The organism is Pedobacter sp. HMWF019 (assembly GCF_003061025.1).
Lineage (GTDB): Bacteria > Bacteroidota > Bacteroidia > Sphingobacteriales > Sphingobacteriaceae > Pedobacter.
The window spans coordinates 1-57,671 of the sequence record NZ_QAIL01000086.1; the positions used below are offsets into that span (position 1 = coordinate 1).

The following is a 57,671-nucleotide window of genomic DNA, read 5'->3' on the forward strand; positions in this document are numbered from 1 at the left end:
GAATTTAACCGATTTATCATCTATGTTAAAAAATTAATCAGTTCTAAATAAGGGAGGATTTAAAGGGCATTTTCTGCGTTAATTTCCCTTAATATTAAACGTATTTTCCTCGATCTGACCCTGGTTCAGATCTTTTAGTTCATTGGAAATTATTTTACCAGAAGCATCAATAACCATCATTCTTATGGTTTGGTCTTCTTTAGAGAGCAACTGGGTTTTTAATTGTGCCCCGTCTAAATAGGTAAAAGAAAGATCTTTGCTTCCACTGTTAATGGCGGCATTAGCTTTTTGATCGGATATGGTGTAGTTAATTACACATTGGTTGCACTCTACCCGCAACACGCCTTCTTTATTAAAGACTACTCCAGATAAAGGATCGTCAGGGCTGTCCTTTTTACAGCTAAACAGGCACAAAATAACAGTGAATAACAATAGGAAATTTTTCTTCATAAGGCTTTGTTTACACAGAAAGCCGTAAAAAAATCAAGCCAAGATGATTATTATGCAAAGAATATTCTAAAAACCGGCAGTTAAGTTAGCGGAAAGCTATTTTTAGTTTGATTTGATTATTAAAATAAGTATTTCCCCATTTTATATAGTTGAGTAATTTCCCCACATTCTAAAATTAGCTGAGGTTATATCTCCCCATTAGTAAATTTCATTTAAAAATGCTTCTAAAAGAAAAAATCACGCAGAATAGCGTGATTTTTCAAGTTGTGATCTAATTTATGTTTTGATCTTGTCAAATTTAGTTGGACTGAACCCGACCTGATTTCTTATCTTTTCCCCGGCCAATTAAATATCCTGCACCAGCACCAGCAGCACCACCAATCAGCGCACCTCTGCCATGTTTTTTATCGATTATCGCACCACCTACAGCGCCTGCAACCCCACCTATCAGTGTACCTTTAGCTGCATCACTCCAACCTTTCTTTTTATGTACTGTTGGCGTACTCGAGGCCACCCCATTATTAGCCGTAGCCTCTCTTTGTTCAGAAAGCAGTAAGGTTCTTTTTTCTCGTTTCTCTTCTGCTATTTGTGCTAACCTTTGCTCTTCTTGCTTTTTAGCGACTTCGGCTTTCTTAAAACTATCCAGCCTTAAACTATCTTTCACCATTTTAATGGCAACCTGTCTTGCCTGTTCTTCCTTTTGCTTATTGCTGCATGAGGTTAGTATCGTGGCAGCAAGCAATATTAATAATATCTTTTTCATTGTTTTGCGTGTTAGTTTAACAATAGATAAAGTATTGTAACAAAATAATGCCAAACCTTTCCTTTTTACTTATTCATAATAGAATTCTCTTCTTCAAAGCCCGACTTATCTATGTGGTCTTCCTCTCCATCCGGATTGTGAGAAACCCAATCATTATCGTTGTTTAGGTTGTGATACAGCGGATTAGAAGAATGATCAGCATCCAATCCCAGATTCTCTTCACCATCGTCCTGACCCGAAATTGTATGTTTTATATTTTTTTTTCCGGCCAAATTTTTCTTTTTCATGTATGAGCTCCTTTTTCCTTTATACTATACAATTCAAAATTGAATCCTACAGGAGAAACAAAACGGACAACTGAAAGGTTTGCCTCAACAGAATTAATAGCAATTCCGTCAAATTTCGATATTCATTTTTATTTCAGTACTTTCACCTCAAACTATATATAATAATTAATATGCGTAAAACAGGAAAAGTAAAATGGTTTAATTCTTCAAAAGGCTTTGGTTTCATCACGCCAGAAGAAGGAGGCAAAGATATATTCGTGCATTTTTCTGCTATTGCAGGAGATTCGTTCAGAGAACTAAACGAAGGAGACAGTGTAGAGTTTGAACTTAATGATGGCAAGAAGGGTCCTGAAGCCTCAAACGTAACCGTTCTATAGTCATACTATTTTTAAAACATTCAGGGGTTTGCTTTTGCATTGCCCCTTTTTCATATGCAAACCTCCCAGATAAACACAATTAGTATTTTGGGTTGTGGCTGGTACGGCCTTCCCCTGGCAAAAGCGCTACTAGACCATGGCTACCATGTAAAAGGTTCAACCACAAGTCAAGATAAAATAACATTACTGGCCGAATCAGGCATTAAACCCTATCTGTTAAATCTTGATCCTGGAAATTCGATCGACCCGTCAGATTTTTTTGAGTCGGATGTTTTGATTGTTTGTATTCCGCCTAAAAGGAATTCAGATCATCTTCTATCCTATGCCAGCAAAATATCAAAAGTTGCCAATCTCGCTATACAATATAAAATAGCTCAAATTTTGTACATCAGCTCAACTTCTGTTTATCACGAAGAGAACCAGGTTGTCGATGAAAACACTATTCCAAGACCACAGACTTTATCCGCACAACAAATACTCCAGGCTGAGCAGCTGCTGAAAGACACAACATTGTTCGAAACCACCATCATCCGTTTTGGCGGCCTTATCGGACCAGGCAGACTTCCCGGACGTTTCTTCGCAGGAAAGAAGAATATCCCTAACGGAAGAGCGCCAATCAATTTAATCCATCTAACAGACTGTATTGGCCTTACATTGCACATCATTCAGCATAGCGTATTTGGGCATCTATATAATGCTTGTTGTCCGGATCATCTGGAAAAACAATTATTTTACGAAGCAGCAACCCGGACATTAAATCTTGAAGCTCCGGAATTCATTGACGAACTCAGAGAGTGGAAAATTATTTCCAGTATTCAAGTCCCTAATTTTCTTGAGTATAGCTATAAAGTAAGCGATTGGATGAAATGGCTTAGGGATAATCCTAATTAATTTAATATCTTGGAGATTGTTTTAGGATATAACGCATATGAAATTAACGATTTGGGGAGCTGCGCAACAGGTAACTGGAAGTATGCATCTTCTACAAACTGAACATTATAATATATTGATTGATTGTGGTCTGGATTATGAAAAAGACACCTTTCAAGAAGAAAACGAATATTTCCCATTCGATCCATCAGACATAGATGTTGTCATTTTAACCCACGCTCACATTGACCACTCGGGCAATTTACCAACCCTGGTACGCATGGGATTTCAGGGACAAGTACTTTGTACACCACCTACAGCCGATCTTACGGAAATTTTATTACTGGATTCTGTAAATGTATTTTTAAGTAAGCAACAACGAACACACCGAAAAAGAGGTAGAAAACAGAGTTCAGGGCCAAAACCACTCTACCTTCAAAAACATGTGATGGATACAGTTGAACGCTTTGTCACTATAGCATTCCATAAAACCTTCAAAATTACAGATCAGATCTCGCTGCAATTTATACCCGTTGGCCACTTATTAGGTGCTGCAGCAGTGGTACTCACCATACAAGAAAACGGAAAAGAAAAGAAAATAGCCTTCACAGGTGATATCGGAAGAAAAAACTATCCCGTACTTGTTGATCCAGAGTCTTTACCGGAAGTTGACTATCTGGTTTCAGAATCCACTTATGGCGGAAAACTACACAGTACTGGCGTCACGCTAGAAGAAAAGTTAACAGAAACCATAAACGAAGCTTGTGTTAAATTTCCCGGGCGACTCATTATACCTGCATTTAGCATTGGCAGAACACAATCTCTTGTATATACCTTAAATAAGATATTCACCAAAGGTATGCTTCCTCCAGTAAAGATATTTGTTGACAGTCCCCTCGCCATCACGGCCACAGATATCTATCGTAAGCACCATCAGCTGGTTAATGAAGAATCTAAAGAATTTTACACCAGCCATGGAGATGAATTTAAATTCAAAGAGCTCTCCTATGTAGAAGAAAAAAGAGAAAGTATTTCCATATCCAATTATCATGAGCCCTGTATTATTATCTCCTCTGCAGGAATGCTGGAAGGCGGGCGTATTCAGGATCATCTATACCACAACATACAGAATTACTATTGTACTATTCTATTTATTGGTTATTGCGCGAAAGGGACTTTAGGGAATCGCTTATTGCGGGGAGATCCAATTGTCCGCTTAAGAAACCGTGACCTGATGGTGTATGCCAGTATTAAGCAAACCGATCTTCTGAGTGGACATGGGGACCATAACGACCTTGTCAATACGGTAAAATCCCAGGATCCTGCAAAATTAAACACGGTGTTCCTTGTTCATGGAGAAGACAAAAGCCTTTCAAGTTTATCTGAAGCATTAGAAGATGAGGGGTACCATGTGATCATTCCCCAGAAGGGACAGACATTTGATTTGTCAGATTAAAAAATTTGTTTTGTAGCAAATACTATACAGTTTTTTCACCGAAGCGGGGAATTTAATTCAATTCTCCAAAATCGACATTAGCAAATCAACATGCTGATAATTAAGCGATTTAGCTAAAATTAACTTAAAATCGCTTTTGGCAGGGTTATTACTTATGGTTAGTCAATCCAGTATATTATTGGATCATTAATATCTAACTATAAAAAAGATGAACTCAAAAATTACAAAATCGGCAATGATATTATCCTTGGTAGGATTATCAACAAGTCTGTTCGCGCAAGACACGCCAGCTGATTCGACATCGCGCTTCTCCAAAAAAGATTTCCGTACCTGGTCAATTGGTTTAAATGGCGGTATGCTTACTCATTATACTCCTTTCAACGGAAGAAGTAATGGAGACTTTAAAACTCCACAGGAATCTTGGGGTTACGGTGGTTACATCAAAAAACAAATTACTCCAGGATTTGGTATTCAGGCAGACTTTTTAGCCGGTAAAGTAAAAGGGATGAGAGCAAATGATCTTGTTGCAGGTTCTTCGGCTCAGGATGCTTCGCACTTTGTAACCCGTATTGACTGGTCTGCAGCTTTGAAAGGTAATTTCACAATTGCCAATTTAAGTATGAATCATAAGCGTAGCGTATTCTCTCCTTATATTACCGCAGGTGCAGGATATATGTCATCAAGTGCAAATGTTGACTTTACCGCATCTAACGCAGCCAGCACTGGTTATGAAGAGAATTGGTTTGTACCTGTAGGTGCAGGTTTTAAAATCGGAGTAGCCAAAGGTTTAAACATTGATTTAGGTTACGATGTAAATTTCATGAAATCTAAAAACTTCGATGGAGTTACGGGAGCAGCCAACGACAGATTTTCTTATGCACACGCCGGGGTAGAGATTGCCTTAGGTAAAAAAGGTACTTCTCAATTGCAAAACTACAGTGCAATCGCTGCTTTACGTGAAGAAAGTGCTGCAGAAAGTGCAGATCTGAGAAGAGCATTATCTACTCAGGAAGAAAATGCAAGAAGAGACAGAGAAGCATTAGTTGCAAAATACAACCAGGAAATGGGTGATGATGATGGTGATGGTGTAGCCAACAAATTTGATAAATGCCCTGGAACTCCAGCTGGAACAGTTGTAGATGGTGCAGGATGTCCATTAGTAGCTCCTAGACAAATCATCAAAGAGAAAGTAATTGTAACCGAGGCTGACCGTAAAGTAGTAAGCGAAGCGATCAAAAACCTTGAATTTGATTTGGGTAAAGCAACCATCAGAGCAAAATCTTACCCTACATTAAATAAAGTTGCGGCTTTATTAGTAGAGAAAAACTTTAGCCTGAAACTTGCTGGTCACACAGACAACACAGGTTCAATGGCAACTAACATGCGCTTATCTAAAGAAAGAGCAGAAGCCATCAGAACTTATTTGGTAGCTCAGGGTGCAAATGCATCCAGAATTGAAGCAACAGGATATGGTCCAACCCAACCAATTGCAACAAACAAAACTGCTGCAGGTCGTCAGAAAAACAGAAGGGTTGAATTCACTTTATATTAATCCTCAATGTTTTGAATAAAAAAGAGAGGCTGGTTCTTTTGAACCAGCCTCTCTTTTTTATAATCAAACCTTTTTTAACCTTCAGAATCCAGCTCGAAGTATTTACTCGCTATTTTGCTAAAAGATTCCCTTGTTAAAGGCTTATGCATAAAAGTTACAATCTCATTGTCTTTTGCTGCCAGTTCCTCATCATCCGGATTTAAAGAAGTGGTTAGCATAATCACCACTATTTTTGCCCGCTTATAAAGATCAAGTTTTTTATATTCCTTCATAAATTCCCAGCCGTTCATACCAGGCATATTGATATCAAGAAATATAATACCAGGTTTAATCTCGGCCTGGTTCTCTTTGTCCTCATACATAAGCTTCAAATACTCCAAAGCTTCAAAAGCCGAAGAAATCGTCTTCACATCAACATCAATATTTGAGGTTTGTACTATTTTACGGTGCAGAAAGTTTGTCGACATCTCATCATCCACCAGTAAAACACGGTCCAAATCCTTATATTTTTTCATTAGCATATATTTTTCTTTTAACGGCCATGAAGCTATCATGAGTTTTTATTGTTGATTAAAGCAAGTTTAAAGTAAAATGGAAAGAGCTCCCATTTCCTGGAGAAGATTCCACAGAAATTTTTCCACCATGCAGCTCAATAATCTTTTTGCAATGCGCTAACCCTATCCCATTTCCTTCATAATCTGTTCTGTTGTGAAGGCGTTGAAAAATTACAAATATTCTTTCCTTAAAACGATCTTCAATCCCAATTCCATTATCTGTTACCGAAAACTGCCACCCTTGCCTGGTAGGCTGTGCAGAAATCCGAATTACCGGAGAAACATCTTTTTTTCGGAATTTAAGTGAATTACTGATCAAATTCTGAAAGAGCAGTCTCAATTCTGTTGCAAACCCCTTAACCACAGGCAAATTCCTATAAACTATCTTTGCCCCACAGGGCTCAATAATAGAAAAAAGATCAATTTTCACCTCCTCAATTAATGCATTACAATCTACCATTCCCACTTCCTTTTTCTTGCCCAAACGAGCATAATCAAGTAGGCCTTTAATCAGACTTCTCATCCGCTCAGTAGACTGAGCAATAAAACTAAGGTACATTTCACCAGTAGGATCAATTGCACCGGAATACTCTTCCTTCAGCAAATCAATAAAGCTGCTTACAGTCAGCAAAGGCTCCTGAAGATCGTGGGAAGCGATATAAACAAATTGTTCCAGTTCTTTATTCTGGATTTCCAATTTTTGCATATATTTTTCAATTGCAGATTGCGCATTGAATTTTTCTGTGAGGTCTCTTGTTATTTTAGAAAAACCAATCAATTCCTCATGATCATTGTAGAGCGCAGTAATCCGAATACTTCCCCAAAAACGGAGACCATTTTTACAAACTCTCCAGCCTTCGTCTAGCGCTTTGCCATTTCTGATGGCTTCGTTGATCAACTTCTCGGGTTTCTGATTAATGATATCTTCCTGGGTATAAAAAATCCTAAAATTTTTACCCAGAACTTCATTTGAGGTATAACCCTTGATTTTTTCAGCACCCGCATTCCAGCTGTCAATGTTTCCTTCTCTGTCCAAAAAAATGATGGCATAGTCATCTATGTCCTCAAACATTTTGGCAATATGAAATGAGTCTGCAGCAGGATGCATTTTAGGATTAATTATAATTAAGTGTTGTAATAAGCTTTTCAAATTCCAAGCCAATCAAAACTTAACTACATTTAATCCCCAGTCCTCATATCTATCCGGCCACACAGAGAAAAAAAATCCCATTTTTACCCAAATTGGGGTATTAACTAAACGGCTACTATTCGCACTGCCATACCGTATCAAGGAACCAATGCCGGGAATCGAAGAAATGATTAACGGGCTTGAACCCAGAATTAAAAGCCATGGATTCAGTCTCCTCTACACTGTATTTCTGAGAGATTTCCATAGAAATATATTCATCTTTTTCAAAAGTAAACACCTTCCCTTCAATACAAACTTCCTGTTTGGCAAGGCTAATCAGATAGCTTCTGCAGGCCCCTGTTGCAGGGTCATAAGAGGGATAATGATCAAATTGCTCTAACACAAAATTACCCCCTAACTCCCGGTTGATCCGGTTAAGCAAATTTAGGTTAAAGGCCCTGGTAAAGCCCTGAGCATCATTATAGGCTTTTCTGATCACGTCAGGATGTTTTTTTAAATCAAAGCCTATCATTAACACATCACCTTTTTGTAAATAAGACCTCAGTTCTCTGCAAAAGTCAAGCGCAGCATTTGTTTCAAAATTTCCTATAGTCCCTCCTAAAAAAAGAATAACTTTTCTTTTGGGAGAAATCTGACTGGCGTGGGTAAGCATTTCAAAATACTCTCCATTCAGGCCCTTCACCTTTAAGCCAGGTATTTCCTCGGGTAATTGTTTTTCCAGATGCCCAATCATATCTGCCGAAATATCAATAGGCATGTAAGTAAAATCAAACTTTTTCCTAAGCATTTCCTTTAACAAATAACTGGATTTAGTCGCATCTCCTGCCCCCATTTCAATCAGATCAAAGGTATCAAAGCCATTTTTTAGCACCCTAGCTAACTCTGTTGTCTTATGCTGAAAAATCTCCAGTTCACAATTGGTTGGATAGTATTCTTCACAATTCATAATTTGCTGAAAAATCCCATCTCCAGTATGATCATAGAAATATTTAGAATTTAATCGTTTGGGCGTCTCTCCAAGATCCTGGAGTACATCTTTTAAAAACTGCTTCATACAGATTACTTTACGAGCCTGATGCCACTAAACATCCAGCGCAAATGAGGGTGAAAAAAATTACGATAAGTTTTCCGACTGTGCGAATTTGAAGTTGCAACGGAAGCCCCCCTCAGTACTTTCTGGTTCACCATAAACTTACCATTGTATTCGCCTAAAGCTCCTGGAGCTTTTGAAAAACCCGGATAAGGCAAATACGCACTTTCGGTCCACTCCCAAAGTTGCCCCCATTTCAATTGATCTGCAGCCGCTTCCCACTCAAATTCTGTTGGTAATCGCATTCCCTTCCACTGAGCAAAAGCCGCTGCCTCATAAAAACTCACATGGCACACAGGCTCCTCGGGTTTTAAACGATTCAGGCCTGATAAACCATAGCGATACCATGCACCATCAATCAAATGCCAATACAAAGGCGCAGAGATATTGTTATTGTTAACCCAGTCCCAACCTTCTGCATGCCAGAAACTAAAATCCCGGTATCCGCCCTGATCTACAAACTCTTCATATTCCGAATTTGTTACCAGTTCAGTAGACAAAGAAACTGCCTGAAGATAAACCTTGTGGGCATTCAGCTCATTATCAAAACAAAAGTCATTACCCTTATAACCAATCTCATATATACCCTCTTCTATATCTGCCATTATTGATTTGGCAGCTAAAAATTCCTGTTCAATATTCTCCCTACGGTAAGGCGGAAATAACGGATTATGCCCTAAAATATATTTGATGTCATACCATAACAATTCCTGATGCTGCTGCTCATGATTTAGACCAAGCAAAATCAGCTCCTTTAAATGATCGCTTTCTGGTTCTCGGGAGAGAAAGTGCGACATCGCCTCATCCACATAAGCACGATATTTGTACACCTCATCCACTGTAGGACGGCTTAAATTACCCCGATCGGTTCTGATCACCCGTGCTCCAATCGCCTCATAGTAACTATTAAACACATAATTAAAATCCGGATTATAGACCTGGTAACCCGTAAAAAAAGGCATCAGGATAAAGGTTTCAAAAAACCAGGTTGTATGGCCAAGGTGCCATTTAGGCGGGCTAACGTCTACAACCGGCTGCACCACATAATCTTCCTTTTCAAGATCGGAACAGATACTGGTGGTCATGGCCCTTACGGCCAGATACTGTTTCAAAAATGACATATCAATTCTCGTTTAAATGATGAACCAAGTCCGTTATGCTTTTAATATTCAAATTGGCCGCCTGTTTTCGTCTCATCATTAAAGCATAACTATTATTAAAGCCAATAGGTTTTAACCAAGTGAGATTAAATTGATGGTTGAACTCTTTTTTCACATAATTAAACACAGCATCCTTATCTTTTGGGATCCCATTGAGCACAGATGGAGAAGGATGTAAGATCACCAGTAAACCTGTTCCTGTATACTCAGGATAAAGGTCTATCTGATCGTTCTTAAGTGCATCAAAACAAATCTGAGTGCCCCCAAGTCCTGTTTTGGTTTCCACATCCAGATGGGAATACCCTCTAATCAGCATTTTATACATTTGGGCCAAAATATACTGTTCTCCAAATACCTTTGACCCTATTCTGATTATCCCTTTCCCCCCGGGTAAAGCGGGCTGCAGCAAATGATGAGCAGACAGGAAATCTGAAGCGACTTTCTCCGGGCTTTGTTTCAATTTATCCACATCATAATTCAACCTGGTCATCTCTTCATCATTCAGCAGACCCGACAGCTTATTTAAAACCATTTCCAACTCAGGATACTTTTTTAATACAGCCTGCCGGACAACAGGCGCAGCATAATAGGGAGGAAAAATATGTTGATCATCTTTAAGAGTTACCAGATCAAATGCCTTTAACCTTCCATCTGTACTGTAGCCATCAATTACATCCAGTTTTCCTTCATATGCAGCCTTATATTTTACTGCATCACTGATCACTACAGTTTCAATTTTCAATTTATATACCTCCTTTAAACCTATATATCCATCCTGGCGGCCCATAAATTCAGGCGTAAAGCCTGCCAGCATCCGACCACCTATTTTAGAGGGCAAAAAATAAAAAGAGCACAATAAAACAAACAAAAAAGGCAAAATAAGATAAACCATTCTCACCCGCTTTAAACTTAATTGCTGTACACGTGACAGCAAAAAATCCAGCATAACAGCAAGTAAAGCCGCGGGAATAGCACCTGCCAGGATCATATTTGAATTATTCAATGCAATCCCACCGAAAATAAACTCACCCAGCCCGCCCGCAGCGATATATGCAGCTAAAGTAGCCACCCCTACATTAATTACAGTAGCCGTCCTTATACCCGCCATCAGCACAGGAAAAGCAAGTGGTAGTTCCACTTTAATTAAAATCTGCCAATTGCTCATTCCCATTCCTTTAGCTGCATCTACCACAACCGGATCTACACCCGTAATTCCTGTATAGGTATTTCTGATCACTGGCAGCAGCGCATATAAAAACAAGGCCAGAATTGCAGGTTTTGGACCAATTCCCAAAAAAGGGATCATAATCCCCAATAGAGCAATACTTGGAATGGTTTGGAGAATTCCGGCAAATCCAAGTACCGGACCAGAAAACCTCCTTCTCCTGGCAATCCAAATACCCAAGGGCACAGCTATAGCAATAGCAAATACCATAGACAATAGAGTCAAACTGATATGTGTTAGCGTCTGACTAAACAGCTTTCCAGACTGCTGCACCATAAATTGTCCTAAACTTTGAGATTCCTCCATCGCTTTATCCCTCCAAAGTAAATAAGATTTCCTTTAATTTACCCAGCTCCAGCTGCTCCAGCAACTCCCAAGCCGTATGCCCACCCATTTTTAAAAATTTCAATTCGAGAAGTAATTTGTGCTCCTTCAAAAAAGATGCTACAAATGCACTTTGGGGTTTAAACAGCAACTCTTCTGGTGTTCCATACTGCATCACCTTGCCCTTATCCATCAAACAAATTTTGTCGCCCATTTCAAATGCTTCCTGTATATCATGTGTAACCAGAATGATGGTTTTTTTAGCCAATTCATCCAGCTCGGTAAATTCCCTCCGTATATCCGCCCGGGTAATATTATCCAAAGCACCGAATGGTTCATCCATGAGTAATATCGGAGGATCTGCCATGAGTGCCCTTGCAAGTCCTACCCGTTGCTGCTGTCCACCACTCAAAGCCGATGGATATTGTTTTCCCAATGTACTGTCCAGCTTCAATTTATCCAGCAATTCCATACTCCTGTTCCTGATCTTTTCTTTATCCCATTCCAACAATTTAGGTACAACAGACATGTTTTCTAAAACCGTATAATGAGGAAACAGGCCATGATTTTGCAGTACATACCCTATACGTCTTCGCAACAGCTCTGGCTGCTGTCCACCTACATTTTCCTGATCAATATAAACTGAACCACCATCGGGTTCAATGAGCCGGTTTATCATGCGCAAAGTGGTCGTTTTACCGCATCCGCTGGTCCCTAAAAGAACCATTGTCTCCCCCACACCAACTTCAAAACTGATTTGGTCAACAGCCAATTTACCATCAAATTTCTTACTCAGGTTTTCAACTTTAATCATCTAGCGACATAAAAAGGTTATTCAAAGATTCTGCATATAAGGGATGAGCAAAGATCATTTTCCTGATTTGGTCATAGGTAATCTTACCCACCATAGCCATCTGTAAGATAGACATAATTTCGCCACCCTGTTCACCAATTACTGCAGCGCCAAGCAGTAATTTCGTCTTTTTATCTGCAATCGCTTTCATGAAACCTCTGGTTTCGTCATTTTCCAGCGCCCGGGCTACATTTCTCATTGGAATTTTAGCAACAACAATATCCAGACCCAATTCTTTTGCCTGCAGCTCATTAAGACCTACTCTGCCCAACTGAGGATCTGTAAACATACAATAAGGTAATAGTCGTCCTTTAATTCCTTTTTTCTCTCCATGCAATAAAAGATCGATCAAGATCAGATGATCATTATAGGCAATATGCGTAAATGCAGGACCACCCTTTACATCTCCAAGTGCATATACCCCCTTTACTGCGGTTTCCAAATGGTCATTGACCTTGATGTATCCCCGGTCGTCGCGAACTATACCCGTATTTTCTAATCCAAGCATCCTGGTCTGCGGATCCCTGCCAGAAGCTATTAATACATGACTGCACAACTGCGTTGCCTCTTGTCCATCAGTTAAAGTACTCACTCGAATTCTGGTTTCGCCATAATTTTCGAATCTGATAGCCTTGGTCTCTAACAATACTTTTATTCCCTCTTCCTGAAAAACAGTACTCATCTCCCTGCAAACATCTTCATCTTCATGCGGCAGCAAACGATCGCCTTGTTCCAGCAGGGTCACTTCTGCACCAAACCGTCTGAACATTTGCCCAAACTCCAGCCCGATATAACCGCCACCGACAATCAACAGATGAGATGGAACCTCCTCTAATTCCATAATAGAGGTAGAAGTAAGGAATTTAATTTCAGAAAGTCCTTCGATTTGAGGAATGAGTGGCAAGGCACCGGTGTTGATAAAGATATGTTTAGCCTCAAAAACATCTGCTCTGTCCGCCTTCATTACCTGTATCTGATGATCAGCTATAAATTTAGCTTCTCCATACACTACACTTAAATTTGGAGTCTTTTCTATGCCACGGACAGCACCCTCCCTAAATAAAGAGACCAGATGGTTTTTCCGCTGCATCACTGTCTTAAAGTTTAATCTGTAGGCAGGAATATCAACACCCAGATCTTTGCTTTTTCCAGCCAGATAAGCCATCCTGGCAGAAGCAACCATCGTTTTTGTTGGTGTACACCCATCATTGATACAGGTTCCACCTATCCATCTCTTTTCGATCAGAACTGTTCTCCAGCCTGCAGCAGCCAGCTTTTTGGCCAATGGTACGCCAGCCTGTCCTGCACCAATTACAATTGCGTCAAATGATTTCATGAACATATAACAACGTTCACATCAAATTGTCAGCATTTTTTTTTTTAAAAACCTCTAATTACAACATTAAAGATACATGTGCTTTTTTACGGCCCTCTTCTAAATCCAGGAAGATAGAATCCGCAACAGAAAGCTTCTCATGCTGTGTTTGATCCTGCTGAATAGCATAGCAAATCAAACCTGCGGCTTTAGCTGCCCTTAAACCATTTATCGTATCCTCAAAAGCAATACACTCGTCTTTCTCAACACAAAGCTTAGATACACATAGATTATACCCTTCCGGATCAGGTTTGGAGTTGATTACATCCGTTCTGGTCACCATCACATCAAAAAATTCGGCCAGGTTGTTTCTCTTAAAAATTAAATCTACCTCAAACTGTGGACTGGCGGTAACCAATCCCAACTTCAAGCCTTCTTCTTTAAAAAACTGAAGCGTTTCCAGCGCATAAGGCATCAGATTAATCGTCTTGGTCTCCAAACCTACCATACTCATTCGTTCCCTCCAGGCCATCAAATCTGCCAGGGGAACATCAAGCTGGTAACGTTCTTTAATATTTTTGCTGTTTACCGGAAGTGGAAAGCCCGCATAGCCTTTTAACCAATCCGCATAAGTCATTTCGTACGAAAATGTTTTTAGAATTTCATTCCAGCATTCGAAATGAAAATATTCTGAATCAATCAATGTACCGTCAAGATCGAACAATACAGCTTTAAGTTTCGGCATACAAGGGTTTTATTTTATAAAATTAGCAAATTAAATCTGATTCGGTTTCTTTAGCGGAAGCGAAAAACAAAAAGTAGACCCTTGTCCCTCCGCACTGTTCACCCATAGCTTACCACCTTCCCGTTTAATAATTTCCGCAGAAATAAACAGACCCAGGCCCAAACCGGGGAAGGTATGTTGCAAATGCCCGGTGACTCTGTAAAACTGTTCAAATACTTTCTCCAGTTTATCTTCAGGGATACCAATTCCCTTATCTTCTACGCATACCACAATTTCATCATCCTTGATTTCGCTGGATACATTAATCACACATTCTGCAGGTGAATATTTAATGGCATTAGAAATCAAATTGGTCACCACCTGCCCTATCCGCTCCTCATCACCAGTAATGACACCCACTTCTTTAAAATGCTCCCTAATGACATGTTTATCTGTTGTACGCTGTAATTCTTCAATCACAAACCTCAGCATCCCGTTAAAATCAAAATCCGAAGAGTTAAATTCAAGCCGGCCGGAATTCATCTTCGTTACGTCCAGCAAATCGCCAATAAGATTGGTTAAACGCTTCAACTGAGCATCCATCTTCATCATCATCTCAGCCTCCTTCACATCCCCTTTTTGTAATAGAATTTTCTGCATAACCTGGGTATAAGCCTTCAAACTCGTTACCGGGGTTTTCAGTTCATGACTTGCAATAGCCAAAAAATCATCTTTCTGCCGCTGCAGGTTCTTCTGCTCTTCTAAAGCTGCCTGAAGCCGCTTATTGATGGAAAGCAATTCTTTTTCTGTATTCTTTTTATCAGTAATATCCAGTACAGTTCCAATATTTCTCACTGCTCTTCCATCTCCATCATAGTATATTTTACCTTCCACTCTTATCCAGCGAACGGATTGGTCGGGCCAGATCACCCTTACTTCATAAAAAAGCTGTCCGGTTTCAATGGCCCTTCTGTGTGCATCAATTCTGATCGCTTTATCATCGGCATGAATTACCGCAGCAAATTGCGCTCTGCTAGCCTTTGCTTCGAAACCAAAAATCGTATTGAAACGATCCGAAGTAGACATCTTACTGGTAAACAAATTCATATCAAAAGTGCCTAACTTCACCGCATCCGCCGCGAGCCGGGCCCTTTCTTCGGCATCTTCCAGCAGAGAACGGGCTTTGGTTTCTTCAGTAATGTCTTGCAGAATCCCGTTAAACCTGGTAGGACGATTGTCTTCATCAAAAAGAGCCTTTCCTCTGGCCAGCACAATTCGTTCTTTACCAGATAATGGACTGATAATGGTATAAGAAATATTATAAAGACCTCCTGAAGAAAAGTGTAAAGCATTTTGAATAGCATCACTCACCTTTTGCCTGTCTTTTGCCGCAATTACACCAATTGCATCTGCCAGATCAATATCTTCGCCGTTCCCACCCAGTCCAAACCATTCTCTTAGCCTCTGGTTTCCGCTAAATTTAAACGTTTTTATATTGAGGTCCCATGTGGCCAGTTCAGCCGCATTCACAGCAAACTCCAGCTCAGTCCTGCTCTCATTGAGTGCTTTTAAAACGCCTTCCTCATCAAAATTCTTGTGGATATCTGCTAGATCATTCATTGTATATCAGAATTATTTAATCAGAGTAACGATTAAAATTAAAACTTATTTACCGAAATGAGGAAAAAGATCTGATATCTTGTTAAAAAGAAAGCAAAGTTAAGAACAATTCATTTTTATAAAAAGTAAAGAAAATTCCGGATAAATGATAGCAATCATACCTTCAGAATGACTTTAGTCATGGCATAATAAAGTAATTTTCCCCATCTTTAACTAAGAAAAATAATCATGAACAACACTACATATAGCACCGCTGAAGAAGCCGTTAAAATCATACAGTCCGGAAGTCGGGTATTTATTCACGGTAGTGCAGCAACCCCTGTACACCTGGTCAAAGCACTGCAGCAAAGGCATCAGGAACTTAAAAGGGTAGAGCTAGTCAGTATAACCACCTTAGGAGATGCTGATTTTAACGATTCCAGCTATAAAGAAAGTTTCTTCTTTAATTCCCTGTTTGTATCCGCAATTACACGTGCCATTGTGAACAGTTCTCATGGAGATTACGTACCGGTTTTTCTAAGCCAGATTCCTAAACTCTTTAGAGAGGGATTTTTACCCATTGATGTAGCATTGGTACAGGTTTCGCCACCAGATGTACATGGATACTGCTCCCTTGGAACTTCAGTAGATATTGCACGCGCCGCAGTAGATACCGCCAAACATGTTATTGCACAAGTAAACCCCAATATGCCGCGGACACACGGGGATGGATTTATACATATCAACAAGATCCATACACTGGTTTGGCATGAATCGTTCTTACCTGAAGTAGATTATTCCACAAAAACTACTGAAGCCATGGTCACCATCGGTCATCATATTGCTTCTTTGGTAGAAGATGGAGCAACCTTACAGCTGGGTATAGGAGGCATTCCAGATCAGGTGCTAAAAAATCTTAGCGGACACAAAAACCTTGGTATTCATACAGAAATGCTTTCTGATGGTGTAATTCCGTTAATTCAGAGTGGTGTAATCAACAACAGCCTAAAAAAGATCAACAGAGGTAAGTCCATTACAGGTTTCATGATTGGCACCAAAAAACTATATGATTTTGTAAATGACAACCCGAGCATTCGCGTAATGGATATCTCTTATGCCAACGACACCAGTATTATTCGTCAAAACCCGAAAGTTACTGCCATCAATTCCGCTATAGAGCTGGACCTGACCGGTCAGGTGTGTGCAGATTCCATGGGTACTTACCAATATTCGGGTATTGGCGGACAGATGGACTTTATACATGGTGCTTCCCTGTCACAAGGCGGAAAACCCATCATAGCCCTTCCTTCAGTTACCTCCAAAGGCATTTCCCGGATCGTACCCTTTTTAAAAGAAGGCGCAGGTGTGGTGACCACAAGAGGCCACGTAAACTGGGTGGTCACAGAGTACGGGAAGGTGAACCTTTTTGGCCTCAGTTTAAAACAAAGAGCCAGGGCGCTCATCAATCTGGCCCACCCTATGCACCAGGAAACACTCGAAAAAGCCTACCACGACCGATTTTAATTAACCCGGTCCAAAGGCTTTCTTTGATGACCGGCAGCCGTTTTGTATTGACTTGGCGATTGTCCGGTTACCGATTTAAATTGAGTAGATAAATGGGCACTACTGCTATAGCCCATTTTAAAAGCGATCTCATTCAAGTTCAGTTCCCCATACTGGATCAGTTCCTTCACTTTCTCAATCTTCTGCTGAATGATATACTTTTCTATCGTAATTCCCTCTGTATCAGAAAACAATCTACTCAGATAAGTATACTCTTTGTGGAGCTGCTCCGCTATCAGGGTCATCAGACTTTGATGAACCGAATTCAGATCAGAATAATGGACCAGTTCAATCACTTTCGTTTTGATTTGCTCTACCAACTGGTCTTTTTGTTTATCAATCAATTCAAAGCCCAATACCTGCAAAGCAGATGCAATAGTTTGCACCTGCTCTTCTGTGGGTTCATGGTCAATATCCACCTTACCCAAACTAATGTCCTTTACCTTAAAATTTAAGTTTTCCAACTGCTGACGAACAATCAGTATACAGCGGTCACAAACCATATTTTTAATGTGTAACAGCATATTTAGATTTTTTCTGCTTTAAAGCCTGCTTTATCCAGTATATTAATCACCTCCGGAGCACTCGCACTTCCTTCAACAGTCAATACTTTATCTGCACTATCTACATCTACTTTCCAGGATTGGACAGTATTGAGATCATTTAAAAAAGGGGTTACAGTTGCTATACAACCACCACATTTTATATTGGTTTTGAATTTTAATGTTTCCATATTTTATAAAGTTAATGATTAATTCAATTTTGCTAGTTTTAAACGTATACTATTACTCACCACAGACACAGAACTGAGCGCCATAGCTGCACCAGCAATCATCGGGTTCAGTAAAAAGCCATTTACAGGGAACAATACACCAGCTGCAAGCGGGATACCAATCACATTGTAAATAAAAGCCCAGAATAAATTCTGCCTGATGGTTTTAACCGTCTGCTTTGACAAACGTAATGCTTTAGGTATTTGCTGTAAGTCTGAGGAAATCAATGTCATTTTTGCTACATCTATAGCAATATCAGAACCTTTTCCCATAGCAATAGAGACATCTGCCTGGGCGAGGGCCTGGCTATCATTGATACCGTCTCCCACCATAGCCACCACTTTACCTTCTTTCTGCAATTGTTGTACAAATGCTGCTTTTTCCGAAGGCAATACCTCCGCTTGATAGTGGGAAATACCTGCCTGTGCGGCTACTGCAGATGCCGTTAGTTGGTTATCTCCAGTAAGCATATAAACCGTAATGCCCTGATCCTGCAAAGTCTTCACCGCAGCTGCAGAACCTGCCTTAATCTGGTCTGCAATAGAGATAACTGCATGTACCTTGCCCGCCCCACCAAAATATATAATCGTCTGAGGCCCGCTGCCTAATTCCTTGATTTTTTGAGACAAGTCATAAGGTAATTCAAGTTTAAATTCAGTTAAAAGACGATGGCTTCCTGCAAAATAATTCTCTCGGCCAAATATGCCTTGTACACCTTTTCCTGTCAGGCTCTCAAAACCAGACAAATCAATATCACCCTGCACCTGCTGATTCAGATAGCGCACAACTGCCTCAGCCAGAGGATGCTCAGATTGTTTTTCTAAAGCCAGGAAGATCCGTTCCAGTTCCATCTTGTTATTCAAAGCTTCAGCCGACCAGACCAACCCTGTAACTTCGGGCTTACCCTCAGTAATGGTACCCGTTTTATCCAGTAAAATTGCATTTACTTTGTAAGCCGACTCCAGGGCCTCTGCATCTTTAATGAGGATTCCATTTTCAGCACCTTTACCAATCCCCACCATGATAGCTGTTGGCGTGGCTAAACCAAGGGCACACGGACAAGCAATGACCAGTACAGTAACCATAGCCATTAAGCCATGGGTAAAACCTGTAGCGCCACCAAAAATCATCCAGGCGCCAAGCGTAAGTATCGCGATAAAAATGACCACAGGAACAAATATACCTGCAATCCGGTCAACCAACTTCTGCACCGGCGCTTTAGAACCTTGTGCATCCTGTACCAGTTTAATAATTTGGGCCAGCATGGTCTCTTCACCTACCTTTTCCGCCTGAAACAGAAAACTCCCTTTCTGGTTAATAGTTCCTGCGAATACCTTTGCTCCTGTTTCTTTCAATACCGCAACAGGCTCTCCTGTAATCATGCTTTCATCTACATAAGAACTCCCATCATAGAGCACGCCGTCAACCGGAATTTTTTCTCCAGGGCGCACCCTAAGTTTATCCTCTTGACGGACCTGAGCCACAGGCACTTCCTGCTCACCTGCCTCCGTAATCAAATGAACTGTTTTAGGCTGTAAACCAATTAGTTTCTTAATCGCAGTTGAAGTATTAGATTTAGCATTTTCCTCCAATAATTTACCCAGCATGATAAACACGATTACTACCGCAGCAGCTTCAAAATAAACATGTGGGTGCAGCCCTCGGGAATGCCAAAAATCAGGATAAAAAGTATTGAATACACTAAATAGCCAGGCAATACCCGTACTTAAAGCTACCAAAGTATCCATATTCGCCATTCCGTGTTTGGCTTGCTTCCAGGCATTGACAAAGAAGTTTTTGCCAAACACAAAAAGAACAGGTGTCGACAGTACCAGCATCATATAATTAGCATACGGCATATCCATCAGAAACATACCAATAATGACCACGGGTAATGCCAGTACAGCCGCAGCAATTGTTCGTTTTTTTAAAGCGCTATAGTTTTCAGACTGCAAGGCCTCCTGCTTCTCTTTTGCGCCCTCCACATCCAGGATAAGATCATAACCTACAGACTGCACGGCGGTTTTAAATGCTTCAGGTTCGGTTTCCTGTGGATAATAATTTACCTTAACCTGTTGCGTAGCATAATTGACCTCTGCTCCAGTAACTCCTGGCAATGCCGCGATAATAGACTGTACGCTAACGGCACATCCTGCACAGGTCATACCCAGTACAGGAAGTGATAAAGTTTGTATAGATGCGTGCTCCGACATGATTTTAAATTTTATATCACAAAGATACCACCTCAAAACTGCCCGCACTTACATCCTGTTGCGGTATTTTTATATAATTAGAATAGCTCCTAACGCAGCCATAGAGATAAATAACCATAAAGAGACCCCCTGGAGCAAAGGCCTGAACCCAACTGATTTGATCACTGCCAAAGACAAACCACTCCCAATGAAGAAAAGTGTTAACGTAAGGCCAGCTTTAGAGGCCATCAGCAAATAAGGAGTCCAGGGATGAATCTGTGTAAAATAAGTATTAGCCAGCATGGCCATGACAAATAAACCTATAAAATAAGGGATTTGAATCTTAGCCTTTGCAGTTTTAAAGAGCATTGCTGTACCTAATGCTACAGGAATGATCCATAGAGCCCTGGCCAGTTTAACTGTAGTTGCAATTTGAAGGGCTTCATTTCCATATTTACTTGCCGCTCCTACTACAGAGCTGGTATCATGTATTGCAATAGCACACCACATTCCAAATTGAGTCTGAGAAAGATTAAAAATATGGCCAATTACAGGAAAAATAAATAAAGCCACAGAATTCAATATAAAGACTGTTCCTAAGGCTACAGAAATCTGTTTCTCATTGGCTTTCATTACCGGAGAAAGTGCTGCAATAGCACTTCCGCCGCAAATCGCTGTACCGGCAGAGATGAGAAAAGAGGTTTTGGGATTAATTTTCAGGAGTTTCATGAGCAAATAGCCAAATCCCAGAATACTGGTTATAGAAACAATGGTAAAAAGAAAACCTTCCATCCCTACTTTCATGGCAGTATATACGTTCATACCAAAACCTAATCCCACTACAGAGATCTTAAGCAAAAGCTGCGTAGCTTTCTGATTGAAAACCGGTAAAGGATGGTCCGCAATTTGTGCAAAGAAAATCCCGAGTAGTAAGGCCAATGGTGGAGACATCCAGGGGAGTAAACAGACAATAGCACAGCAGAAATATAGAAATTTCGGAAACGATGGGTGTTGTATAAGCTTCATTTTGTTGTTTTTTATGAAGCAAAATTACCTCAGTAAAGCTTTGGAAGCATATTCCTATAACTGATCAGCCATAACTACAGGTTATGCAGCTGCCTGGAATAGCGCATAAAAATTTCGGCTAAGCCGTCGGCTTTTCCTTTAAGATGAATAAAGTAAAAGTTCCGTTCTATGCTGAGATCCTTTACCTCCACAACCCGCAATACACCTGTTTGCAGTTCTTTCAAAACAGAATGTATCGAGAGAAAAGCCAGTGCACCAGAGTGGACCAGATAGGACTTAATACTTTCAGTACCACCCAATTCCATTTCCACTGGAAGATCGGCAAGCTTAATACCAAGTGTTTTCAGCGCGTGATCTATAACTTCAAGTGTTCCAGAGCCCTGCTCCCTAAGGACGAATGCATATTGTTGTAACTGCGCCGCTTCCAGTTCTCCTTGCTTGGCCAGCGGATGATCTTTACCACAGACCAGTACGATTTCATCTTTAATAAACTCGGTGTACTGGATTTCCTGATTTTTTGATTTTCCTTCTACAATACCGAGTTCAATATCTTTGTCGAGCAGGTATTTTTCAATTTGTTCGGTATTGCCGCTAATCAGCTTAAGCTGAATATCGCTGAATTTCCTCCTGAATTTAGCCAACATGGGCGCAATAACGTATTGCGCGATAGTGGTGCTTGCACCCAGATGCAAACTCCCCTCCTTTTTATGCACCAGAGCATTCATTTCAAAATCAATGGTTCTGTAAATAGCGAACAAAGTCTCCGCATGTTCCAGCAGCAATTGGCCAGCAGCCGTGAGCTGTATGTTATTGCCTTTTCTTTCAAACAGTTTATTCTGGTATTGTTGTTCCAGCTCATGGATATGTTTCGTTACCGCTGGCTGGGTAATAAATAAAGCTGCAGCAGCCTTGGTAAAGCTCAATCTTTTTGCCACTGTATAAAAAACCTCTAACCTGAAATCTGCCATGCGTTTTACGTTGATTCTGACCCAAAAATACGCTTTTTAGAATTCTTTAAGGCTAAATTCACAAAATGGGCGGATCAGTACAATCCCTTCTCCAGGTCCAGCAGCCATTGTTAGTTCCATTATTCTTCTTCTAATGACAAAACTATTATCCTATTTAAGACCGGACAACCGGAAACTTGACAAGTATTTAAATAATACCCATGAAATCATCGCAATAGTGCTATAAAAACACATATTAATTAAATTATCCTCACTTAGAATTCTTAGGTAAAATCAAAGCCATATTAACCGCCTCAGCCAACTGTGCATCAAGATCAGCTGCAGTTAGCAAATTACTCGGAGAAGTAGTCTTTAGTGCAGCGAATCGAGTCACATTTAAATTAGAAGCATCTCTCTTTTCGGATACATGACGGTCTGCCGATCCACTTAATTTCAAATAAGAATCATCTTTAATCACAGTATAAAGATCTTGCGCAACCACCTTAACATCAATTTTTGCCTGATTTTCCGCAAAAACCTGGAGTACAGGAACAGTAAAACAACCACTTGTTTTTACAATAGCATTTTCAGAAGCATCAATCCTCATCAGGTTTTTAACTGTCAGATAAACAAATGACGGCTGGCTACTTTCAGAACGAATGAATAATTTACTTCCGTTTCTTTTTAAATATACTTTAGCCTCTGACTGGCCAGTTTCCACACGAATTTTCTCCTGGTCCCCCTGTCTTAGATAAATGGTTACATTTCCTATTACCCTGATCATTGACGTACCAGACACCACAGAAGCTATGGTTGTTTTTGTATTAGCCTCCTGAGCAGAAGTATTAAACGCAGAAGAAGTTAAAATAACAGCTGTTAAAGCAGTTGCGAATAAGGTTTTGATAGCAGTTTTCATATCTGTATGTTTTAAGTTTTTTTTAATTCTCTTTGTACATAAGACACCCTCAAACCGGGAACGTTTCACCGGTTTTATCGCTATTAGACCAACAGGACTGTAACCATCGACGAACAGTCATATATTCACGACCAGCTCAGCCTTTTCTTGTTGGCTTCCTCTCAAAATCATCCATGACCAAATAATAAAGTGCTTGATATCTGCAATTTGCCAGAGAAAATTTCACCCTGCTGATGAGGCGGCCTCAGAGATCTGCGAGCTTCTTTAGCCCGCCTGATATCGTCTGCCCCGAAGCAGCAACGTGAAATTGTCAATTTTCAAAATTAAAGGAACAACCACGTAGGGGTAAAACCTGAGTTTGTTGTCACACACCAAAAATAGAACAAATGAAATCTTTACTTTACTACAAACAACCACTATCCTTTCGTTTTAAAACCATAGCAAGCGGCATTATAATTTCATTAACCGTGTTTTCACTACAAGCACAAGACCGAAAACGCACCAAGGTACACATTGGGCTGGTCTATCCGGTAAGCAGTAACGGCAGCAAGGCCGGACTGGACACCAATAACCTTTCCCTGAACCTGATTGCCGGACTATCCGCAGCAGAAGAAGGCGTTGCCGTGGCTGGCCTGAGTAATATAGTCCGTGATCACTCCAAAGGTATACTGGTTGCAGGATTCTCCAACCACGTTCGTTATTGTGCTGAGGGCACAACAGTATCGGGCTTTCTGAACTCTTATGGCTCAGGGAAGGGTGTTGCCGTAGCTGGCTTTGCAAATATTTCCGGCGATATGAATGGCCTGCAACTAGCCGGTTTCATGAACAAAGCCGGTAATACCTCTACCCAGATCTCCGGATTTATGAATATAGCAAAAAAGGTTAAAGGTGCCCAGATCTCTGCCTTTATGAACGTAGCCGACAGCTCGGACTATCCAATTGGCTTTTTAAACCTGATTAAAAACGGCGAAAAAAGCATCAGTGCCAGTATAGACGATAACCAAACCTTGCTGCTATCCTTCCGTTCTGGTGGAAAATTCCTCTATGGAATACTGGGTATAGGGTATAATGTTAAAAATGATAAAGAGGTTTATGCCTTTGAGGCCGGTCTGGGTGCACATTTGCTACATTACAATACCTTTCGACTCAATTTGGAGCTGGCTTCAACAGGTCTAACGCGCTTTAAAAGCGAAGGAACCTTTAAATCCTCCATCAGGGTACTTCCAGCCTGGAGAGTCAGTTCCCGTATAGAGCTTTTCGGGGGCCCGTCACTCAACCTGATCAATGCAGATAGTGAAGAAGGAAGGGACATGGTTCACAGTTACATGAGAAGATGGGACAGCAGCAACAGCAGCCGGTTTACCGGGCTTTACCTCGGTTACATCGCTGGAGTACAAGTCTTATTCTAGTAGCTGGTCCGGATTTTCCAAATAAACCTAGAGATCTTATGTTATCAAGAGCAGAAAAAAAAGAGAAGAAAGTCATTAGATTTACATCAGTGTGCACAGGATATCTGCTGATGAAACTCATCTTGTTCTGTACAGTAAACAGAGACAAGCTCTACAGAAAAAAACGGACCTTACAAAACAGGAATGCCTGGGAGGAGATCATCAAGATTATTGGTCTAACACTTTTGATGTGCACTTCCATAGTTGAACAAGCCTATCCAAAAGAACTCCGAAAATCTATAATAGAAACTGATGCCTGCACAATTATCTACGAATTGAATTATAATGCAGATGGTACCCTATGTAGTAAGGAACCGGTAAAGAGCAGCCTCACCAGGTATTCCGACACCGGTAAAAGAAGAGCGCTAAGTCCCGCGGAAAGAAAATACGCCTATGGGCTATTGACCCGGCCAATTGGAAATGATGAATATGAAATCCGCTTGATCGCCTATAAACAATTACCCCTGTATTTAAAAAAATCAGTAACAGATCACCAGTACAGAATTTATATAAAGGACCAAGGCCAAGACCATCTGTTAAAAAGGGTTTTTGTGAGTATGGATGAACACTTTCGCTGGTTTCCGATGATTCGTTACATAGACCTGATACCCATTCAAAACAGCAATGGAAAAGAAATTTTACAAAGGATTAATATATAAAAACCAGGTTCAAAGATACCACAGTACAAATTGCTGCAGCAATGAAATTCTGATATCTTTGAACAACAATTAAAAAAGTGGAATTAACTAAAAGCACCAGCCGGCCGGCCCCTAGTCTGTATGATGACCAGGCCTTTGAAAAGTTATTCAAAGACCATTACAAAGCCCTGCATGTTTATGTCAATACGATGATCAGAGACGATGAAATGGCAGAAGAAATTGTACAGAACATGTTTATGAGGTTTTGGGAGAAACGTGAATTGCTAAATATTGACCTTTCTGTAAAAGCATATTTGTACAAATGCGTATACAACGATACCCTGAATTACCTGAAACACCAGAAGGTCAAAGCCCGTTACCAGGAACATGCGGCTTTCAGCCTGAACTATAGTGAACCTGCCTCGCATAAGGCAGAATTGAATGAGCTGGAATGGAAGCTTCAGGAAGCGCTGAAAGACCTGCCTGAACAATGCAGGACTATTTTCCAAATGAGCCGTTTTGAGGAACTAAAATACAGGGAAATTGCAGAACAGCTTGGACTGTCTATTAAGACAATCGAAAACCAAATGGGAAAAGCCTTAAGGATCTTAAGGTTGAAATTAGTAGATTTTTTAGCCCTTATTTTAATAGGGATCATATTTTATAAAGATTTTTTGAATTAGGATGAGCACGACGGACGAACTTTTAGTAAAGTTTTTATTAAACGAAACCAGCACCGAAGAAAACACCGAGGTGCAGCAGTGGATAGATCAAGATCCAGCTAACAAATCGTATTTTGAGCATTTTTCCAGAATCTGGGAAACCAGTAAAAGATTGGAACGGACAAGCACGGTAGATGAGGAAGCAGCATGGTTGAAGTTTAAGGTGAAAACAACAGCAAACAAACCTGAAACTAAGGTAATCCCCTTAAAACAGAAAAACTATGCATGGCTGAAAATTGCCGCTGTTTTTCTACTGGCCGCTGGTGCCTGGGGTGCCTGGAGCCTATTTGGTGAGGGATCTTATGTACGTGTAGAAGCAGGCCAGCAAGTCCTGGTCAAAACTTTGCCGGATGGTTCTGTGCTTACCCTGAACAAACGCTCTGTATTGAGTTTTGTCGGCAACTTTAAAGAGCACCGCAGTATTCATTTGCAACAAGGTGATGTATTTTTCAGTGTTACCCCAAATAAGAAAAAACCTTTCATTATAGAAGCCCATAAGGTAGCTATAAAAGTAGTAGGCACCTCATTTAATGTAAAACATTCGGGCAAACAAACCGAAGTTATCGTAGAAACAGGTATCGTTAAGGTAAGTTATAAAAATGAGCAGGTAGAACTACATCCGGGAGAAAAAGTGAGCATATCCGAAGAAAATGATGCCCTGACCAAACAGCAAAACACTGATCAGCTGTACAATTATTACCGCAGCAGATTGTTTGTCCTGCAAAATACATCACTCTCTTCTGCTGCGACAACGTTGAACGATGCCTATCAGGCTAATGTGGTTATTGAAGACCCAAAAGTTCAACAACTAACACTAAGTACCACGTTAAAACTGGACAATTCACTGGATTATAATTTAGGGATCATTTGCAAATCTTTAAATCTTAAAACAACAAGCAGTCAGGGCAAGATCCTGTTGTCCAACCGCTAATGATGAAAGGAAAATTAACCGCAATCCTGATGCTCTCCCTGATCATCTGTAAAGTACAGGCCCAACAGCCCACAGTTGGAGGGAATTTATCCCGAAGGGTAAACATACATGTGGAAAGGGAAAGTATCGGATCTATTTTAAACCGGATCAGTACCTCTTCCAACTTTTACTTTTCTTACCAGGGCACCCTGTTCAAAACAGATAGCCTGGTCAATCTTTCGGCACAAAACCTTCCGGTAAGAGAGGTCTTGGACAGGCTGTTCAATGGAAAAATAGATTATAGAGAAGAAGGTCAGTATATCATTCTCCGTTCTGCAGCATTGCACCTGACCATAGAACCCGACAACATCACCACTGCAGAGAAACTTTACCTGATCAGCGGTTATGTAATGGATACCAAAACAGGATTGAAAATAAAACAGGCCAGTGTATATGAGAAAAGGCTACTGCAATCTACGCTTACCGACAACGAAGGTTATTTCAAGCTTCGTTTCCGTGGAGATTACAATGAAGTAATTTTGACAGCCAGCAAAGAAAGTTACCGGGACACAACCCTGGTTTTTCTTTCCAATATCACCATCAAACCTGAGGGATATACTGATGATACCGATCCAGCTACGGGTAAAAGAAGAAAAGGCGGACCAAATAACAACCTGGTGGAACGTATAGGTATAGGCCGGTTTTTAGTTTCATCAAAACAAAGAATCCAAAGTATGAACATACCGGATTTTATTGCCAACAGTCCGTTCCAGGTGTCTATTACCCCAGGTTTAAGCTCACACGGCATGATGAGTTCCCAAATCATAAACAAAGCCTCTTTAAACTTGTTCGGCGGGTATACCGCTGGTCTGAATGGATTTGAAGCTGCAGGTTTGTTCAATATGAACAAAGGAGATGCACGATACCTTCAGATTGCAGGTCTATTTAATGTAGTTGGGGGCAGTTCAAGTGGCTTACAAGCCGCAGGCATATTAAATACCGTAATTGGAGACAGTAAAGGCTTACAAATGGCAGGTATTATGAACGAAGTGAGCGGAAACAGCAAGACTCTGCAGGCTGCAGGGATATTCAACCACGTTCGCAAAAACGCAGTTGGGTTTCAGATGGCCGGAATTATGAACCTTGTTAATGGGGACATGAGTGGTTTTCAAGCCGCGGGACTACTAAATCTTACTTCGCAGCAAGTAAATGGCGTCCAGCTGTCTGGTTTGATCAATTATACCAAACGACTAAAGGGTGTACAAATAGGCTTGATTAATATTGCCGATCAATCTGATGGCTACAGTATAGGTTTGATTAACATTATAAAAAACGGCTATCATAAAGTCAGCCTTTCCACCAATGAAACCGGAATGTACAACGCGAGTCTTAAACTTGGTAATGATAAATTGTATTCTATCCTGATGCTGGGCCAGAATTTTTCGGATACGGCAAAGGTAAAAGCTTTTGGAATTGGTTTTGGACACGACTTTCTGATGGGAAGGCGTTTTTCAATAGCTACAGAAATTTGTTCCCAGTTTCTGTACCTGGGAAACTGGGATTATTCCAATGTACTGACGCGCTACCAGGTTAATCTGCAGGTTAAATTATTTAAGAACTTGAGCATTTTCGGAGGTCCGGCTTATTCCATTTACAATTCCAGTGCGCCACCAGGCGCTAGTGGCAACGGCTATAAACAACAGGTGGCACCAGATTACTCCACAAAGATCAATAACAATACCAGAGGTTGGTTAGGATGGAATGCCGGAATTACTTTATTTTAAGGTCAGCTCTGTCTGGAATTTTTTAAAGTATTTTGACAGGTTTTGATCCGCCTGGAAGATTTCCGGATGAAACAAACAGGATAATACTTCAACGCCTTTAACCAAGGTTCCAATACTGGGTTGGGTAAACAGATCGAAATCTGCAAGATATACGGCATTATTCTTAACCGCCTCTAATTCGTTCCAACCTGGTTTAGAACTGAGCAGATGCATTTCCTCTTCACTCCTGCGTATATCAAAACCGCAAGGTGCTATAACCAGGACTTCCGGATTGTATTTTTGGATCTTTTCCCATTTGTTTACTATAGAGTCACCAGCAGGATTTGACAGCATATCTACGCCTCCGGCAGCTGCAATTTGAAAAGGAATCCAATGTCCGCAATTGTAAATGGGCTCTATCCATTCCATCAGCATAACTCTTTTTAAAGGTGCTCCGGCCCCTCTTAACTGATCAAGAATAGTGCTCATCACTTCCTTTAACCCTGCAAGATAACGGAACGCAACTTCTTCTTTTCCTATAGCCCGGGCAATGGTCACGGCGCAATTAAAAACATCATCAAGATTATTTGGACTCAACTGTACCAGTTCGGGTTGCTTGCTCAGGTGCTGGATGGAAGAAAGTGTGCAGGCAGTATCAATCAGACAAACTTCACAGGTGTCCTGGGTAAAGATCACATCCGGACTGATTTCTTCCAGTAGTTCTTCATCTACCCAGTAGAGACTTTTCCCCTGGGCTTTAGAGGCCGAGAATATCCGGTCTATTTCTATACTTGAATAGTTCTTTCCTTCCAGCACACAACGAACCACCTTAGGTAGATCTGCGGCTTCCTTTGGACATTCGAATGTCACACCATACAGATGTTCTTCCAATTCCATATCGTAAATCATCTTAGTGGCTGCCGGTAAAAAGGAAACTATTTTTATCATCCTACAAATTTAATAAAAAAGCCCTTTAGCAACCAGTGCAAACGGGCTTCGCTCATTTAATTTTATTTTTTCAGGAATGCTGTATAGCTTGCTGTTTGTTAAAACTTAAAGCAGGGAATTTCGTTTTTGCATACTCAAAGCCGCCAAACATCAGCAATCCGTAAACCAGGTTGCTCACTAAAAGGTTCCGTTCAAATGGAATGGCACCTATCAGCGCCTGCAGGTAACCCGCAAAGCTTTTAGGATACATCGAACCTACCATTAATACAGCACCTATATCAGAAACGATCCAATGAATAAATACTGTGACTACAGAAGCGATCAGTACATTGGCAAAATTTGCTTTTTTAATAAATGTGCCCACCAATACCATGAATATAAAACTCAGGTATACCCAAAAAGCACCATCATAAAATAAAACAATCTTTTGGTAATAGGCATAGTTTACCACCAGGTCACTCACAAAAAGTGTGATTAATGGAACTGCATAAGCCTTTACCTTATCCGAAAAATAAGCGCCTCCAAACATGGCCATTGCACCAAGCGGTGTAAAATTGGTCCACGAACTGAAACTACCCAGGTGTAAAAAACGGGTAGCTGCCGCAGCAACTATAATCAGAATAAGAATAGAATTTCTGATGTTGATTTTTTCTAGTGACATATTGGTTTATATTTTTAAAATGTAAAAATACCAATTCTTAATGAATATTAAAACTTATACCTGCATTCATATTAAAGCCCATACTGTTGTAACCATAGAACTCAGTATACTTTTCATTTAAGATATTTTTAAGATCTGCGAAAAATTTCACCCGATTTTTAGCGATAGTATACTCCGCATAAAAATCAAGCAATTTGTAAGAAGCCAGGTCAACTACCTTATAATTGGTAAAATCACCATCCTGACGTTTTCCATTATACTTAAAGTTAGCACTTACATATAATGCCTTAGTAGCCTGTACACCAGCATTAACGCCAACGATATTCTTTGGTCTGCGCAACAGGTAATCAGAAACTTCATTGGTTACAAAGTTAAACTCTGTCCCTTCTACATAAGCATAATAACCTTTTAAATGTAAAGACCCAATTTGAACTGCCGGCTCTACTTCAACTCCCTTTGCTTTTTGATTCGCCTGGTTGATATACCCCACATTTCCATAAACAATCGCATTGGTCAAATCGCGTTTAAAGCCCGCTACACGCAAGGAATATTGATCATCTGCAAAACTCAGGTTAAATCCGGCCTCATAATTTTTCGATTTCTCAGGAGTCAGGTTTAAATTAGCACCATAGGCCCCGAATAGGTTTTCCAACGTTGGCGCTTTGAAAGCTGTTGAATACGTTCCAAACAATTTTAACGCTTTAATAATATTGATAGATGGGGTAATGTTAAAAGTAGAGTTTTCACCATATTGTTTATGTTTATTATAACGTCCGCCAACTTCCAGATTAAAGATGCTCAGGTCATGCATAAACACAGAAGCGTAAGTACTAAACAGGTTTGTTGATGGTTGCTGATTAGCATTCAATCTGAATTTAGTGGCTCTGTTGTCTAAACCTACCAAAACATCCAGCTTAGATCCAATTTTCTGGTTATAGAACAAATCGATAAAATTCAATTTACCCTCAGAAAGGCTCGTCCCATAATCTCCTTTTGAATCCAGTTGTGAATCTTCATAACTGTAATTTAGATTAATCTTCCCGGTTGCAAACTCATATTTGGTATTAAAACCACCATTAAAATGCTTCAATTTAAAGTTATTTGTTGGGCTGTCTTTAAAAGCACCTGAGTCAAAATCATAGTGACCGTAGAAATAACGGAGAAAAGGACTGATACTGAAATTTTTACTCGCCTGTAAAGAGAAGTTTGCATTCACAGCGCCCGTTTTATTGCCATCTTTATCAAATTCGGATGCACTTCCCTCTGGAGTAGCCGCCTCAGAAATACCATCCGTTTTACCTTGGGTATAAGCCACATTATAAGAGAAATCATCTACTTTGCTGCTAATCCCAACAGTTCCTTTATAGGTTTTGTAACTTCCGTAACTGGCTGCGCCATATACGCTGTTTCCATCTTTACCGCCTTTTTTTGTAATGATATTGATCACACCTGCAACCGCATCAGATCCATAAATGGTTGACTGACCACCTTTCAGGATCTCTATACGTTCTATCTGATCAATAGAGATCATACGCAGATCGAAAGCCGCACCTGCTGGATTGCTTACTAAAATACCATCAATGAGTACAACAGCATAAGCACTCCCCGCGCCTCTTACAAACAAGCTTTTATTCAACCCGGCATTTCCTGTGGCACCTCCAACAACAATACCAGCCTGCTCATTTAACAAGTCTGTCAAATTCTTACCATGGCTGCGGTCTAACACATCACTTCCAATAATGGTAACTACTTTACCCGTTTGCGACTGTTTCTGGTCATTTTTAGTGGTACTGATCACCACAGAGTCCAGTTTGATCTCTTTTTGTGCTTTTGCATCATTCACCAGAATCATCTGGCTAAAAGTTAATCCTGACGCGATTAATACGTAATTTTTAATATTCATTTTGTTGATTGGTTTTAAAGGTATTAATTCTTTAATAAACTTATATCAGCTACCCCTGTAACTTCGGTAGACTGTTCCCCAAGCCATCCCATATTGTACTGGATTCCTGTCTGGATCTTGATAAAGTCTATGCCTTTCAGTACCACTTTATTTCCTTTACTATCTATGGCATTGGCAATATCAATTTTATCCCCTCCAGGTGTATTATCTGCGTATCCCCATGCAAACTGCGGACTTATGATATAAGAAGGATTGCTGTCGTCGATATTCGTACTGGGCAGTAAAGTTCCTGTAAGCGTGTATTCATTACCTTTTATCCATTCAGGGAAATAGGCCTGTTTGTGATACACATTGGTTTTCACCACACCCGTATTGCCCAGGTTGTCTTTCCAAGGAACATCAGCTGTCGCAGGTGTTGGGCGGGTATAAGTTACCGAATACGCTCTTTTGTAACCTGTTTTATTAAATTCACTACCGGCTACTTCATACCAGGTATCATCTGGTTTTCCATTCCCGTTTTCATCCTGCATAACCCAAATTACACCTGGCTCTGCAAAATTATTAAAGGCATTACCATATACCATAATATCTTCTTTACCTGGTTGATTGATAACGGTATGATCGAAACCAAGCACTACATACCCTCCCCAGGCACCCAGGCAGATCATATTTGATTGACCTCCAAGAATGGCTTTTCCAGCACTTTCATTGGCAAGGGAAGTATTTATAAACTGCCCTGGTGCTGGCATAAATTCAAACAACTGCGTAACATAGGCGTTGCTTTTCTCGGTAACCGGAACTTCAGGTACATTTACGGTCAGGTTATATTTATAACTGTATTGACCACCATCAAAATTAGAAGTGTATTCCAGAATGTGCGTTCCAGACTTTACAGCTGTAAAAATATAGCTGGGTGTTGTACCTACGCTCGTACCATCCAGCTTCCATTCACTGCTAAAAACAACTCCATTTGTGGTTGAAACAGAAAATGTGATGGGTTTATTTATTTCGCTGGTCACCTCTTTGTTTTCGACACTCATTTTAAAGTCGGGAAAAACAGGTTCTTTGTCTTTTTTACAGGATGCTGTAAAAATGATCAAGCCAATTAAGGCCACTCTTAAGTAAATGTTTAGGTTCATATAAATTTGCTTGTTTAATTATGAATTAGTTGGTTTTGTATACAAATGCGAAACTGGCGGGAATATCTCCTGTTTCCACCGACCATTTCTGCCTTCCATCGGCACCAAAACAGTACAATCTGCCAGGGGTAACGTAATCTGTGGCATCACTTACAAAAACATCCTTAGTAACGGGATGTACAGCAATACCATAAGGTATTTTAATTTTCTTATCTGTACCGTCGCTGATAAAACTACCAGGAATAATGGTTTCATCTTTTACATTGATCATGGAATAAGAGATGGTATTCTCCCCTGTGATATAGCTATATTCTGTGCTATAGACATAGGCTTTATCACCATCTATAGCTAAGTTGCTTGCCGCAACATTAAATGTCTTTTTCACCAGATCGGTCTTGGTATCGATTACAAAAAGCTTAGAAGGAATATCGTAATAATCACCCCTGGAGGTTACATATAGATCTCCATATTGATCTGCCTTCAACCTGTGGAGATTAATAGCCACATCAATCCTCTTGATCTCTGTGAAAGAATCCATATCAATTACGGATACCGTCCTTTCATAATTAGGTGGACTATAGCCTCCTGAGTTGGCCACATAGAGCTTATTTCCTACCACAGCCATTTCTTCCGGTTGGCGTCCAACTTCAATCTTACGGGTAATTTGAAGCGTTGCAGTGTCTATTTCCGCCACAATTCCCTGCGGCGCTTTAGGATCGCCTACTTTACCCAGGTACGCACTCACATAAGCCTTGTTGCCATGAAAGGTTACATAACGGCAATTCACCAAGTCAATCATTTTAATCCGTTTGGCCGTTTTTACATCCATCACTTCGATCTTATTGGAAATATTAACCACCACATACAGCTTGGCGCCATAAACACCAATATCATTAGCTACATCCCCCAAGCCCTTTGTCACCTCCGGGTTCACTTGGTTGTAGATATTCTTACGGTATAATCCCTGGGTAAAATCCACATAATCCAGCGATGCCTTATTCATGTTCATGTTTCCCTCATTGACAACATACATCCCTTTTACCGCGGCATTTGGCTCTGCCGGAAAAAGCGTATTTGTAATTTCTTCAGGAATGGGCTGAGGATCTTTACGACAGGATGCAAAAGTCACTATAAGGATAATGATCGTACCATATTTTAAAAATTTCATGTATTTCATAGTTGATAGGATAAGGTGAACCGATAAGAACGGCCAGGCATTGGAAAATTCTCCACCACATCATAATATTGATTGAACAGATTGTTCACTTCTGCAGTTAGCCTGACTTTATTTTTCCCGATAAGGGTATTGTAATGAAAAGCGATGTCATGCGTATACCAGGGTTTCACATAGTTAACTGGGATATTAGCCGCCTGGTTATACCGCTCACTGGTATAGATATAACTATAGTTGAAACTATAATTTCTCCATTGTGCCCCTCCCATAAGGGAGCCACTGTGCAATGGAATATAGGGGATTTGATTTTTGTAATAAGCTGTGCCAGGTGTGACGTCCTGTGCCTGCTGATAGGTGTACGTTAAGCCCATATTGAGCTGAAGCTCTTGGGCTATACTCCACCCAGACTGCATATTGACATCGATTCCTTTAATATCGACCAGGTTCAAATTCTTCATACTCCATCTGAAGCCATTATTTCCTGGTACTGCAATAATTTTATCCTTCACCCGGTTGAAGTAAGCATCTGTTTGCAGAGAGAAGGAACGGAGTAGTGTATTGTCAAACAATTTCGCATAAGTAAAGCCAAGATCATATTGTTTGGTATATTCTGGTTTCAGGCTGGTGCGGCCAATCAACGTGTAATAAAGGTCATTAAAGGTTGGCATTCTAAAAATGCTTTTAAAGAAAGACCGTATCCGGAATTCTTTCTGCTCAAAAGGCTGCCAGGAAAGCATCAAGGTTGGCGTAAATTCCTGTTTATTACCCGCCGCAGTATAATATTTCACTTTATCGTTTACAAATGTTCCAAGCAGATTGGCCTGAATGTCCAGCCGGTCAAAATGAAGTTGGGTGGCCAATGCCAATAAAAATGTATTTCTTGTAGGATAAGGAAAATGATCCAGGTTTGCATCCAGCGTATTCAACTGATAATCGCCAGAAAGTACTGCAGTCCACCAGGAATTGATTTTATACTGATTGGCTACTGATAAATATAGCTCATGCTGGTGAAAGCGGTTGTTTAACAGTCCATCCAGATTTACAAAGTCCGGATCAAGATAACGGGTATAATCATTGGAATACTTGGCTAGCGCCTTCAAACGATAGGCATCCGTGATCTTCTTTTCATAAGAAGATTGCACAAACAGATTTTTGCTCCAGCTTCTCTGGTCATAATCAAACCTGTTCCCGATAATTGGTCCCGGTAACCCCATTTGGTCCTTATAAAAATAGACTTTTGCATTCCATGTACTGCTGTCGGGTAATACCCCATTCAGTCCGGCCTCTACCCTCATCCGCTCCACATCTCCATTGTTGCGAACCGCTGTCGTATCATATACGCCATTGGTGTACCTGAATTTATACCTTCCGTTTGATTGGGTATATTCAGTACTCAGGCTCGCAGAAACACGGTCATTCAACTTGTGCTGCCACAATAAAGACGGATTAAGTAACCCAAATGAACCTGTTTTTAGTGCCAGTTTGAAATGGTCTTCTTCCCCTTTTTCAAATTTTGGCTGCAGGGTATTCAGATATATAGAACTGGCAGAAGCAAAACCCCTCGCCGACTGGAAAATCTCACTTTTCTGACCACTGTAGAGTTCTATTTCTTCAATGTTATCCAGGGAGAATTTGCCTAGGTCTACCTGACCATTCTGGGCATTGGTAATGGGCACACCATCGTAAAATACGGCTGTATGGTTGGTCCCCATACTACGTACGTTGATGGTCTTCAGGCCACCTATACCTCCATAATCCTTCAATTGCACACCAGAAAAGAACCTGACTGCATCAGCAACAGATAAACTATTGAGTTTTTCCAGGTCTGCACCAGACAAGATTTGTAAAGGTGTAGAAGAAGTTTGCCTGCGGGAAAGCTTGATTGCTCTTATTTTTACTTCTTTCAGTTCGTTGGCTTTTTTCAGCGAATCTGTTTGCGCAAAAAGTGGCTCTGGCCTGATACAATGACACCATAGTATAGCCAAAAAAGCATAAAAACAATATTTATCACCCCTAAAGGCAATTCTGGTTCTTATCATTTTTGTTGTGAGTATTACCCACAGCAAACAGTTAGATTAAAGAAATGAAATACATAAATAAAGCACTCACTCCTAGCTTCAATCCCCGAAAGCTATGAAATTCTAATGCTGGTGGCAGGTCTTCTGACTTACTTCCGGTGGTCTTGCCTTCCCATTTAAACCTGTGTTTAAACAGTGGCGAAGAATTAGACCCCGTTTTGAAGCTTACAGCTGCGGGACAGTTATGGATTTACACCATATTCCCTTTTAATCCTGAAATTCTACAATATCAGGAACCAAAAGCGATGCAAAGGTATCAAATTTGCAAAGCTTCACAAATAAATCTCATTTTGTTATCTTTAAGCCACTCATAAATCTTTAATATGCTTAAAACCGCTACCTTTTTACTCGGTATACTCAGCTTGAATACCATGGCACAACAAACAGACACCGTATTTCTAAAAAAAAATGATGGAATCCAAGCCAGAATTGTTTTCAACTGTCCTGGATCATCCGCAAAAGCATGAAGTTCAGATATTGTATACACAGATCCGGAGAGATAAGAACAATAAACCTGCTTTTAAATCCTACAGCTATAATCTCAATGCACATCATTATTTCTATCCGGCCAGTACGGTTAAACTCGCTGCCGTCATATTCGCACTAGAGAAACTAAATGATCTAAAAGTAAAAGGTCTTACCGCACAAAGCACCATGCTTACGGATAGCAGTTATCAAGGACAAACCAAGGTGAGCCAAGATCTAACTGCAGAGAATGGGCTACCCTCTCTGGAGCATTACATCAAAAAAATCCTGCTCACCAGTGATAATGATGCCTTCAACCGATTGTTTGAATTTATTGGCAGAGCGGAAATCAATGCCAAATTAAGGAAATATGGTTTAAGGAACAGTCGTGTATTAAATCGTTTGGCCATAGGAGATTCAGGAGAACCGGCCAAACATACTAACCCTGTTCGGTTTTATAACGGAGATCAGTTGGTTTATAGCCAGCCAGCACAATATGACCCTAAAGAATATCCGCTGCAGCTCAGCAATACACTAATGGGAAAAGCCTATCTGGACAGCAGTGAGCATCTGGTCAATAAGCCTTTCAGTCTTGAAAATAAAAATGCCTTCTCCGTTGCCGACCAGCAATCTTTAATGAAAAGACTTATTGCTCCAGAAGCCTATCCTGCAAATGAACGTTTTCACCTCAGCCCTTCAGATTATAAGCTGATCTATACCTATATGAGTAAGCTGCCCATAGAAAGCGATTATCCAAAATATGACCCGAAGGAGTTTTGGCCAACCTACGCTAAAATGCTGTATTATGGAAGAGAAAAGGAAACAGAACTCCAGCCAGACCTTAAAATATTCAATAAATACGGAGATTCTTACGGTTTCATCATTGACAACGCATATTTCAAAGACACCAAACACCATGTAGAATTCTTTTTAACGGCAGTGGTGCAATCTAATGAAGATGGCATATTTAACGATGGAAAATACGAATATGAAACCATCTGTTACCCTTTCATGAAAAACCTGGGTAGAATGATCTATAACTATGAACTCGACAGAAAATAAATTGCTTATTTCTCGTCCAGCAAGCGTTTTTCAATATCCTTTAATTTCTCAGTTTTGTCTTTTGGCAAGACTGGAAATTCAAGCTTCATTTTTTCCAGTGTATCTACAATGATCTGACTAATCGCCAAGCGGGTATACCATTTTTTATCCGCAGGAATAATGAACCAAGGCGCTTCTTTTGTAGAAGTTTCCTGGATCGCCTCTTCATAAGCTTCCATATACTTATCCCAATACTGACGCTCCACGATATCGCCCTCCGAAAATTTCCAGTTCTTTGTGCGGTCTTTGATCCTGTCCAAAAAACGTTCTTTCTGCTCATCTTTAGAAACGTACAGAAAGAATTTCAGGATCACCGTTCCATTCCTGCTCACATGCTGTTCAAAATTCCGGATGCTTTCGTAACGTTTCTTCCAGAAATCTTTATCTATGTTTTTAACATCGGTATAACCGGGAATATTCTCCGCGAGGATATACTCCGGATGGACTTTACATATCAATACATTTTCATAATGGGAACGGTTGTGAATGCCGATTTTCCCACTTTGGGGCAAAGCTTTATAATGTCTCCATAAAAAATCATGACTATACTCTTCCGCACTTGGTGTTTTGAAACTATACACCTGACAGCCCTGAGGGTTTAACCCGGACATCACATGCTCTATAGCGCTGTCCTTTCCTGCAGCATCCATCGCCTGGAAAATGACAAGCAGAGAATGAGAATTTGCCGCATACAGCGTTTCCTGAAAATCATCTAATTTATCTTTCGCCTCCTGAAGTTCCATTAACCCGTCTTCCTTGTCCAGTTTTCCGGAATAACTGGTTGCATAGTTTTTAAGGGATATCTTAGTTCCAGGCTCTGCAAGGTATTTTTCGATGTCTTTTTTCATAAGGTATGATTTTAAGTCTCCACTGTTGCTTAAAAGATGGTCTTCTTCTATCAACGTAAGATGCTTAATTCAATTATACTAAAAATTTCACTAAATACTCATTTTCAAAAACAATGAGCCCGATATAATACCGGGCTCATTTCACTATCAACATATGGAGTTACCTTCTTCTAAATCTAATTTTTCTGACCTGTAAAAGTAACCACACTCTGCGCAGGAATACTCAAAGTAAAACTACCATCTGAGGCCACTGTAATTGGACTACTTTGCTGCCAATGCGCACTACTGCTCCCTGTTGTCTGATAGCTGGTTAAAGTTCCGGCCGAGAACCCTTGAAGATGTAAGGTCGTAGAGATCACCTGTGTGCCTGGATTAATGGCAACCAGGCTAAATTTACCCGTGGCCGGATCTTTATACGCAGAGACTTTAAGATCTGAATTGTTCTGTACCGTTGCTCCGAACCGGAAATATCCGGCATGTACGTAGCGGGAGAACTGTCCCATTACATCGTAGGTTTTTGGAAAATCCAGAGAACCATCCCCGTTAGTACAGATCAGAGATTCATTATTTCGAATGGCCAGCATACCAAGCCAATATATAAAAGCATTTACATTGCATTCTGACATAAACTTATGCATACTTGTGGCAAACTTCAACCCGCCGGTAATCGTGTTATCATAATTACCACTATCATCAGAGGTTTCTGTCATCCAAACCGGCCTGTTCCCTGTAGCATAATTCCAGGTCACTGGGTTCTGGTTCAGCCCTCGTTTACCTAAAATCAGATCTCCCATTTCAACATAACCATGTCCCGCCAGGATATCTACATTGCTTTTATCCATACCAGCCAGGAAAGAATTTGCTGTACCCCATGCTGCATTCTCTGAAGAAATAATCTTTGTCCCATTTAATCCTTGCTGGTTCAAAGCGGGCCGGAGGTTATTGGTTACAAATTGGCCCAGATGTGCCGAAGTCCAATAAGATGCGTCCCAATCTGAAAACACATTCTCAGGTTCGTTGGAAGGCGATATCCCATAGAAGTTTACCCCTTCGTTTTGATAAGCTTTTGCAAAACCAGCCAGATAGTTTGCAAAATCCGTAGAACTGGTATTAAAATTCAGTCCATTGAAGCCTTTAGCACTCTCGCTGCTGGTATTGGTCTTCATTGATAAAGGCGGAGTCCAGGTACTGGCAATAGTGATCGGGACCTGGTACCGTTCCTTTATTTTTTTCAGGATCCACAATTGCCCCAGTTGTTCTTTCTGAACATCTGTAAGAGCAGTATAAGCACTACTGGTCACATCAACATTGATATCCGTTCCTGCAGGTTTAATACTAACCACGCCTGTTTGCTTATTAAAAGCGTACGTATGCAATACCTTACCCCGAACAATGTTCAACTGTAGGCCCTGTTGGCCCCAAAGGTAGCCCATAATGCTATCGCGCTTTGAAGACTCAAAAAATGGCACAATACGACCTCCAAATGCTCCAAAACCATCGATGCGCTGGTAGGTTTGGTCCCAGTTCAAAGTAATGTCTGTGCCACCGGCAAGAGCAGCCGTCGTTGTTGTCTTTGCAGACATTTTAAGATTCTGTCCCTTCGAGATCAGCTCTTCTGCCGAATTCTTTTTACAGCTTGCAGCGCCTAGTGCAATCAATGCAAGTAAAGAGATGTTAATTGATTTGAACGTCATAGAAATTGATTTTTTAGTTAATTTATATTTAGAAAAAATTAGCTACCATAATCAACCAGTCTATGGAATAATATCTCCAGCTCCAGGTTTGACATAAAATTAGTGGAAGAAAAAGTATCTTTTGAATAGTTTTTTCGCCTATTCTGATACTTTTTCTTCCACTAATTTTATGTCATTTAAACTTTTGGGAAGGACTCAGATTTTCAGTTGGGTGAGAAAATAAGATCCATAACACCCATTCCACTTATAGTTATCACATCATTGGCCTGAAATGCCTTTCCACTGTTCTTGTCAATAAATTGCGATGGTTTTATACTATTCCATCTAATTCTGGTTTGTTGAGGTAATGGTTCAGGATTGTAAAGTCGAATCATAAAACCTCGATCCTGCTGAGGCGTTACACTGGTCACTACGATATGATTATCGCTCAGTTCAAATAATTCCCCTTTAACAACCATAGATCCATTGACTGGCAATGCCAACAAGGGTTGAGTAAATGCCATTCCCATTTTTTCTGTTTCAGAATAACTAAACTGACCATGAGGTCTTAATGCATATCTGAAACGGGCTATCCCCTCCTGATCAGCTTTGTAATTGGTATGCCAATAGTTATTCATTACATAACTGAACCAGTTTGAAGTTGGAGCCCCATCTTTTTTCCATTCTTTATGACCAGGAGCAACAGTACGTCGTTCATCAATCATAGCACCAGGCTCAACCAAGGGTGCTTCAAGCAGCATCCACTGCATACCTTTATCTGTCGAATTTACATCCAGCCATCTTCGCCCATACATATAATCCATGTTTGAGCCTGGCAATTGATCGGTCAGGTAACGCATAGCACCATAACCGGCATCCACTATTGTTTGATCAAAAGACGCATGGAAAGGAAATCCGAAATGAACAGCCTCTTTGTCGCGGATCGCTTTTTTGTCAACTATATTTTCAACTTCAATTTCGTCACTTCCTGCATACAAATTTATCCTTCGCTCAAGCTTATTGGTACCCGGAGCCGCAGCAACCATGCTAACAGACTTCAGTACCGGGCCGTTCTCCAATACCTTTAACTGGACATTGGCATTTGTAACTGCATCTGCCGGATTTAAACCTGCTACATACCAATAACTGTTTAATCCCTGACTGTTAAAAACACCGGCATAATTAAAATCATTATCCAGATTGATCTTCAGCAAACTACCATTTGTTTTATCCCACTGCACACTTACATTCCCGTTGGAAAGCGTTTGATCAGTTAAACGGAGCTTGGAAGTTGCACCCGGCGCTTGTGCATCTGAGAGCTCATACAATGCCGTCCCTAAAGGTGGAATATCCCGGGCAATAAACACATAACTTCCATTGCTCAATTTTTGGAGCGGGTATAATTTACCAGATGCATCTTTGACTGCCTTGGCCTTAGTGCCAGTGGGCAGCATAACTGGTCCGCTTCGCTTCCAGGACAAGGTATTGAATACAGCTATTTTTTTTGACCTGGAATTATTGAAGGGCTGTAATAAATCCTTCTCCAGCGAGTGAATCTCTTCATCCGCATCGAGCATAAATTGCTTCTTAATCCGCCATTGTTCAGTTACAAAAGGGACATCTGGCTCCGTAATGCTATTATGGGCGCCCCAGGTATGTTCATGAAACATAATGATATTTTTCCAGGCCTCATAAAACCTCTCATTGCTATATTGCTTAGGATTTAACATGGAATAGAGCGTGGTCAGCTGTTGCAAACGCAAACTATTCACTCTGTTTTTGCCTTCTTCAGAGGCGGTAGAAGCCGCCCCATCTTCCCAATATGGAGTAATATCACCTTTTACCACCTGAAGCTGGGCCCCATACTTCTGCTCAAACTCCTCAAACATTTTGTCCGTTGTATTCAATACAATTTTAGGAGAGGAATATTTTCTATTCCATTGATCAACAAAACGAGAAATTGCCGTATCAATTGGCCCGTTATCTGCAACCACATTATAACGCCATTGTACCATTTCATAAGGATAATTATTCTTATCCAGTTCATTCAAGTAAGCCGCAATTTTACCAGGACCACGTTTAAATATGCCTCCGGGAGCTGTTCCATGCCACGATGAATAGCCTTTTGCACCTGTCCAGAATAGCACCTTCTCTTCGCCCGAAGGGGAAGCCCACCAAACCGGCTTATCTCCCCAGGTTTTAACAAAATGCCCTACCCTGTCTCCAAGGTATGGATGATTTTCACCCATAAAATTAGGACCACTCGAAAAATACCGAACCCCACCTTTAGACAAAGCCGTTACTGTTGTCCATGCAAAACCAGGTACATCAGAAATCATTGCACTATTAATAACAAGACCATAATCTTTCTTTAACTGATTTGCATAATCTGTATAATGAAACATCTCTTCGGGCTCACTAAGACCTGTCAGAATATTAGCATATAAAGCCGACAAGCAAATACTACCCGATTTTACTGCACTTATAAATTTTTCCTTTTGCAAGGGACTCGCTTGTTTCATGTAATTCTCTACCACCCATAACGACTCAATATTCCATTTGAACCGGGCCTCTACCGGAAGGTTTTTTGTGGTCTCGATCATCTGCAAGGCATCATCAATATTCTTTATATGAATTTTTAATACCTCCGGCTGAAGGTGAGAATAACCTATATCGGTATGCGAATGGTGTATAAAATGTAAAACGCGGTACTTTACAGGTCTCAGTGCAACAAATTTATGGATCAATACTTTACTGCCAGCTGTAACATTAATCATAATACTGTCCTCTTTCGAAACCGGATTTACAGGAATATCAAATTGATTTACGCCATCGAGAAGCTGAAATGAATGTGATTCCTGACCCCTAATGTCGACTGTCATTGGCACATCTTTGCCAAAATGCAAAGCCGCTATTGTAATGACTTGCTTTCCATCTTTTAATAAGAATGGTCGGGGATAGATATCCGCTTTTTCCTCAAATGAGAATTTAAAAGTCATATACCAATCATTGCTGTTTTGTGCCTGACCAACAACTTTAAGTCTAACTGGCATACCAGATTTAAGTTTGTTCACTGGCAAACGAAGAAATGACAGTCCGTGAGCATCATTTGCTCCGTCTCTTTTAGTTTGATGAAAAACCAGTGCAGAGCTGTCGGCGGTAACAAACTTCCAGTCTGGTGTTTTATGAGCCGGCTGAGTGGTAAAAGTCAGTAATTTTTCATCGTTCACATATAAATCAAAATTTCGTGCCCCGCTGCTGCTGCCCGATGAATGAGCGGCAACCCAACTAAAATAAACGTACTTTCCCTTCGGTTTTTGAGGAACAGGAGCGGTTTCCCATTCGATTACCTTTTGACCATCTGTACATCTGGTCAGTAAAGCTATAGTTGCATAATCCGGGAATGCAGAATCATAGCTTATATTTTCTCCCTTAATCTCTTTGGCATACCCATTAATCCATTGAATTTTACCAAAATAGGGAACTTCTTTTTGTGCCCGTACCCTATTTGCAAGCAACAGGGCTATGAGAATTAAAAACCCATTTCTTATCCCACAGGAAATATTATTTGATAACATATTGTGTTGTTGTTTATTATTGGAATTGTATCTTGATGATCTATTTTACTTCAGAATTCCAGGCTTTCTCAATTTCTTCCAGGCTTTTTCCTTTTGTTTCAAACAATTTACTTTTTGCGTACAGGAAGGAAAGCAGACAAAAGAAGGAGAATATAAAGAATGTGGTAGCTATGCCAAACCCGTCCCTCATCATAGGAAACAACAGGTTCACCACCCAATCAGAAACCCACATGGTCATAATGCACATAGACAAAGCTGTTCCTCTGATATGCGTTGGAAATATTTCTGTTGAAATCACAAATTTCAATGGTCCAAGAGAGAATGCAAAAAACAGAAGAAACAAAATGATGCTAAACAACATGAACCATCCTGTGATATTCATTAAGAAACATACGCCTGTTAGTGCCAAAGCAAGGGCTGCACACAAGGAACCAACAATGTATAAAGGTCTGCGTCCCCAGGTATCAACTTTTGAAATGGCTATAAAGGTAAAAAGCACATTGGCCGATCCCAGGATGACCTGATAAAATAACGCATCGCTGGTCACAATACCTGCCGACTTTAATATCGTTGGCCCATAAAAAATCACCCCGTTGATCCCACTGAACTGCGACAGTGCTGTAAGCACTACTGCCAACGTTAACAATTTTCTTAGTGGCAAACGCAACAATTCTTTATAGCCTCCTGATTTTTGACTGGCCATCTCTTTAATAGAATCCAGCTCTACACGTGCCGTTTGTTCTCCATTTATTTTACTGAGAATCGCCAGGGCCTCCTCATTTCTACCATATTGCGCCAACCAGCGTGGACTTTCAGGTACGATGAGCAGCAACAAGCAAAATCCAGCCGCCGGAATAACCCCAACAATAAACATTCCCCGCCAAACATTTTCCACAAAGAACCAGTGAAACAACCCATTACCACTTCCAGCATTGGCCGTCGCATAACCCTGTAAAAATAAATTGCTGATATAAGCGGCCAGAATCCCAACAGTAATTGCAAGCTGGTAAAAAACAACCAATCTACCTCGTCTTTGCGAAGGTGCCACCTCTGAAATATACAGCGGGGAAACATTGGAAGCCACACCGACCCCAATACCGGCAAGAACGCGAAAGAAGATCAGCATCGGATATGCCTCTGAAAATGAAAAACCAACCGCACTGATTAAAAACAATACGGCCGAAATAAATAAGACTTTCCTTCTGCCGATTTTATCGCTGAGATAACCCGAAAAAGCCACCCCGCCAATACATCCTAATAAAGCACTCGAAACAAACAATCCCTCCTGTGCAGATGACAATGCATATTGCAATTTTAAAGGCTCGATAATACCGCTCACCACGGCCATATCAAAACCGAATAAAAAACCTCCTAACGCAGCAATTAGTGTAATGAGAAAAATAAAATAATTTGCGCCTGTTCTTTCCATAATAGTTTAATTTGGTTATTTATTTAGGTTCAATGTTAACAGCAAGTCTCTTTGACATAAGCAACCACTAAAAAGGCCTTTTTTGCTCCGGAATTGCGAACCGTATATTGTTCAACAGCTGCAGGAATCAAAAATGTTTCGGCATATTGAAATACTGAATTTCCAGTTCCAACTTTCACCTCAACCGTTTCTCCCTCAACCAACATACAAATATGACATTGTCCATTTGTATATATAATAATTTCATGATCAAATTCATAGCGGTCAACCGTATAAAAATGTTCTGGATGAGTAGGTAGTTTCATCATTCTGCCCCCTGGCCATTCCCTTATTACTTTAGGATGCGAGATCAGATTTTCAGGCACGTAATCCCCTTTGTATTCAAAGTGTAAATTATTAAATGCATGTTCAATGTTAATGGGGCGAGGATTTCCATTAAGGTCCAAACGGAGCCAATCGTACATTTTAAAAGTAAAAATATATGGCGTGCTGCTAATTTCCAGCACCATATTATTTTTACCAGAAGCATGGACAGTTCCATTTGGAATGAGGAATAAATCATGTTTATGTGCCTTATACTTTTGCACATATTTTTCTATCGGCAGTTCTACACCATTCTTCTGCGCATCTAACAGTGCTTGTTTAAACTCATTCGCATCGATATCCTCCTGAAAGCCTAAATAAACATCGGCGTCTGGCTCACAATCCAAAATATAATAGGTCTCATCCTGGGTAAACGTTTCCCCAAAATGCTCTTGAATATAGTTGGTTCTTGGGTGACACTGAATAGAAAGATTACCCCCATCGTAGGTATCAAGAAAATCGAAACGGATGGGAAATTCATTACCGAACCGGCCAGCAGCTTTTCCCAGCATTTTGTAATTATTGCGGAATAAAAGAAAATCAAAAGAAACCTCCAGCAAGTGGTGGTTGCCTTCCAGCACAATTCCATTTTCGGGTGTAATTAATTCAAAAGACCATGCATAATTTATCTCCTGCTGAGGAAGTCCTTTAAATCTTTCCTTCATCCAATTTCCACCCCATATACCCGCCTCAAACCAGGGCTTTGCCCTAAACGGTTGTTCAAACATACTGTCCAGTGTATTTCTGAAATCGTCGCCTTTCATCCAGGTAATTTCATCGATACGTTGCTCATCAACTATATAATTAATCTTTGAAAGCAATACTTCTTTATGTTTGTTTAGTACCGGCCAGTCTACAAAATAGAATCGTTTGTACATCTGGGTATTCTCCAGTATTTCTTCCGAGCCGAGATTAGCAATACTTTTAGCCCGCATTCGATACTGGATTTCATTTTTAGGGACATCTAAATAAATAATTGGTCCCGGCCAATTACTCAACGCAGCACCTGTTCCGTAAACAATGTGTAGGTCAATATTATCATCGGATGTTAATAATGGCAATTTTTCTTTATCAAAAAAATCATTCAGGTTGCCAGTGTATTTCTTTCCAAATACCGGATCGTTACCATTTAAGTTAGCAACAATCATTGAATTTATTTCTTCAGGGCTTTTTAATGAGGAATCTATATCATACCACGATACTTTCTTGCTATAACCATCAAAACAACGCTGTAAGTTCATCCGGAAAGACTCCCATAGCACACCACCAAAACCATCGATAATTACAGTCTTTTCACTTAATAAACTTTGGACCAGGGAATCATAACCGGCTTGCACTGCATATTGCGTACTAAAAGTTGGAACGATATTATAAGATGGAAGAGAAGAATAAGAACTGGAAATGGGCAATAAAGGCTGTATTGTTTTTCGTACTGTTTGAATAGATTCCATTGATAATTTGATAATTTTTAAATCAGATATTATAGTATGTTCGAACATATGAACATACTACGAATATAGAATAGTTTTATCACAATTTTCAATAGTCACAGTTTTTTTTTTGACACATCATAAACTGTAGGCAAAAATTTACCTCCTAAATCAGGAAGCAAATTCAAAAACAAGATCTATCGTATATATTGTTCTGAAAATGTAGGTCTTAGTTTCCAACTTGAATCTTCCAGAAGGTAATGCCTCTTCTCTTCACAAAACCGAGTCTCTCGTAGAGCTTAATTGCTCTGTCGTTACTGCTCACTACATGCAAAAAAGGAATCTTGCCCTGATTTATCATCTGCTTGGCAACCAGCGAAACCAATTGCCCGGCATACCCCCTTCCAGTATAATCCGGATGTGTACATACCGCACTTACCTCACTTAAACCTGTCATTTTAAGTCTTTCACCAGCCATAGCAACCAATTTCCCCTTTACCCTGATTCCATAATAAGTTCCGATTTTTGCCGTATCTTCTTTAAAAAACCCAGGTTGAACACTATTGATCAAGTCATACATCTCCGGAATATCTGAGACACCTAATTTCAAAAGTTCAGTATCCCCCTTATATTTAACATCAATCAGTTTCTCACAAACCATTTGATCGCCAGCAATCTCCCCCAATACCTTCCATGAAAGAGGAAGTTTAGGGAGTTCACCGATGATGTAAATAACTTCCCCTGGCCTTACCTCATTTTGAAGTGTTTCCAAAGGATTAACAGCATTTGCGTCAAAGCCCACAAACGGTAAAACATTTGCAGGATATCGTTTAGCCTTGCTTGTCCCAATACCAAAAGGTTTATGTGTACTGGTTAAGGCATACCAGGTAGGATTATCGAGTTTCAACATTTTGAAATCTTTTATAGTAGGATGTTTCCTCCAATGTTTTTTCTATTGCCTCAAGCGTTTGAAGCAATTGATGCTGCTGAGCAAAAAGCTGTTCATTTAAGTCATTTAGCTTTTCCCATACCTTTTTAAAGGCAGGAAGGCTTTTTTTACCTTTAGTGGAGAGCTGAAGCAGCCGTTTCCGACTATCGTCTGGAGAACTTACCGATTCTATATAGCCCTTCTTTTCTAACTCTTTTGCCAAGTGAATGATTGCAGGGTGAGTGAGACTGAGCTCTTCAGCGATGTCCATTATTCCGATCTGTTTCCTCTTACTGATCAGAAAAAATAAAATGAAATATTTGATATCAAATTGCAACTCATGATCTTCATATATCCTTGCTGCATCTTTAGATAAAACGTCATAAAGCCGCCTCATTCTGGAACCAATGGCTAATGGGCCAAGTTCGTTGATAATATTTTGTGCCATATAGGTAAATATTTACGTAAATACTTACCAAATGTAAACACTAGATAAATAACCTCCAAAAAAAAGTTGGAGGTTATCTTATTTCTAACAAAAAAGTAAAGGATCTATTTCAAAATTTACACTGGGTTTAATTGTTTATTCTTTGTGTTTAAACCAGGAGGCCGGAACCAATTGTTGCTCACTATTTCCAATACTATACTTAAAATCCAACCGGCTTCCTCCTCCGCCATCTATAAAATTAAGTTTAAAAGTGTGCAAACCTTTTTCCAATGCAACTTGTCCACCTTTTTCTTTAGCAGGATGTAAACCATCATTATCAATTAGTAACTGATCTCCGATATACAATACACCGCCATCATCGCAGTTTAAATAAAATGAATAAATTCCGGTTTCAGGCACATCAATATAACCGTTAAATCTGAGACCAAACTCATTGTACTTTATGCCGACAGGTACTTCCACCTTCAGCGCCATGAATGTACTGTCTGCCCTAGATTTTATTTTTGTAGTCCTCGAAAAACTTCCTTTATAAAGAGCGGTATGGAGTCCGTACTGTAAATTTGTAAGCGGTTCTGTTTTTTTATATTGCTGACCTGCAAAATGCAAGGTGCTGATATCCCCTCTTCTGCCTGAAGGTGTAAACAACGCGATTTTGAGTGACAAATTATGTTTGACAGATAAGGGTTTATCCAATACTTTTGAACCAGCTTCAGGTAAACTCCCATCAGTAGTATAACGAATCTTATAGTATTTTAAAGGCGCTTCTTTAAAGAACAATTTTTCTCCTACAAAAACGTTATTTTCGACCAGACCGGTGATGTCAGGCATTCTGTAATTTATATTCAGATCATCCAGGCGCTTGTAATGTTTTTCTAACCTTTTTATATAAGATCCGTATAACGGACGATATGTCCAGCCGACTTCGGCAAGGGCCGTCATTCGAGGCATAATCATATAATCTGCCCGTTCTTCTGTAGGAATCATTTCCGTCCATAAATTACCTTGGACACCCGTGATATTTTTTTCTTGTGTTTTAGATAGCCCGTATTTTTTGCTTAGCGGATTGTAATTGTATACATCTGCTAAAGTGTTTATATCCGGTACTGCATCAAAATAAAGAGGACCACTAGGCGACATGATGATCTTATTTTTATTTTTAGATGCCTGTAGTGGAATGCTTTCTGCCCATGACCTCCAGAACATTACAACAGCGTCAGAATCAATACCGGCTTCACTGATCTCATCCCAGCCAACTAATATTTTACCCTTCGATCCGAAAAAGGTCTTCATCTGTGCGGTAAAATAATGTTGTATCTGATTTAGATGCGTAAAACCCATCTCACGCATGAAGGCTTGACAAAAGGGAGATTTTTCCCAATTACTTTTTTCTACTTCATCCCCTCCGATGTGTAAATATTTGGATGGAAACAAATCTGCTATCTCTGAATAAACGTCTTTTGCAAATTGCAAAACCCTGGGGTTGCAGGGACAAATGGGATTGGAGAAACCGGGTCCGTTTCCGACTGTACCATCACAGGTTAAGTAATTATAAGCTTTAACAGCTGCCATCATATGTCCCGGCATATCTATTTCAGGAATAATCTCCACATGCCGGCTTTGCGCATATCGAATAAATGAAGTCATTTGTTCCTGTGTATAAAAGCCACCGTACATAATCTTTCCATCTCTATTCAGCAGATGTTGTTTATCCATTCTAAAATCTGTATTGCCTGTTGCTTTTTCAACGTTCACGCATGCAGTATCCTGATTGTTAAATTCTCTCCAGGCACTTTTGCGGGTCAGTTCTGGATATTTTTTAATTTCTATTCTCCAGCCCTGGTCGTCTGTTAAATGAAGATGGAGTTTATTCATCTTATAAAGCGCCATCATATCCACATACTTCTTCAGATATTGCAAAGAGAAAAAATGTCTGGAAACGTCTAACATCATTGCTCTCCAGGCAAACTTCGGCTGATCTGCGATTTTCACAGAAGAAAGCACTAACGTTTTGCCTTTACCCCGCTCCACATCTTCTGGCAAGAGCTGCCGCAGGGTTTCCATCGCATAAAACATACCGGTGGGCGTGCGGGCCTGTAATATAACCTGACCTGGGTTAATCATCAGTCTATATCCCTCGTCTGCCTTTATTTGGGCATCGTATTTCATTACGATTGTATTTTTTCCTTTGGCAATATTTTTTTGAGGAAGTTCTATGCCTAAATAGCCTGCCAGCATTTTCTGCAAAAATGCACGCTCATTTTTAAACATTTTAGCGGGAGCCACAATCGCGGTATGCCGGCTGACTATAAATATCCCTTTCCCAGGTTCGAGCGTCGAAGGATATGGAATAACCAGATACCGGTTATTCTCTTGTTGAGCACATGCGTTTTTTAATGATGCAAAGCCGATTGCTATAATGGTCAGAAAAAATATAATTCTTTGGTTAAACATAAATGTATGATTATCTTATAATAAATTGTAATTTCCTGATCCAACTTGAAAAGTAGTATTCCATTAAGCTCTATCAGGTCTATACGTGCTACTGTTTTCCAACCTTGCAACAAAAACTGCAAGATCAAAGAGAGATATAAAAAGTTCTTTTAACTGTATACTTTAATAAGTAGTTTCTTCGCCAGAAAACGTATATGCTCCCGCCGGAATTTTAAATACAGAGTATCCATTTTTTGTCCCCGCATCTTCGCCCCATGAGGAAGAACGTTTAATTTTTGAATGATCTGCTGCAGGAAAATAAACTGTTGCCGTGCTGTTGGGCGGAACAACAACATGCAGAATAAGCTGTCCATTTCTCCTTTGCCACTCTGTTTTAATAGTACCTACATTGGCTTCATAACTGGCTTTTACCCAGCTCATGTGTTCATTTTTAAGTAACGGAACACGGATCACAAATTCCTTAAAACCTTTGCTTTCCGTTTCTTTGCGTATACCCGACAGGCCATTTATATACCAGGCACCCGGATAGAGAAATGAGCTGTGTAACATCGAGTGTCCAGGTAAGTCCTTTTCCCACATTTCCCACAGCGAAGTTGCTCCGCTCGCTTTCATATATCCCCAACCCGGATAATCAGTTTGAGCCGTCATCGAATAAATTAAATCATCCCGCCCCTCATTTCGCAACAATTTAAAAAGTAAAGCACCTCCTGTAATCCCTGCATGAATGTGCCCTTTTCTGACAATTAAAATCTCCTTTTCCAGCCTCTTCATGACCGATTCACGAAGTGAGACTGGTGGAATTTCTGCGAGCAATGCTATTGCCAGATTTCCCATCGACTGATCTGCATAACTATTGTCTGATGGATTGAAATATTTTTCGTGAATAGCTTTAGCCGAAGCGTCTGCCTGGCTTTCCCAGCGGTTGGCTTCTTGGTCGCGCTTTAAGACACGGGCAATTTTCGCGGCAGTACGCAGATTATAAACTCTGTACGCATTGTTAAAACAAATATTTTCAGGTTTGTCATTATTCATTCCTTCGGCAGTTGCGTTGGGCCAAAGCCAATCACCTAAAAAATCCCAACCACCGCCAAAGCGAGACAATAAATCGTCTTTGGTATGACTATCCAAAAAGCTGAGCCATTTCTTAATAAGGCCAAAGTTCTTCTCCAGGACGCGCTCATCCCCCTCCTGCTGGTACATTAGCCAGGGCAATACAACTACGATTCCGCCCCAGCCTGGTCCACCTCCTCCCAGATATGTCGGTGCAGTATGCGGTAATATTCCATCATCTGCATAACTGCCATAATTCAGATGGTCCATAGACCTGGTCCCCTGCACATCCCGCCAATCTTCCATCCACTTGGTATAAAAAGCACCCAAATGATAGTTATACATTCCGGTTTCAGAAGTCGCATGAGCATCTCCACCGTAGCCTAATCTTTCCCTTTGTGGACAATCTACCACATAGCCGCCTAAAGACAGATTTTCAAAATTCCATCGTGTTTTTGCATATATCCAATTTTGTAAAGAATCAGAACTGGAAAAAGTAGCTGCCGATTGATAAGCCGTTTTCACTACCCACCCCTCAATATCAGTGAGTTTCGGCTTCTTCTTAAGGCCTTTTATCGTAATCCAACGGCCGGAGCTATAATTGAAACGATTTTCAAATGTCCCCTTGCCATCCTTAGCCAGTATGCAGACATTATGAATATTAAATGTCATATCCTGCCCCTCCCTTTCGGAGAACAGCATATCAATACGCTGCCCATGATCGCCGGTTAGTTTGATTTTTGTCCAGCCGGCAAAATTCACTCCCATATCTACCCTATAAGATCCATCAGTGCGCTTTTCTATGGCCACAGGTTTAATAGGCGAGGTGAGCTGGTTAGGTTCAACCATTTGAGCTGTCAGCATCAGTCTTGGACGATACTCCACTGCTTGCTTCCAGTTTGTTTCGTCACAATCCACTAAATTCCATTTTTTGTTTTCCTTGCCTGCATCCCACAGTTCGCCGCCCATTTGACCTGCTTCCCATTTACCCAGCAGGGAGTTGGGGCTTGAAGCTGTCTTCCAGCTTTTATCAGTCTGGATCCGCAAAGGCAAAGTTCCAACCTTATCCGAATCATAAATATCTCCCTGTGCAATTACTATAGGCGCTAAAGGCTTATCGTTGGTTTTGTATGATGAAAATACAGACCAGGAGGTACCCAACCATAATGCTATGATATTTTTACCTGGTTGTAGTTGCGAGCTGATATCATAAGAGATATATCTTGCTCTTTTTGAATGATCACTTACTGCAGGTGCCAAAACACCATTCCCTATCTTTTTACCATTTACATATAATTCATGGTAGCCAACCGAAGCCACAAACATCTTTGCCCGGCCAGGCTTCACTTTCAGGTCAAATGTTTTGCGAAACCAGGGATCTGGCATATTTACAGCATCTTGATCTTTTGAATCTCCAGTGCCAATCCATCTTGCCGTCCAGTCCTCTTTGTTGAACAATCCCGTACTCCAATGCATAGTTTTACTCCATGCAGATACTTTCTGGTTTTCATCCTTAACACAGACTTTCCAAAAATATGTTCTGTCAGACTCCAACATCTTACCTCGATATAAAATCTGGTTAGTCTCGTCAGAATTTATCCAATTGGAATCCCATACCTCCGCATGCCCAATAATTAATTCTTTTTCAGACGCACTCACCATAATTCTATATGCCGTTTGCCTCTGCCCAAATGCTTTAGGATCGATAGCCTGTAATACCCAGCTTAATCTGGGCAAATGCTCATCTATCCCTTGTGGATTGATCATATACTCACAGCGCATCTCACCAATCCGGACACTACTTTGCGCTTTTAAATAAAAAGGAGATAAGGCAAACAGCACAATCAACTGTAAAAGAGAAAATTTACGCTGAAACAGGATAAAAGGTATTTTTAAGTTCAATGTCATTTATTTAGCAATTAACTAGATTAATATCCGGGATTCTGATTCCCCACCAAAGTAACATTTCGTTCCATTTCAATTTTTGGAATCGGAAATATTAGCCTTTTAGATGTTACATTATAAGCATTAGGGCTAATATTTGTCAGCATCATTTTTAATTCTGTACCATAAGCATTCATCACTTGGACTGCCTGACCGCTCCTGACCAGATCCAGCCATCTTTTATTCTCAAAAGCAAGCTCAATACGACGCTCATGAGCAATTATTCCCCTTAAAGTATTTGGATCCAAAGAAGTTGCACCCAATAAGCCCGCCCGGTTACGTATGGCGTTTAAATAGGGCAAAGCTTCTCCAGATTTGTTTTGTTCGTTTAATGCTTCTGCCAACATCAATAAAACATCTGAGTAACGGTATACAGGAAAGTTCTCATCTGAATTACCTGTAACCGCATGCGTATGAAGAAACTTCCTGACCACTCTTCTGGCTGTTTTTCCTGGTGGCAAGGTATAACCAATAATACTTTTCATGCGCTCAGGGGTAAAAGTATTACCCAACAGTACGCCTTCGACCACACCAATAGAGGCATCCAAGCGTTGGTCATTACGCTCATAAGCATTGATTAAATTCAATGAGGGAACATTATATCCCCCATTAGAATTTGGGCTATTCGGAACAGCTCCTGTCAATACACTAACTCCCGAAGCAACCGGCAACCATTGATAAATAAATCTGCTTTCCTGCCCCAATCCAACTGTGTTGAGATATTGAATTTCAAATATAGATTCCTTGCTATTCTTATTGGCTGGTAAAAAAGCGCTTGCATAGGGACTGTTTAAAGCATAACTCATTTGTGTTACATCTTTAAGTTGCTTTTCCGCGAGATCATACTTCTTCTGTAACAGGTAAGCATGCCCTAAGAGCGTTTTTGCCGCACCTGCAGTCGCCCTGCCAGATTGTGGAAAATTACTCGCCGGGGCGAGGTTTCCGGCAGCATCGAGCGCGTCGGAAACAATCTGTCCATAAACACTGGCTACAGACGATCTGGGTAATGAAGCTTGGCTTTCTTTAGTTACCTCATGCACCTGTAAGGGTACCCCACCATAATATTGAACGAGATCCAGGTACCATAGTGCTCTTAAAAACTTAGCTTGCGCCATAATCGGCACTTTAAGATTATTTTCAAAATTCGCTGTCGGCAAACGATCTATAATGGAGTTTACTTTTGAAATCCCGCTATAGTCGGCAATCCATTTACTTTGCGTATTGCCGTTTACCGCATCATCGGTAAAATTAGCAATATCTTCCAATTGCAGTGCACCCACTCCCCTGTTTTGTTCGTTGAGATCAAAATATGTATTGTCTGAGCGCATTTCTCCCATGTCCCAGCAACTGTTATTTGCATTTCCATGGGATGCACGCAATAAATTATAGGCACCGCTTAAGGCTTGCAGAAAGTCAGATTCTGTTTTATAAAAACTAGCGCTCGAATCTTTGTCCGGTGGTGATAGATTCAAAAAATCTTTCTTACATGATGCTAGTCCCAAAAACAATAAAGCGATTGTCAATATATATTTTCTTTTCATAATTGTTCTGTATTGAATTGATGTTTAAAACTATAGGCCCAGGTTAAAGCCAAACGAAATGGTTCTTGGTACAGGATAAGCCCCATAATCTATACCTTGACTAAGGCCATTTAAGCCATTACCATTAACTTCAGGATTTGCTCCCGGATATCGAGTGATAATGAATGCCTGCTGAACACTGGTATATGCTCTTAATTTCTTAATATACTTATTGTTATCAAATTTAAAAGTATAACCCAAAGCTATGTTCTTTGCAGTGAGATAAGAACCATCAAACACCCAGCTGCTGTTATTGATCCGATATAAATTGGTTGTCCCCGATAATGTACGAGGAACTAAGCCGTTGCCCGGATCAGATTCAGAACGCCAGCGGTTTAACATTTCCTTATCCATATTGAATACACCGTCGAGATTAGTCGTACTCTCCCTTTGATAATTCAATATTTTACCACCTACACTGCCCGAAAGCAAAATACTCAGATCAAAATTTTTGTAAGCAAAATCATTGGTCATCCCAAACACGAATTTAGGATTTGGATTACCTATTGTAGTCACGTCGTTAAAATCGACAACTCCATCCGGAACACCATTTGGACCACCAATATCTTTCATACGAACCGACCCTACAGTTGATGTAATATGTTTAGGCTGACTGTTGAACTCTGCCTGATTCATATATACACCATCAAAAACATACCCTATAAACTGTCCCATTTGCTTACCAACCTGGGTGATAAAACCACCTGTGGGGTTGGAAAATGACCCTAAAGGCAAATTATTAGTACCCAATTTATTTACAATATTTCTGTTAAAAGAAACATTAAGGTTAGTATTCCATTTTAAAAAACCATTTAGATTTTTTGAACTGACACTGAATTCATGGCCCCAGAACTCAAACTCACCAATATTGGAGTTTATGGAACTAAATCCAGACGACAGAGGAACATCTACCTGATAAAGCAGTCCATTGGTAATTTTACGATAATAGTCATAAGAAAAAGTAATTCTGTCTTTAAAAAAACCTATATCAACCCCTGCATCGAGCTGCTTTGTTTTTTCCCATGATAAGAGTGTATTTCCGAGGCCTGCAATTGTTTTACCAGACGACAGTTTATTGTCAAATACATAGCTATAGTCATTCCCGGCATTCAAACCTGCAATGGAAGGATAATTACCCCCAAATGCATTATTTCCCACGAGCCCATAACTCAACCTAAGCTTAAAATAACTCAACCCAGACATAGATTTCATAAAATGCTCATCGCTGACGATCCAACTGGCACCCACTGAAGGAAAATAACCGTACTTACTGTCGATACCAAATCTGGAGGAGCCATCTCTCCTTATCGTAGCCTGTAAAAAGTATTTACTTTTGTAGCTATAATTAAGCTTACCAATATAGGAAAGAAGAGACCAGTTGCTTGCGCCACTTGTTCCACTCTTATTAATAGCTGCATTCAGATAAGGTATTTTATCATCCGGAAAAGTATTTCCTGTAGCTTCTGCAGTTTCGAGGTTATATTTCTGAGCTGAATATCCTGCTAACGCCTCAAAAGCGTGTTCTCCATACTTCATCTGATAATTTAAGGTATTTTCCAGCAACCAGGAATAGTAATTACTTGTTCTGTAAGCGCCTTCGGCTTTTCCATCTCCCTGTTCATACGTGTTACCTCTTGCACTTGATGGCTCCCATTTATAATTACTGGTGAGACCGATGTCTGTATTGGCCGAAGACTTAAAGGTCAGACCTTTTAAAAGATCAACTTCCACAAAAGCATTTGAAAGAATACGGGTATTTTTATAGTTATCTACATATTCGGACAATTTCCTGTACCAGTTCACACTATTGAATAAGTTAAAAGATGTAGCCGT

At 40.2% G+C, this 57,671-nt stretch carries 46 protein-coding genes and 1 riboswitch (1 of these 47 running past the window's edge); of the genes, 11 read left to right on the forward strand and 35 right to left on the reverse strand.

All coding sequences use genetic code 11. The annotated features are described in order from the left end of the window. Nucleotides 1-78 precede the first annotated feature (78 nt). The 3 genes from DBR11_RS05370 to DBR11_RS05380 all read right to left on the reverse strand — a co-directional run bounded on the left by DBR11_RS05370 (nt 79) and on the right by DBR11_RS05380 (nt 1,500). The gene (locus DBR11_RS05370; RefSeq protein WP_108550582.1) at nt 79-450 is read right to left on the reverse strand and encodes a hypothetical protein; all 372 of its coding nucleotides are present in this window, start codon (nt 448-450) and stop codon (nt 79-81) included. 298 nt (nt 451-748) lie between these two features. After that, nucleotides 749-1,213, reverse strand: a complete 465-nt coding sequence (locus DBR11_RS05375) for a YMGG-like glycine zipper-containing protein (RefSeq protein WP_108550583.1) — start codon at nt 1,211-1,213, stop codon at nt 749-751. A gap of 65 nt (nt 1,214-1,278) precedes the next feature. Continuing rightward, nucleotides 1,279-1,500, reverse strand: coding sequence for a hypothetical protein (locus tag DBR11_RS05380; RefSeq protein WP_108550584.1), 222 nt, complete (start codon nt 1,498-1,500; stop codon nt 1,279-1,281). A gap of 170 nt (nt 1,501-1,670) precedes the next feature. On the opposite strand from DBR11_RS05380, the gene DBR11_RS05385 reads away from it, so the two are divergent. The 4 genes from DBR11_RS05385 to DBR11_RS05400 all read left to right on the forward strand — a co-directional run bounded on the left by DBR11_RS05385 (nt 1,671) and on the right by DBR11_RS05400 (nt 5,755). Then, nucleotides 1,671-1,877 (forward strand): cold-shock protein, encoded by a 207-nt coding sequence (locus tag DBR11_RS05385; protein ID WP_108550585.1) that lies wholly within the window; start codon nt 1,671-1,673, stop codon nt 1,875-1,877. Nucleotides 1,878-1,931: 54 nt separating this feature from the next. Beyond that, nucleotides 1,932-2,768, forward strand: a complete 837-nt coding sequence (locus tag DBR11_RS05390) for an SDR family oxidoreductase (RefSeq protein WP_108550586.1) — start codon at nt 1,932-1,934, stop codon at nt 2,766-2,768. 37 nt (nt 2,769-2,805) lie between these two features. After that, the gene (locus DBR11_RS05395; protein WP_108550587.1) at nt 2,806-4,203 is read left to right on the forward strand and encodes an MBL fold metallo-hydrolase; all 1,398 of its coding nucleotides are present in this window, start codon (nt 2,806-2,808) and stop codon (nt 4,201-4,203) included. Nucleotides 4,204-4,411: 208 nt separating this feature from the next. Continuing rightward, nucleotides 4,412-5,755: an OmpA family protein gene (locus DBR11_RS05400; RefSeq protein WP_108550588.1), complete on the forward strand. Its 1,344-nt coding sequence runs from the start codon at nt 4,412-4,414 to the stop codon at nt 5,753-5,755. 74 nt (nt 5,756-5,829) lie between these two features. On the opposite strand, the gene DBR11_RS05405 is transcribed toward DBR11_RS05400, so the two are convergent. The 9 genes from DBR11_RS05405 to DBR11_RS05445 form a co-directional block, all read right to left on the reverse strand. Beyond that, on the reverse strand, nt 5,830-6,270 hold the full coding sequence (locus tag DBR11_RS05405; RefSeq protein WP_108550639.1) for a response regulator: 441 nt from the start codon (nt 6,268-6,270) through the stop codon (nt 5,830-5,832). Nucleotides 6,271-6,325: 55 nt separating this feature from the next. After that, nucleotides 6,326-7,417 (reverse strand): ATP-binding protein, encoded by a 1,092-nt coding sequence (locus DBR11_RS05410; RefSeq protein ID WP_233260650.1) that lies wholly within the window; start codon nt 7,415-7,417, stop codon nt 6,326-6,328. A 157-nt stretch (nt 7,418-7,574) separates the two neighbouring features. Then, nucleotides 7,575-8,513, reverse strand: coding sequence for an L-histidine N(alpha)-methyltransferase (locus DBR11_RS05415; RefSeq protein WP_108550589.1), 939 nt, complete (start codon nt 8,511-8,513; stop codon nt 7,575-7,577). A 5-nt stretch (nt 8,514-8,518) separates the two neighbouring features. After that, nucleotides 8,519-9,670 (reverse strand): ergothioneine biosynthesis protein EgtB, encoded by a 1,152-nt coding sequence (gene egtB / locus DBR11_RS05420; protein ID WP_108550590.1) that lies wholly within the window; start codon nt 9,668-9,670, stop codon nt 8,519-8,521. Nucleotide 9,671: 1 nt separating this feature from the next. After that, nucleotides 9,672-11,240 (reverse strand): ABC transporter permease/substrate-binding protein, encoded by a 1,569-nt coding sequence (locus DBR11_RS05425; RefSeq protein WP_108550591.1) that lies wholly within the window; start codon nt 11,238-11,240, stop codon nt 9,672-9,674. A gap of 4 nt (nt 11,241-11,244) precedes the next feature. Next, nucleotides 11,245-12,072, reverse strand: coding sequence for an ABC transporter ATP-binding protein (locus DBR11_RS05430; RefSeq protein WP_108550592.1), 828 nt, complete (start codon nt 12,070-12,072; stop codon nt 11,245-11,247). Further along, on the reverse strand, nt 12,065-13,447 hold the full coding sequence (locus DBR11_RS05435) for a mercuric reductase (protein WP_108550593.1): 1,383 nt from the start codon (nt 13,445-13,447) through the stop codon (nt 12,065-12,067). Before DBR11_RS05435 ends, DBR11_RS05430 begins: the two co-directional genes overlap by 8 nt. A gap of 58 nt (nt 13,448-13,505) precedes the next feature. Further along, nucleotides 13,506-14,171: an HAD family phosphatase gene (locus tag DBR11_RS05440; RefSeq protein WP_108550594.1), complete on the reverse strand. Its 666-nt coding sequence runs from the start codon at nt 14,169-14,171 to the stop codon at nt 13,506-13,508. 30 nt (nt 14,172-14,201) lie between these two features. After that, entirely contained in the window at nt 14,202-15,770 is a 1,569-nt protein-coding gene (locus DBR11_RS05445) for an ATP-binding protein (protein ID WP_108550595.1), read from the reverse strand. A gap of 228 nt (nt 15,771-15,998) precedes the next feature. Between DBR11_RS05445 and DBR11_RS05450 the strand changes: the two genes are divergently transcribed. After that, on the forward strand, nt 15,999-17,273 hold the full coding sequence (locus DBR11_RS05450) for an acetyl-CoA hydrolase/transferase family protein (RefSeq protein WP_108550596.1): 1,275 nt from the start codon (nt 15,999-16,001) through the stop codon (nt 17,271-17,273). Here the strand turns inward: DBR11_RS05450 and DBR11_RS05455 are convergent. The 6 genes from DBR11_RS05455 to DBR11_RS05480 all read right to left on the reverse strand — a co-directional run bounded on the left by DBR11_RS05455 (nt 17,270) and on the right by DBR11_RS05480 (nt 23,166). After that, the gene (locus DBR11_RS05455) at nt 17,270-17,836 is read right to left on the reverse strand and encodes an AraC family transcriptional regulator (protein ID WP_108550597.1); all 567 of its coding nucleotides are present in this window, start codon (nt 17,834-17,836) and stop codon (nt 17,270-17,272) included. The genes DBR11_RS05450 and DBR11_RS05455 overlap by 4 nt on opposite strands. Nucleotides 17,837-17,838: 2 nt before the next feature. Further along, complete coding sequence (locus DBR11_RS05460; RefSeq protein ID WP_108550598.1) at nt 17,839-18,045, reverse strand: heavy-metal-associated domain-containing protein; 207 nt, start codon at nt 18,043-18,045, stop codon at nt 17,839-17,841. Between the two features lie 18 nt (nt 18,046-18,063). Next, the gene (locus DBR11_RS05465) at nt 18,064-20,298 is read right to left on the reverse strand and encodes a heavy metal translocating P-type ATPase (protein ID WP_108550599.1); all 2,235 of its coding nucleotides are present in this window, start codon (nt 20,296-20,298) and stop codon (nt 18,064-18,066) included. A 69-nt stretch (nt 20,299-20,367) separates the two neighbouring features. Next, entirely contained in the window at nt 20,368-21,303 is a 936-nt protein-coding gene (locus DBR11_RS05470) for a YeiH family protein (protein ID WP_108550600.1), read from the reverse strand. Nucleotides 21,304-21,377: 74 nt separating this feature from the next. Next, complete coding sequence (locus DBR11_RS05475; protein WP_108550601.1) at nt 21,378-22,271, reverse strand: LysR family transcriptional regulator; 894 nt, start codon at nt 22,269-22,271, stop codon at nt 21,378-21,380. Between the two features lie 250 nt (nt 22,272-22,521). Beyond that, nucleotides 22,522-23,166: a GIN domain-containing protein gene (locus DBR11_RS05480; protein ID WP_108550602.1), complete on the reverse strand. Its 645-nt coding sequence runs from the start codon at nt 23,164-23,166 to the stop codon at nt 22,522-22,524. 386 nt (nt 23,167-23,552) lie between these two features. On the opposite strand from DBR11_RS05480, the gene DBR11_RS05485 reads away from it, so the two are divergent. The 5 genes from DBR11_RS05485 to DBR11_RS05505 all read left to right on the forward strand — a co-directional run bounded on the left by DBR11_RS05485 (nt 23,553) and on the right by DBR11_RS05505 (nt 28,668). Further along, the gene (locus DBR11_RS05485) at nt 23,553-24,575 is read left to right on the forward strand and encodes a hypothetical protein (RefSeq protein WP_108550603.1); all 1,023 of its coding nucleotides are present in this window, start codon (nt 23,553-23,555) and stop codon (nt 24,573-24,575) included. Between the two features lie 38 nt (nt 24,576-24,613). Beyond that, nucleotides 24,614-25,273: a DUF4833 domain-containing protein gene (locus DBR11_RS05490; protein ID WP_158275216.1), complete on the forward strand. Its 660-nt coding sequence runs from the start codon at nt 24,614-24,616 to the stop codon at nt 25,271-25,273. A 77-nt stretch (nt 25,274-25,350) separates the two neighbouring features. Beyond that, the gene (locus DBR11_RS05495; protein ID WP_108550605.1) at nt 25,351-25,935 is read left to right on the forward strand and encodes an RNA polymerase sigma-70 factor; all 585 of its coding nucleotides are present in this window, start codon (nt 25,351-25,353) and stop codon (nt 25,933-25,935) included. A 1-nt stretch (nt 25,936) separates the two neighbouring features. Then, complete coding sequence (locus tag DBR11_RS05500) at nt 25,937-26,905, forward strand: FecR domain-containing protein (protein WP_108550606.1); 969 nt, start codon at nt 25,937-25,939, stop codon at nt 26,903-26,905. Further along, nucleotides 26,905-28,668: a carboxypeptidase-like regulatory domain-containing protein gene (locus tag DBR11_RS05505; RefSeq protein WP_233260651.1), complete on the forward strand. Its 1,764-nt coding sequence runs from the start codon at nt 26,905-26,907 to the stop codon at nt 28,666-28,668. The genes DBR11_RS05500 and DBR11_RS05505 overlap by 1 nt, the downstream gene beginning before the upstream one ends. Here DBR11_RS05505 and DBR11_RS05510 read toward each other — a convergent pair. The 6 genes from DBR11_RS05510 to DBR11_RS05535 form a co-directional block, all read right to left on the reverse strand. After that, a complete protein-coding gene (locus DBR11_RS05510) occupies nt 28,660-29,595 on the reverse strand; it encodes an ABC transporter substrate-binding protein (RefSeq protein WP_233260652.1) in 936 nt (311 codons plus the stop codon). The genes DBR11_RS05505 and DBR11_RS05510 overlap by 9 nt on opposite strands. Nucleotides 29,596-29,665: 70 nt before the next feature. Then, nucleotides 29,666-30,256, reverse strand: coding sequence for a DUF6580 family putative transport protein (locus DBR11_RS05515; protein WP_108550607.1), 591 nt, complete (start codon nt 30,254-30,256; stop codon nt 29,666-29,668). A gap of 37 nt (nt 30,257-30,293) precedes the next feature. Next, nucleotides 30,294-32,159 (reverse strand): TonB-dependent siderophore receptor, encoded by a 1,866-nt coding sequence (locus DBR11_RS05520; protein ID WP_108550608.1) that lies wholly within the window; start codon nt 32,157-32,159, stop codon nt 30,294-30,296. Between the two features lie 23 nt (nt 32,160-32,182). After that, the gene (locus DBR11_RS05525) at nt 32,183-33,298 is read right to left on the reverse strand and encodes a cell surface protein (protein WP_108550609.1); all 1,116 of its coding nucleotides are present in this window, start codon (nt 33,296-33,298) and stop codon (nt 32,183-32,185) included. 25 nt (nt 33,299-33,323) lie between these two features. Beyond that, on the reverse strand, nt 33,324-34,466 hold the full coding sequence (locus tag DBR11_RS05530) for a YncE family protein (protein WP_233260653.1): 1,143 nt from the start codon (nt 34,464-34,466) through the stop codon (nt 33,324-33,326). Between the two features lie 5 nt (nt 34,467-34,471). Then, nucleotides 34,472-36,511, reverse strand: a complete 2,040-nt coding sequence (locus tag DBR11_RS05535; RefSeq protein WP_108550611.1) for a TonB-dependent receptor — start codon at nt 36,509-36,511, stop codon at nt 34,472-34,474. Between the two features lie 95 nt (nt 36,512-36,606). After that, nucleotides 36,607-36,806: riboswitch (cobalamin riboswitch) on the reverse strand. A 152-nt stretch (nt 36,807-36,958) separates the two neighbouring features. On the opposite strand from DBR11_RS05535, the gene DBR11_RS05540 reads away from it, so the two are divergent. Continuing rightward, nucleotides 36,959-38,077, forward strand: coding sequence for a serine hydrolase (locus DBR11_RS05540; RefSeq protein ID WP_233260654.1), 1,119 nt, complete (start codon nt 36,959-36,961; stop codon nt 38,075-38,077). Nucleotides 38,078-38,082: 5 nt separating this feature from the next. On the opposite strand, the gene DBR11_RS05545 is transcribed toward DBR11_RS05540, so the two are convergent. The 11 genes from DBR11_RS05545 to DBR11_RS05595 form a co-directional block, all read right to left on the reverse strand. Further along, the gene (locus DBR11_RS05545) at nt 38,083-38,964 is read right to left on the reverse strand and encodes a polyphosphate kinase 2 family protein (RefSeq protein WP_108550612.1); all 882 of its coding nucleotides are present in this window, start codon (nt 38,962-38,964) and stop codon (nt 38,083-38,085) included. Between the two features lie 176 nt (nt 38,965-39,140). Further along, entirely contained in the window at nt 39,141-40,658 is a 1,518-nt protein-coding gene (locus DBR11_RS05550) for a glycoside hydrolase (protein ID WP_233260655.1), read from the reverse strand. 203 nt (nt 40,659-40,861) lie between these two features. Beyond that, nucleotides 40,862-44,215, reverse strand: a complete 3,354-nt coding sequence (locus DBR11_RS05555; protein WP_199233769.1) for a glycoside hydrolase family 38 C-terminal domain-containing protein — start codon at nt 44,213-44,215, stop codon at nt 40,862-40,864. 40 nt (nt 44,216-44,255) lie between these two features. Then, nucleotides 44,256-45,644 (reverse strand): sugar porter family MFS transporter, encoded by a 1,389-nt coding sequence (locus DBR11_RS05560; protein ID WP_108550614.1) that lies wholly within the window; start codon nt 45,642-45,644, stop codon nt 44,256-44,258. Between the two features lie 35 nt (nt 45,645-45,679). After that, nucleotides 45,680-47,458 (reverse strand): class I mannose-6-phosphate isomerase, encoded by a 1,779-nt coding sequence (locus DBR11_RS05565; protein ID WP_108550615.1) that lies wholly within the window; start codon nt 47,456-47,458, stop codon nt 45,680-45,682. A 208-nt stretch (nt 47,459-47,666) separates the two neighbouring features. Beyond that, nucleotides 47,667-48,347, reverse strand: coding sequence for a GNAT family N-acetyltransferase (locus DBR11_RS05570; protein WP_108550616.1), 681 nt, complete (start codon nt 48,345-48,347; stop codon nt 47,667-47,669). Continuing rightward, complete coding sequence (locus tag DBR11_RS05575; protein ID WP_108550617.1) at nt 48,331-48,813, reverse strand: MarR family winged helix-turn-helix transcriptional regulator; 483 nt, start codon at nt 48,811-48,813, stop codon at nt 48,331-48,333. The genes DBR11_RS05570 and DBR11_RS05575 overlap by 17 nt, the downstream gene beginning before the upstream one ends. A gap of 135 nt (nt 48,814-48,948) precedes the next feature. Next, the gene (locus tag DBR11_RS05580) at nt 48,949-51,264 is read right to left on the reverse strand and encodes a family 20 glycosylhydrolase (RefSeq protein ID WP_108550618.1); all 2,316 of its coding nucleotides are present in this window, start codon (nt 51,262-51,264) and stop codon (nt 48,949-48,951) included. A gap of 162 nt (nt 51,265-51,426) precedes the next feature. Further along, nucleotides 51,427-54,222, reverse strand: coding sequence for a family 78 glycoside hydrolase catalytic domain (locus DBR11_RS05585; protein ID WP_108550619.1), 2,796 nt, complete (start codon nt 54,220-54,222; stop codon nt 51,427-51,429). A 20-nt stretch (nt 54,223-54,242) separates the two neighbouring features. Continuing rightward, nucleotides 54,243-55,799: a RagB/SusD family nutrient uptake outer membrane protein gene (locus DBR11_RS05590; RefSeq protein ID WP_108550620.1), complete on the reverse strand. Its 1,557-nt coding sequence runs from the start codon at nt 55,797-55,799 to the stop codon at nt 54,243-54,245. A gap of 30 nt (nt 55,800-55,829) precedes the next feature. Beyond that, nucleotides 55,830-57,671 carry the 3' portion of a TonB-dependent receptor gene (locus DBR11_RS05595; RefSeq protein WP_158275217.1) on the reverse strand. It continues 1,497 nt past the right edge of the window, so only the last 1,842 of its 3,339 coding nucleotides appear in the window; its start codon lies off the right edge, out of view — the gene reads right to left on this strand; it ends in the stop codon at nt 55,830-55,832.

Excerpts from the sequence above, each read along its gene's own strand:
- DBR11_RS05590 (WP_108550620.1), bottom strand. The coding sequence starts at position 55,799 with ATGAAAAGAAAATATATATTGACAATCGCTTTATTGTTTTTGGGACTA.
- DBR11_RS05575 (WP_108550617.1), bottom strand. The coding sequence starts at position 48,813 with ATGGCACAAAATATTATCAACGAACTTGGCCCATTAGCCATTGGTTCC.
- DBR11_RS05580 (WP_108550618.1), bottom strand. The coding sequence starts at position 51,264 with ATGTTTAACCAAAGAATTATATTTTTTCTGACCATTATAGCAATCGGC.
- DBR11_RS05410 (WP_233260650.1), bottom strand. The coding sequence starts at position 7,417 with ATGCATCCTGCTGCAGACTCATTTCATATTGCCAAAATGTTTGAGGAC.
- DBR11_RS05425 (WP_108550591.1), bottom strand. The coding sequence starts at position 11,240 with ATGGAGGAATCTCAAAGTTTAGGACAATTTATGGTGCAGCAGTCTGGA.
- DBR11_RS05440 (WP_108550594.1), bottom strand. The coding sequence starts at position 14,171 with ATGCCGAAACTTAAAGCTGTATTGTTCGATCTTGACGGTACATTGATT.
- DBR11_RS05545 (WP_108550612.1), bottom strand. The coding sequence starts at position 38,964 with ATGAAAAAAGACATCGAAAAATACCTTGCAGAGCCTGGAACTAAGATA.
- DBR11_RS05430 (WP_108550592.1), bottom strand. The coding sequence starts at position 12,072 with ATGATTAAAGTTGAAAACCTGAGTAAGAAATTTGATGGTAAATTGGCT.
- DBR11_RS05570 (WP_108550616.1), bottom strand. The coding sequence starts at position 48,347 with ATGTTGAAACTCGATAATCCTACCTGGTATGCCTTAACCAGTACACAT.
- DBR11_RS05370 (WP_108550582.1), bottom strand. The coding sequence starts at position 450 with ATGAAGAAAAATTTCCTATTGTTATTCACTGTTATTTTGTGCCTGTTT.
- DBR11_RS05460 (WP_108550598.1), bottom strand. The coding sequence starts at position 18,045 with ATGGAAACATTAAAATTCAAAACCAATATAAAATGTGGTGGTTGTATA.
- DBR11_RS05480 (WP_108550602.1), bottom strand. The coding sequence starts at position 23,166 with ATGAAAACTGCTATCAAAACCTTATTCGCAACTGCTTTAACAGCTGTT.
- DBR11_RS05465 (WP_108550599.1), bottom strand. The coding sequence starts at position 20,298 with ATGTCGGAGCACGCATCTATACAAACTTTATCACTTCCTGTACTGGGT.
- DBR11_RS05455 (WP_108550597.1), bottom strand. The coding sequence starts at position 17,836 with ATGCTGTTACACATTAAAAATATGGTTTGTGACCGCTGTATACTGATT.
- DBR11_RS05550 (WP_233260655.1), bottom strand. The coding sequence starts at position 40,658 with ATGACGTTCAAATCAATTAACATCTCTTTACTTGCATTGATTGCACTA.
- DBR11_RS05525 (WP_108550609.1), bottom strand. The coding sequence starts at position 33,298 with ATGAACCTAAACATTTACTTAAGAGTGGCCTTAATTGGCTTGATCATT.
- DBR11_RS05555 (WP_199233769.1), bottom strand. The coding sequence starts at position 44,215 with ATGTTATCAAATAATATTTCCTGTGGGATAAGAAATGGGTTTTTAATT.
- DBR11_RS05520 (WP_108550608.1), bottom strand. The coding sequence starts at position 32,159 with ATGAATATTAAAAATTACGTATTAATCGCGTCAGGATTAACTTTTAGC.
- DBR11_RS05415 (WP_108550589.1), bottom strand. The coding sequence starts at position 8,513 with ATGAAGCAGTTTTTAAAAGATGTACTCCAGGATCTTGGAGAGACGCCC.
- DBR11_RS05535 (WP_108550611.1), bottom strand. The coding sequence starts at position 36,511 with ATGATAAGAACCAGAATTGCCTTTAGGGGTGATAAATATTGTTTTTAT.
- DBR11_RS05540 (WP_233260654.1), top strand. The coding sequence starts at position 36,959 with ATGATGGAATCCAAGCCAGAATTGTTTTCAACTGTCCTGGATCATCCG.
- DBR11_RS05515 (WP_108550607.1), bottom strand. The coding sequence starts at position 30,256 with ATGTCACTAGAAAAAATCAACATCAGAAATTCTATTCTTATTCTGATT.
- DBR11_RS05470 (WP_108550600.1), bottom strand. The coding sequence starts at position 21,303 with ATGAAGCTTATACAACACCCATCGTTTCCGAAATTTCTATATTTCTGC.
- DBR11_RS05405 (WP_108550639.1), bottom strand. The coding sequence starts at position 6,270 with ATGAAAAAATATAAGGATTTGGACCGTGTTTTACTGGTGGATGATGAG.
- DBR11_RS05485 (WP_108550603.1), top strand. The coding sequence starts at position 23,553 with ATGAAATCTTTACTTTACTACAAACAACCACTATCCTTTCGTTTTAAA.
- DBR11_RS05560 (WP_108550614.1), bottom strand. The coding sequence starts at position 45,644 with ATGGAAAGAACAGGCGCAAATTATTTTATTTTTCTCATTACACTAATT.
- DBR11_RS05565 (WP_108550615.1), bottom strand. The coding sequence starts at position 47,458 with ATGGAATCTATTCAAACAGTACGAAAAACAATACAGCCTTTATTGCCC.
- DBR11_RS05390 (WP_108550586.1), top strand. The coding sequence starts at position 1,932 with ATGCAAACCTCCCAGATAAACACAATTAGTATTTTGGGTTGTGGCTGG.
- DBR11_RS05505 (WP_233260651.1), top strand. The coding sequence starts at position 26,905 with ATGATGAAAGGAAAATTAACCGCAATCCTGATGCTCTCCCTGATCATC.
- DBR11_RS05445 (WP_108550595.1), bottom strand. The coding sequence starts at position 15,770 with ATGAATGATCTAGCAGATATCCACAAGAATTTTGATGAGGAAGGCGTT.
- DBR11_RS05385 (WP_108550585.1), top strand. The coding sequence starts at position 1,671 with ATGCGTAAAACAGGAAAAGTAAAATGGTTTAATTCTTCAAAAGGCTTT.
- DBR11_RS05530 (WP_233260653.1), bottom strand. The coding sequence starts at position 34,466 with ATGAAATTTTTAAAATATGGTACGATCATTATCCTTATAGTGACTTTT.
- DBR11_RS05375 (WP_108550583.1), bottom strand. The coding sequence starts at position 1,213 with ATGAAAAAGATATTATTAATATTGCTTGCTGCCACGATACTAACCTCA.
- DBR11_RS05450 (WP_108550596.1), top strand. The coding sequence starts at position 15,999 with ATGAACAACACTACATATAGCACCGCTGAAGAAGCCGTTAAAATCATA.
- DBR11_RS05380 (WP_108550584.1), bottom strand. The coding sequence starts at position 1,500 with ATGAAAAAGAAAAATTTGGCCGGAAAAAAAAATATAAAACATACAATT.
- DBR11_RS05435 (WP_108550593.1), bottom strand. The coding sequence starts at position 13,447 with ATGAAATCATTTGACGCAATTGTAATTGGTGCAGGACAGGCTGGCGTA.
- DBR11_RS05510 (WP_233260652.1), bottom strand. The coding sequence starts at position 29,595 with ATGATAAAAATAGTTTCCTTTTTACCGGCAGCCACTAAGATGATTTAC.
- DBR11_RS05475 (WP_108550601.1), bottom strand. The coding sequence starts at position 22,271 with ATGGCAGATTTCAGGTTAGAGGTTTTTTATACAGTGGCAAAAAGATTG.
- DBR11_RS05400 (WP_108550588.1), top strand. The coding sequence starts at position 4,412 with ATGAACTCAAAAATTACAAAATCGGCAATGATATTATCCTTGGTAGGA.
- DBR11_RS05585 (WP_108550619.1), bottom strand. The coding sequence starts at position 54,222 with ATGACATTGAACTTAAAAATACCTTTTATCCTGTTTCAGCGTAAATTT.
- egtB (WP_108550590.1), bottom strand. The coding sequence starts at position 9,670 with ATGTCATTTTTGAAACAGTATCTGGCCGTAAGGGCCATGACCACCAGT.
- DBR11_RS05490 (WP_158275216.1), top strand. The coding sequence starts at position 24,614 with ATGTTATCAAGAGCAGAAAAAAAAGAGAAGAAAGTCATTAGATTTACA.
- DBR11_RS05395 (WP_108550587.1), top strand. The coding sequence starts at position 2,806 with ATGAAATTAACGATTTGGGGAGCTGCGCAACAGGTAACTGGAAGTATG.
- DBR11_RS05500 (WP_108550606.1), top strand. The coding sequence starts at position 25,937 with ATGAGCACGACGGACGAACTTTTAGTAAAGTTTTTATTAAACGAAACC.